37 protein-coding genes and 2 pseudogenes are annotated in these 51929 nt (G+C 45.4%); 21 read left to right on the forward strand and 18 right to left on the reverse strand.

Features of this window, described 5'->3' with window-relative positions:
• Positions 1 to 84: 84 nt before the first annotated feature.
• The 4 genes from lhgO to AB4329_RS12305 form a co-directional block, all read right to left on the reverse strand.
• Positions 85 to 1299: an L-2-hydroxyglutarate oxidase gene (lhgO, locus tag AB4329_RS12290; RefSeq protein WP_108099906.1), complete on the reverse strand. Its 1215-nt coding sequence runs from the start codon at positions 1297 to 1299 to the stop codon at positions 85 to 87.
• Between the two features lie 26 nt (positions 1300 to 1325).
• A complete protein-coding gene (locus AB4329_RS12295) occupies positions 1326 to 3503 on the reverse strand; it encodes a TRAP transporter permease (RefSeq protein WP_372138436.1) in 2178 nt (725 codons plus the stop codon).
• A gap of 184 nt (positions 3504 to 3687) precedes the next feature.
• Positions 3688 to 4701, reverse strand: coding sequence for a TAXI family TRAP transporter solute-binding subunit (locus AB4329_RS12300; RefSeq protein ID WP_372138438.1), 1014 nt, complete (start codon positions 4699 to 4701; stop codon positions 3688 to 3690).
• A 321-nt stretch (positions 4702 to 5022) separates the two neighbouring features.
• Positions 5023 to 6363, reverse strand: a complete 1341-nt coding sequence (locus AB4329_RS12305; protein ID WP_102321268.1) for a sigma-54 dependent transcriptional regulator — start codon at positions 6361 to 6363, stop codon at positions 5023 to 5025.
• 229 nt (positions 6364 to 6592) lie between these two features.
• Between AB4329_RS12305 and AB4329_RS12310 the strand changes: the two genes are divergently transcribed.
• A complete protein-coding gene (locus AB4329_RS12310) occupies positions 6593 to 8656 on the forward strand; it encodes an ATP-binding protein (RefSeq protein ID WP_136975820.1) in 2064 nt (687 codons plus the stop codon).
• A 119-nt stretch (positions 8657 to 8775) separates the two neighbouring features.
• Here AB4329_RS12310 and AB4329_RS12315 read toward each other — a convergent pair whose 3' ends face one another.
• From AB4329_RS12315 to AB4329_RS12340, 6 genes are all read right to left on the reverse strand, one after another.
• The gene (locus AB4329_RS12315) at positions 8776 to 11226 is read right to left on the reverse strand and encodes a family 20 glycosylhydrolase (protein WP_372138439.1); all 2451 of its coding nucleotides are present in this window, start codon (positions 11224 to 11226) and stop codon (positions 8776 to 8778) included.
• 141 nt (positions 11227 to 11367) lie between these two features.
• On the reverse strand, positions 11368 to 11997 hold the full coding sequence (locus AB4329_RS12320) for a bifunctional 4-hydroxy-2-oxoglutarate aldolase/2-dehydro-3-deoxy-phosphogluconate aldolase (RefSeq protein ID WP_372138441.1): 630 nt from the start codon (positions 11995 to 11997) through the stop codon (positions 11368 to 11370).
• A 14-nt stretch (positions 11998 to 12011) separates the two neighbouring features.
• Entirely contained in the window at positions 12012 to 12959 is a 948-nt protein-coding gene (locus tag AB4329_RS12325; RefSeq protein ID WP_372138443.1) for a sugar kinase, read from the reverse strand.
• 92 nt (positions 12960 to 13051) lie between these two features.
• On the reverse strand, positions 13052 to 14566 hold the full coding sequence (locus AB4329_RS12330; RefSeq protein ID WP_048660497.1) for a sodium:solute symporter family protein: 1515 nt from the start codon (positions 14564 to 14566) through the stop codon (positions 13052 to 13054).
• 206 nt (positions 14567 to 14772) lie between these two features.
• A complete protein-coding gene (locus AB4329_RS12335) occupies positions 14773 to 15165 on the reverse strand; it encodes a RidA family protein (RefSeq protein ID WP_017065166.1) in 393 nt (130 codons plus the stop codon).
• Between the two features lie 103 nt (positions 15166 to 15268).
• Positions 15269 to 16702 carry an amidohydrolase family protein gene (locus AB4329_RS12340; protein ID WP_102398392.1) on the reverse strand — a complete coding sequence of 478 codons (1434 nt, stop codon included), beginning with the start codon at positions 16700 to 16702 and terminating at the stop codon, positions 15269 to 15271.
• 176 nt (positions 16703 to 16878) lie between these two features.
• Between AB4329_RS12340 and AB4329_RS12345 the strand changes: the two genes are divergently transcribed.
• Complete coding sequence (locus AB4329_RS12345; RefSeq protein WP_372138445.1) at positions 16879 to 18153, forward strand: amino acid deaminase; 1275 nt, start codon at positions 16879 to 16881, stop codon at positions 18151 to 18153.
• Positions 18154 to 18326: 173 nt separating this feature from the next.
• Complete coding sequence (locus tag AB4329_RS12350) at positions 18327 to 19190, forward strand: MurR/RpiR family transcriptional regulator (protein ID WP_017065163.1); 864 nt, start codon at positions 18327 to 18329, stop codon at positions 19188 to 19190.
• Here AB4329_RS12350 and AB4329_RS12355 read toward each other — a convergent pair.
• Positions 19187 to 19700, reverse strand: a pseudogene (locus AB4329_RS12355) (hydrolase). The gene AB4329_RS12350 and the pseudogene AB4329_RS12355 sit on opposite strands and share 4 nt — an antisense overlap.
• A gap of 216 nt (positions 19701 to 19916) precedes the next feature.
• Here AB4329_RS12355 and AB4329_RS12360 point away from each other — a divergent pair.
• The 7 genes from AB4329_RS12360 to AB4329_RS12390 all read left to right on the forward strand — a co-directional run bounded on the left by AB4329_RS12360 (position 19917) and on the right by AB4329_RS12390 (position 27012).
• Positions 19917 to 20486 (forward strand): porin family protein, encoded by a 570-nt coding sequence (locus tag AB4329_RS12360; RefSeq protein ID WP_372122800.1) that lies wholly within the window; start codon positions 19917 to 19919, stop codon positions 20484 to 20486.
• A 233-nt stretch (positions 20487 to 20719) separates the two neighbouring features.
• Positions 20720 to 22342: a phosphoethanolamine transferase gene (locus AB4329_RS12365; RefSeq protein ID WP_372138447.1), complete on the forward strand. Its 1623-nt coding sequence runs from the start codon at positions 20720 to 20722 to the stop codon at positions 22340 to 22342.
• Positions 22343 to 22669: 327 nt separating this feature from the next.
• Positions 22670 to 23605, forward strand: coding sequence for a CorA family divalent cation transporter (locus tag AB4329_RS12370; RefSeq protein ID WP_017062015.1), 936 nt, complete (start codon positions 22670 to 22672; stop codon positions 23603 to 23605).
• A complete protein-coding gene (locus tag AB4329_RS12375) occupies positions 23605 to 24180 on the forward strand; it encodes a mechanosensitive ion channel family protein (RefSeq protein WP_372138449.1) in 576 nt (191 codons plus the stop codon). The genes AB4329_RS12370 and AB4329_RS12375 overlap by 1 nt, the downstream gene beginning before the upstream one ends.
• Positions 24181 to 24448: 268 nt before the next feature.
• Positions 24449 to 25276, forward strand: a complete 828-nt coding sequence (locus tag AB4329_RS12380; RefSeq protein ID WP_065584472.1) for a GNAT family N-acetyltransferase — start codon at positions 24449 to 24451, stop codon at positions 25274 to 25276.
• A gap of 152 nt (positions 25277 to 25428) precedes the next feature.
• Positions 25429 to 26268: an AraC family transcriptional regulator gene (locus AB4329_RS12385; RefSeq protein WP_017062012.1), complete on the forward strand. Its 840-nt coding sequence runs from the start codon at positions 25429 to 25431 to the stop codon at positions 26266 to 26268.
• 111 nt (positions 26269 to 26379) lie between these two features.
• Positions 26380 to 27012, forward strand: coding sequence for a triacylglycerol lipase (locus tag AB4329_RS12390; protein WP_137001602.1), 633 nt, complete (start codon positions 26380 to 26382; stop codon positions 27010 to 27012).
• A gap of 133 nt (positions 27013 to 27145) precedes the next feature.
• Here the strand turns inward: AB4329_RS12390 and AB4329_RS12395 are convergent, their stop codons facing one another.
• Positions 27146 to 28120, reverse strand: a complete 975-nt coding sequence (locus AB4329_RS12395) for an arginine deiminase-related protein (protein ID WP_017061193.1) — start codon at positions 28118 to 28120, stop codon at positions 27146 to 27148.
• 586 nt (positions 28121 to 28706) lie between these two features.
• Between AB4329_RS12395 and AB4329_RS12400 the strand changes: the two genes are divergently transcribed.
• Together AB4329_RS12400 and AB4329_RS12405 are read left to right on the forward strand one after the other, a co-directional pair.
• A complete protein-coding gene (locus AB4329_RS12400; RefSeq protein ID WP_372138451.1) occupies positions 28707 to 30557 on the forward strand; it encodes an ABC transporter ATP-binding protein in 1851 nt (616 codons plus the stop codon).
• Positions 30558 to 30843: 286 nt separating this feature from the next.
• Entirely contained in the window at positions 30844 to 31548 is a 705-nt protein-coding gene (locus AB4329_RS12405) for a hypothetical protein (RefSeq protein ID WP_017065155.1), read from the forward strand.
• Between the two features lie 108 nt (positions 31549 to 31656).
• Here AB4329_RS12405 and AB4329_RS12410 read toward each other — a convergent pair whose 3' ends face one another.
• The gene (locus AB4329_RS12410) at positions 31657 to 32145 is read right to left on the reverse strand and encodes an Lrp/AsnC family transcriptional regulator (RefSeq protein WP_004732526.1); all 489 of its coding nucleotides are present in this window, start codon (positions 32143 to 32145) and stop codon (positions 31657 to 31659) included.
• Between the two features lie 278 nt (positions 32146 to 32423).
• On the opposite strand from AB4329_RS12410, the gene AB4329_RS12415 reads away from it, so the two are divergent.
• Positions 32424 to 32594 carry a hypothetical protein gene (locus AB4329_RS12415; RefSeq protein WP_017061196.1) on the forward strand — a complete coding sequence of 57 codons (171 nt, stop codon included), beginning with the start codon at positions 32424 to 32426 and terminating at the stop codon, positions 32592 to 32594.
• Positions 32595 to 33256: 662 nt separating this feature from the next.
• On the opposite strand, the gene putP is transcribed toward AB4329_RS12415, so the two are convergent.
• The 4 genes from putP to AB4329_RS12435 form a co-directional block, all read right to left on the reverse strand.
• The gene (putP, locus tag AB4329_RS12420; RefSeq protein WP_170930181.1) at positions 33257 to 34783 is read right to left on the reverse strand and encodes a sodium/proline symporter PutP; all 1527 of its coding nucleotides are present in this window, start codon (positions 34781 to 34783) and stop codon (positions 33257 to 33259) included.
• Between the two features lie 149 nt (positions 34784 to 34932).
• Complete coding sequence (locus AB4329_RS12425) at positions 34933 to 35637, reverse strand: 1-pyrroline-5-carboxylate dehydrogenase (RefSeq protein ID WP_123305772.1); 705 nt, start codon at positions 35635 to 35637, stop codon at positions 34933 to 34935.
• An 11-nt stretch (positions 35638 to 35648) separates the two neighbouring features.
• Entirely contained in the window at positions 35649 to 38786 is a 3138-nt protein-coding gene (gene putA / locus AB4329_RS12430; protein WP_372138453.1) for a bifunctional proline dehydrogenase/L-glutamate gamma-semialdehyde dehydrogenase PutA, read from the reverse strand.
• A gap of 181 nt (positions 38787 to 38967) precedes the next feature.
• Positions 38968 to 39792 (reverse strand): AraC family transcriptional regulator, encoded by an 825-nt coding sequence (locus AB4329_RS12435; protein ID WP_017061200.1) that lies wholly within the window; start codon positions 39790 to 39792, stop codon positions 38968 to 38970.
• A 252-nt stretch (positions 39793 to 40044) separates the two neighbouring features.
• Between AB4329_RS12435 and AB4329_RS12440 the strand changes: the two are divergent.
• Together AB4329_RS12440 and AB4329_RS12445 are read left to right on the forward strand one after the other, a co-directional pair.
• Positions 40045 to 40221, forward strand: a pseudogene (locus tag AB4329_RS12440) (SUMF1/EgtB/PvdO family nonheme iron enzyme); the annotation flags it as partial.
• Positions 40222 to 40585: 364 nt separating this feature from the next.
• Positions 40586 to 41368 carry a PAS domain-containing protein gene (locus AB4329_RS12445; RefSeq protein ID WP_372138455.1) on the forward strand — a complete coding sequence of 261 codons (783 nt, stop codon included), beginning with the start codon at positions 40586 to 40588 and terminating at the stop codon, positions 41366 to 41368.
• Between the two features lie 102 nt (positions 41369 to 41470).
• Here the strand turns inward: AB4329_RS12445 and pdxH are convergent, their stop codons facing one another.
• Positions 41471 to 42106: a pyridoxamine 5'-phosphate oxidase gene (gene pdxH, locus AB4329_RS12450; protein ID WP_017061203.1), complete on the reverse strand. Its 636-nt coding sequence runs from the start codon at positions 42104 to 42106 to the stop codon at positions 41471 to 41473.
• A gap of 167 nt (positions 42107 to 42273) precedes the next feature.
• Here pdxH and AB4329_RS12455 point away from each other — a divergent pair, with 167 nt between their 5' ends.
• The 6 genes from AB4329_RS12455 to AB4329_RS12480 all read left to right on the forward strand — a co-directional run bounded on the left by AB4329_RS12455 (position 42274) and on the right by AB4329_RS12480 (position 51848).
• The gene (locus AB4329_RS12455; protein ID WP_372138456.1) at positions 42274 to 44196 is read left to right on the forward strand and encodes an ATP-binding protein; all 1923 of its coding nucleotides are present in this window, start codon (positions 42274 to 42276) and stop codon (positions 44194 to 44196) included.
• An 84-nt stretch (positions 44197 to 44280) separates the two neighbouring features.
• The gene (locus AB4329_RS12460; RefSeq protein ID WP_017066341.1) at positions 44281 to 45567 is read left to right on the forward strand and encodes a sigma-54 dependent transcriptional regulator; all 1287 of its coding nucleotides are present in this window, start codon (positions 44281 to 44283) and stop codon (positions 45565 to 45567) included.
• A gap of 112 nt (positions 45568 to 45679) precedes the next feature.
• The gene (locus AB4329_RS12465) at positions 45680 to 47071 is read left to right on the forward strand and encodes an HlyD family type I secretion periplasmic adaptor subunit (RefSeq protein ID WP_048660519.1); all 1392 of its coding nucleotides are present in this window, start codon (positions 45680 to 45682) and stop codon (positions 47069 to 47071) included.
• Between the two features lie 59 nt (positions 47072 to 47130).
• Positions 47131 to 47799, forward strand: coding sequence for a transglutaminase-like cysteine peptidase (locus AB4329_RS12470; RefSeq protein ID WP_019823329.1), 669 nt, complete (start codon positions 47131 to 47133; stop codon positions 47797 to 47799).
• A gap of 5 nt (positions 47800 to 47804) precedes the next feature.
• Complete coding sequence (locus AB4329_RS12475; RefSeq protein WP_372138457.1) at positions 47805 to 49715, forward strand: LapD/MoxY N-terminal periplasmic domain-containing protein; 1911 nt, start codon at positions 47805 to 47807, stop codon at positions 49713 to 49715.
• 18 nt (positions 49716 to 49733) lie between these two features.
• Positions 49734 to 51848, forward strand: coding sequence for a type I secretion system permease/ATPase (locus AB4329_RS12480; protein ID WP_017061209.1), 2115 nt, complete (start codon positions 49734 to 49736; stop codon positions 51846 to 51848).
• Positions 51849 to 51929 lie beyond the last annotated feature (81 nt).

Below are 51929 nucleotides of genomic sequence, written 5' to 3' on the forward strand. Positions count from 1 at the left end.
CGCGATGAACCTTTTTATTGTCTACGTTCTTCACTTGCTATGAAAGCCCTGTTCGAACAAACAAGCCATTAGTTCAATTAACAGTTAAGACGTTTTTTTCATCACCTTGCCACAAATATACTCACCAATCGGCATTGCCGAAGTCGCTGCCGGCGATGGCGCGTTACATACATGCAAGCTTCTTGGGCTTTCGGCAAACAGAAAATCATGAACTAAGGTGCCATCCTTGAGGACCGCTTGGGCACGAATGCCTGCTGGGTAAGGTTTGAAATCTGACACCGTAATACTCGGGCAATATTTATTCACTAGCTTTAGATAACCCGGTTTCCACCACGAGTTCTTAAGCTCGACCAAACCGGTTTTTAGATTATTCGCAGTCACTTTCCAAAAGCCCGCAAAACTCAGCATCTGCCAAGTGTCTTTGAAACTAAAGTTAAGCTTGCCATAACCTTCTCGCTTCCAGCCTTGAACTGCATTTGGCCCTACTGTTACGGAGCCATCAATCATGCGTGTTAAATGCACGCCCAAGAAAGGCAGTTCTGGGTCAGGGATCGGATAGATAAGGTGATTCACCACTTGGTTGTGTTTCGCGTCCAACTGATAATATTCACCGCGATAAGGGACGATTTGGAAGTCGGTTTCAATGCCAAGCATGCTGGTCATTCTGTCGGCCATCAAACCAGAGCAAGTGATCAAGAATCGGCTGTTCAGTTGTAGAGTCTGACCATCGACTTTGCACGTTAACTGCACCTCATCTTCTTGCTCGTCCGCCATAATCACTTCAGTACCAAGACTGAGCTTGCCACCCGCTTCAACAAACTCTTGAGCCATCACTTCGGTGACTTTTTTGTAATCGACTATGCTAGTGGTTTTGACATAAATCGCGCCCAAACCGGTGATATTAGGCTCTGCTAGTTTCAGCTGCGCTTGATCTAAGAGGTCGACATCAATGTCGTTATCATGACAACGTTGATAGAGCGCGTTCATGCGCTCCACTTCCTGCTCATTGGTCGCGACCAACAGCTTGCCACAGTTTTCGACAGGGATATCGTGTTGGCTGCAAAAGGCGATGGTGCGCTCTACGCCACGCTTACAAAAATCCGCCTTTAAACTGCCCGGAGCGTAGTAAACACCCGCGTGAATCACACCACTGTTATGGCCAGTTTGGTGCTGCGCGAAGCCACGCTCCTTTTCGACTAAAAGGATACTTTTATCAGGGTGAGCTTGCTGTAATTGCCATGCCGTCGACACGCCAACAATGCCACCACCAACGATAATATAGTCGTATGTTGAGTTCATAATATTCCTACATTCAATCCTTTTAATTATAGGGAAGACGCGACAGTGTTAGACCCAGTTTGAGGTAACTTTTGTTCCTCACTTTCTGATTCTTTTTTAACTTGATTTGCATCGTATTTACGACCGCTGTAGATGAAGATGCCAACAAAAATGGCGACACATACCAAGCGAATCACGACTGAAACATCAGGCCATACTAAAGCTGCACCTATTACTACCAACACTACTCGAGTAATGACATTAATTTCGCTCTCTAGATAGCCTTCAATCGCCGCGATAAATGCGTAAGTGCCAATAATAGCAAAACCACCGGTGACCAATACCGAGGTAATATCCCAACTCACCAAGTTAGTGTAGGCAATCAACAACGGCACTAGGTATAAACCTTTAGCTATCTTCCAAGCCATTAAACCGGTTCTCATTGGTGGTGTTTTAGCGATAGTCGCTGCGGCAAACGCAGTTAAACAAACAGGCGGTGTTACGTTACTGTCTTGCGACAACCAAAAAATAATTAAGTGAGCCGAAAGCAGTGCAAGACTGATCGCTTCTAACCCCAAGCTTTGCTCAAGCAGAGTTTCCACAAAATCAGCAGGGACTAACGCAATCATCTCTTTGGCTGTTTCGAGTGTCATCGGTGCATTCAACAAATCAAGCTTATCTGGTGCAGCCAACATGAAGATGGCTTTAGCTTGCTCAGGAAGCTGACCTGACACCAACAAGTCGAGCAGCTGACTTTCAGCAATCAATTTATACAAGGCAGGAGCTGACAGAGTGCCCAACACAATATAAGCCGCCGTTACCGGTAAACCCATACCGAGAATCAAAGACGCCAACGCGATCAACGCGATCATCACTAGCAACTCGCCATTCGCCCAGCTGTTGATCATTAAAGAGAAGGTGTTACCAATTCCCGTGGTACTGATGACATTGACGACTAACCCAATGCCCACCAACAACACCGCCGTGGTCGCCATGTTTTTAGCGCCTTGAGAAAGCGCTTCGATGATCGCCTTTGGACCCATTTTGTGATTTTTAGAGAACCATGAAGCCACCACGACAGACAGAATCGAGATGCCCGCAGCGTAAGTCGGCGTAAAGCCCTTCACCAACAGAGTCACTAACACCGCTAATGGGATCAGGTTGTGCCAACCCGACAGCAATACTTTCAATAGAGGCTCACAGCCAGAAGTCACCTTTTGCACACCACTGCGTTTTGCTTCGATGCGCACGAAGAATGCCACAGACAAAAAGTAGATAAGCGCAGGAACGAAGGAAACCGCAATAATATCGACATAAGGAATTTGCGTGTAAGAGGCCATGATGAACGCGCCCGCACCCATCACAGGTGGCATCAGCTGCCCGCCCGTCGATGCAGCCGCTTCAACACCTGCCGCGAAGCGCGAAGGGAAACCTGCCTTTTGCATCAAGGGAATACTGATCACGCCCGTCGATACTGTGTTTGCTACGCTCGACCCGGAGACTGAGCCCATCAAGCCAGAGCCAATAACGGCAATGAAACCAGGGCCACCAATCACTTTGCCCGCCGCGGCACGGGATACATCAATAATGTAGTCGCCGACACCAGATCGAACTAAAAATGCGCCAAATAAGATGAACATGAACACGAAGGTCCAACTGATTCTTGAGATCGAACCAAACATCCCTTCTGATGAATAAAAGCTTCGATAAAGCAATGTTTCAAGGCTCAGGCCTGGAAAGTGAAAGATACCGCTGGTCCATTGTCCCCAAAGCACTACATAGCTTAAACACACTAAGATAAGCACTGGAATGAACCAGCCCATAGTGCGTCTAATCAGCTCGATGACGATGGCAATCGCCAAGATAGAGAAAAACCAATCACTGGCGATAAATTTTACGCCTCGGTCATAAAGGGCGTCTTCTGCGAAGGGGATATAGATAAGACAAGCCAGAGCCGCCAAGGCAATTCCGATGTCGACAGCCAGCGCTATCTTGCTATTTTTCAGCGAGATATGAGCGGGATACCAGAGTGCACAAATGATCGCAAAGCCAGCGAAGTGGGTCGCCGAGATCCAAAGTTCAGGCAAGGTAGATAAGGTGTTAAACCAAATGTGTAACAACGAGAGGAGCACTCCCATTGTCGTTATTGCTTTGCCCACCCACGGAAAATCCGTTCGGGTCGGCAGTTCAAATTTTTTCAGTTCCTGCTGCAGCGAATCGCTCATAGAAAACTCCTGCTCTCCGCAGCAAACACGAAGAGAAAATCCATAAAGTGAGGAGGTGCACGAACACATTCTTGAGCGAACGTGCACCAAGCAATTAAGTCACGAAGGGGTTAGTTGATGACAAACAGCTAGTTCGCGACAAATCATTAGCTCACGAACCAATAGTTACCTGACAAAAGATAAGCTAGTTAACGATCAACTCAGAAGGGATCTCGATGCCCATCTCTCGATAATAACGTGCAGCGCCTGGGTGAAGAGGAACAGGCAGACCTGCGATCCCTTTCTCAAGTGCCATTGCTTTGGTTGCTTTATGGATACCTTGTAGGAAAGGTAGGTTTTCATAGATAGCTTTGGTCAGTTGATACACATCGTCTTCAGAAATGTCTTCGCGAACTGCTAGGAAGTTAGGTTGGGCAATCGTAGTAATTGGTTTGTCGACACCTGGATAAGTGTTTGCTGGGATCTCGTACTTGGTCCAGATATTGTAATCGCCATTCGCTTGTTTGATCTGCGCATCGGTAAACGACAGGATTTGAATATCTTCACCCAAGGCAGCAAAGGCTTGCGTCACCGCACCAACAGGAACACCAGCAGGCGTGTTCATACCATCAATTGTGCCATTTTGTAATGCGCTCGCACTGCCACCATAACCCATAAAGGCGAGTTTAAATTGTTCTGGGTCCACGGATAAGCCTTGCATGATTTGACGACCTGAGTTTTCAGTCCCAGAGTTCTTCTTACCGATAGAGAATTTCTTACCGTTTAGGTTCTCTAGATCGCTTACCGTACCTGTTTTTGCTAGATCTGAACGCACAATAAAGTGTTCTACGTTTTGCCATAACATGGAAACTGAACGCAGTTGAGTTTGTCTGCCAGATTTCTCATATGGCCCTAAACCCTGCCAAGCCCAAGCACCATACAAACCTTGTAGAATAGCGAACTGAGCTTCGTTCTCGTTCAACAACTTTACGTTCTCACCCGAGCCCGCAGAGCTGATAGCCGCTAAAGAAAAGTGCTGCTTAGGCGCAAGCTTAACTTTACTCAATGTCGCTAAGGCCACACCTACCGGATAGTAAGTACCACCCGTTGAGGCCGTCGCTAAAATATAGCTGCGATCTTCTTCAGCTGACGCATGACTGATAAGGCCAAGAGAAGCCATTGCTATCGCTAAAGTTTTAACTAGCTTGTTGTATTTCATTGTTACTCTCCATGTAGGGTTATTCACGTTATATTTTTGTTAACAATAATCACTAGATAGCAAGCACAATGCCAGTTTTTAACTATTTGTTTTAATTTACTTTTATTTTAAAACCTATTCAAAATAAGCCGTTTTTTGCTTATTCCCCTGTTATTAAGTAAGCCATTTTTGGCTTATCGGCTACCGGAATTAACACCTGTAGATCGGGAAGCAAGTCACACCATGTTGCAGTTGTGTGATCAATGTATGTAAATTGATAAATATGCAATGAGCCATTTATTGCTCATTAAAAATCAACAAGCACTGCGATGAAGCCGCTCTCTAAGGGTCAACATAGTCACTTCGATTTAACCCATAACGCACCATCTTTTGGTTCAATGTTCGACGAGGTAAATCCAAATCTTGCATCACGTCATTGATACGCCCTTTATAACGAACTAAGGCATCATGAATCACTTTCCTTTCAAAGCTCTGTACTTGAACCGCCAAAGGGATGCCCGCCGTTGTGGACTCTGTGACAGAATTGGGACGACACGCCAAAATATCCCCAACGGTCAAGCTTTCATCCAATGCAAAACGAATCGCAACATTACGCAGTTCACGCACATTGCCCGGCCACGCATACGAGAGCAGTGCATAGCGATCAGCCTCACTGGCTATACGTGTTTCGGAATTGGCTTCTTGGGTGAAGTGTTCAAACAAAAGTAAGGCATCTTCTTCACGCTCACTGAGTGGAGGCAAATGCAGCTGGGCAACATTCAAACGATAGAATAGATCTTGGCGAAAGTCGGGGTGATTCAGTAGATCGCTTTTCGAGGCAGAGACCACTCGTAGATCAACATGTTGTTGCTGATTCCCCCCCACGCGTTCGACGACATTATCTTGCAAGGTGCGCAGCACTTTTACCTGCATCGACAGCGGCATACTCTCTATTTCATCAAGGAACACTGTGCCTTTGTCGGCAAATTCCAGCTTACCAATGCGTCGTTTGGCCGCACCAGTAAACGCTCCGGCTTCGTGTCCAAACAGCTCGCTTTCAAAGAGATTTTCTGGGATTGCGCCACAGTTGAGCGGAACAAACGGATGGGTTTTACGTTGGCTGAATTCATGTAAGCAAGAGGCGACCAGCTCTTTACCACAACCCGTTTCACCATAGATGATCACGTTGGTGTCTATGGAAGCGACTTTCTGGATTTGCTCGCGCAGTTCACACATCACTTTACTGCGACCGATCAGCACCTGTTCAATGCCCTTAAGGTTATCCAGATAGTTCTGACGACTGTTTCTGTCTTGGCCACTTTGATGTTTATCTACCGCTTCCGATACCGTTTGAGACAGACGCTCTGGGTCGAATGGCTTCTCAATGAAGTCATAGGCACCTTGCTGTAAGGCTTTCACCGCCATATCGACATCACCATGCCCAGTAATCAAAATAACAGGCACATCTGGCACAAGACCTTTGAAACGCCCTAGCAGATCAACACCATCAATATCAGGTAAACGAACATCGGTGATAATGGTTTGAAAATCACCCTGCTCTACGGCGTTTAACGCATCTTGTCCTACTTCAAATGCGGTGACATCGAAGCCCGCCAGCTGCAACCATTGGCTGGTTGCTTGACGCACAATCGCGTCATCTTCAATTAAAGCAATACGCTGCATAGTTTGGTTCCGTCGCTTACATCTGGATAATGTCGCCCACGGTATGTAAAAAAGGCGCAGACGAAAAGGAGCTAGCTCCCACTTTGAATAACACTCCTTTAACAGTTTAATAATGTTTGTTAGCTTCGATTTGTCTCACTCTCCATTCGCTTAAAAAGCAAACATAAAACCTTGTCAAACCACTAGCTCAAAGAGGCAAGCCACTAATTTTAAAGGGATTTGATCAGAAATGATGAATAACAATCGATATTGGTTATTCCTGTGTACCTGTTTATTGATTGGTTTGGTGCAGGTCACCACCAAGAATGGCATCAGCCAGTGGAAGCTTGAACAAGCCCAACGCTATGCCGAACAGCGCTTCCTTGGCTACATTGCCGAAGCAAGGCGAACCCTTAAGCGTTTCTATTATCTGCCCTACCTAGTAACCAATGATGAAACCAGTGTGCGCTTCATTGATGGTGAAGCCCGCCTAGAAAAACGCATTAAGAAGCAGCTGATTCAATTGGATAAAGCCGCCAACACCAAGGGCTGGTATCTGCTTTCTGGCGAAGGGGACTTGTTGGTATCGAGTGTTGAAAGAAGCAAACTGAGCAATAAGAACGCCAGTACAATTGTTTCGAAGATCCACCAACAAGGTGGTGCGATTTCAGTGGTGACAAAAAACAAAGGCGTGACACCCGATTACTTCATAGCGGCACCCGTATATCGAGCCTCTGATGTGGTTGGCATTGTCGCGGTGCAAATCGATTTGTCATTGTTAACCGATCAATGGTTTGCCGATGGTGAGGCGATACTGTTTCAGAACCCTCGCGATCAGTTCTTTCTCTCCAGTGACAACAGGTTGAGTGCCGATTGGTTCAATGACACCTTCAATTCTCAGCCCACAGCGACAAAACGTGAGCTGTATGACCAAACCCATATTCGCGTGTGGCGATTGCAAGATAAAGATTACCTAATTCAGTCCATCAAGTTAGACGATCTGAATTGGCGTTTAACCTACCTAACGCCATTAACCAGCCTCAACCAGACCACGAACTGGATCAGCTGGAGTGTGGCGGTTGGCTGTCTTTTCATTCTGTTACTGTTGGTTATTCTTTACCAAAGACGCCAGAAAAAGCTCAGCAATCTGAGAATCCAAAAGCTTATCGAAGAGTCTGAGAAACGACTGTCTGGGATGATCAATAAAACCCATGTTGGGTTAATACTGATCGATAAACACGGACGCATTCACGATATCAACCTGATGGCGAAGAACTACTTTTCACTATCTGATTCAATGATCAATAACATCAAGGCGTGGCAGTTATTTGAGGCAGGTAACCCGAATTCAACCACCTTGCAACTGCTCAAAAACTTAGAGCAGCATCAAGAGCTGGCCGAGATAACTAGCGTCGAAACCATGGCAAGACGCAGCGATGGCAGCTACTTCCCTGTTTTATTCTCTATTAGCGCCTTTCCTTGGCATGCGACGACTTACTACCTGTGTACCGTAATCGATATCAGCAAACGTAAGAAAGCCGAAATTGCGGTGCAAAACGCCAATAAAACACTACAACTGCGGGTCGAAGAGCGAACTCAAGATCTAAAAGATGCGCAGCAAGAACTTGTCGAATCTAGCAAACTGGCTGCACTAGGGCGGATGTCGAGTGCGATTACTCATGAACTCAATCAGCCGCTTACTGGCCTAAAAACCCTACTTTCGAGTAACCAGTTGCTGATGGAAAGAGGCGAGACTAAGATGCTGAAAGCGAACATGGATCTGGTGATGAGCCTAATCGACCGAATGGCTAACATGACTAGCCAGCTGAAGTCATTCGCCTTTCAAAGGCTTGAGAAACCTTATCCTGTTTCCCTAACAGACGCACTGCAAGAAACCCTGCGTATTCATCAAACCGAGCTAGACAGCGTCGATATTCGTGTGCGTATCGCTTCCAATATTTCGATGGTAATGGGAGAAGAAGCACGACTTCGCCAAGTGCTTGGTAACCTGCTTAGAAACGCCATCGATGCTACTCAGAATCAAACACCCGCGACCATTGTTATCAGTGCACATACCGATCAACAACGTGTGATCATCAAGGTGCAAGACAATGGCTGCGGTGTATCAGAAGACCAACTCGAAACCATTTTCGAACCGTTTCATACCAACAAAAAAATGGGCGAAGGTTTGGGGCTGGGGTTAGCTATTACAGCCAACAATGTACGGGATATGCAAGGCACCTTGATAGCAAAGAACAACCCAGACCAAGGCATGACATTCACATTAACGCTGAAGAATATAGATAGTGAGTAGTTACTAACAAAAAGCATTAAATCGCACCACATAAAGAAGACAGAACTAAAAAACCGCCCACAGAGGGCGGTTTTGATTCACTTATTAGCGTATGACTTATCAGTTAATCAGTTCGCGACTTACTCAGCTAGCTGCTTTAACAGTAACTCAGTCGGGCGAACAATCGCGATGATTGATTCATCATAGATTTTCGCCGAATCAGACAGTATCGCTTGGTAGGCATTCACGTCTGCTTCTCTTACTTTCTCGCCTGCTTGTGCTTTAGCAATCAAGGTTAACGCCAAGTCTGCCACTTCAACGGTTTTCTCTGCAACCACCACAGTCTCTACCGAAGATACGTTACCAGCGAAGACAGTTTCCGCCGCTAGTGCAGCTGATTTTGCTTGCTGATAATGCTCTGCAAGTTGCTCTAGCGCCTGCTGATTGCCTGTCGCCACTTCATTGACCAAGTCTTGCATCTCATACACCGCGTAGCTTTCTACTGGCAAAGCATCCACGAAGCGATTTAGGCGCTCGTATTGGCTGTACAAGGTGCCCTTAGGTTCAGTGGAGTTCCACTTTTCCCAGTTGCGAGCATAGTATTGAGCCGGCTCGGTGTATTTCGCTAGCACGCGCAGGTCGTGAATATCTTGGCCTTTGGCAATGCGCTTCAACAACATATCAGCATCTGCGTGATGACGTAGCCCTACCGATACTTCCGACCATGTATCCATTGCTTTCATGCGCTTATACATACTGCGTTCGTCTGTCAGTTCTGCATCCGACCAGAAACGTTCTGCAATTGCATAACTGCGAGGCCATAGGTAGTTTTCGACCGTGAGGCTGTCTTTGTTTTCTAGCCACATGGTGATCTCGCCGCCTAAAATCAGCTCTTTTTCTTTGTCGGTTAGCTCCGCGGGGTAGCCTCCGTTTGGCTCAGGGATCACGCTGCCTTCTACATCGCTGCTCGCAATCACTTCGCCTGTGGTTGGCCAGCGCACGTTACCAATTAACTGATAGCTGCCTTCCGCAAACCCATTTGGATTCAAGTTCAGGTTGAATTCGGTATACGACATGAAGTTATCGAAGTGGCCGACAAAGGTTTTACCCGGCACATAATCAAGGATGTAGATCTCTTCACGAGACTTACCGTTGTAATCACTGAACGCGCGGAAAGTACCGTCTTGCGCTTCAATGATAGTCAGTGTTCCCTTACGTGGGCTGCCTTTAGAGCGAGGCTTTTGCCATTGGTAAGTCACAAACTTCTCACCACTGTGCAGCTTATCGTCAACCGTGATGCCACTTGGCATTGGATCATTGCGATAGTGGTAACTGGTTGGCTGAGGTTGGTCTAGGTAGTAACCCGTAGACAGAATACCTGGGTAGCCCTCTTTCGCCGCACGACCGATACTGTCGTGTCCTTGCCAGCTTTGAATCACGATAGAAGTTGGCAGATCTTTATGCCAAATCTCATCCCAACCCGTCATCTTCTTGCCACGCTCTTCCAGCATCTTTTCAACTTTTACGTTGAGGTAAGACTGTAAGCCGCGCTCACCATCGATATTATTCTCTTCAATGAACTGTTGGTGCTTTTCGCTGTTTTTCCATTGCGCATAGTTCGGCTCATCGCCACCAATGTGGAAGTACTCATCAGGGAACAGCTCGGTCACTTCATCAAACACATCACCTAGCATCTCATAGACTTCAGGGTTCAGTGGATCCATCAGTGGTTCAAACACGCCCCAGCCACGCTCTTGATCATAGCTTTGACCTTCCGCGCCAGACATCAGGCGCGGGTAAGCATGAGCAACCGCAGAAGAATGACCCGGAAGAGAGACCTCAGGAATCACACGAATACCAAGATTACGCGCGTATTCAACTAGGTAGCGAACTTGGTCTTTGGTGTAGTAATCACCATCAGTGGTTTCTGACCATAGACGCGGCCAAGATTCCGTTTGAATGCGGATACCTTGATCGTCCCAGAAGTGCCAATGGAACACGTTCATTTTCGCAGAAGCCATCGCATCTAGCTGACGAATCAACACATCAAATTCAATGAAGTGACGCGAGGTATCGTAAGAGACTCCACGCCAACGAAAGCGGGGCTCATCAACAATGGTTACGGCAGGAATATGGTAGCCAGTTGCTGTGGTTTCAACGAGCTGTAAAAGGGTTTCGATGCCGTGAATAGCGCCATATGGGCTTGGTGCGCTCAGCGTGATTTGCTCACCCTGAGTCGTAATTTTGTAAGACTCTACAGAGTCGATGTTCTGTACTTCAGACTTTGGCGCCGCGTCGATATCAATGATCAGGTTCGCTTCGTCTGCGCTATCAACCTGCCAGTTTAGAATCGGCACGCCAGTTTGGCGCTCTAGGCGATCGATAAAGCGTTTCGCGGTGTATTCAACGCGATCAGAGTTAAAGCCTTTGATGTAAACCTTGAAGTTACCGTCGACCTTAACTTGCCCAGCTTGCAGCTCGACTGTTTGTGGATACGGCATTAAATTTAGATCGGTATTCGGAGCCATTGCTAACGCCATTGGGGACACTACTGAACTTGAAATCAATAGAGACAATATAGTTTTTTTCATTATTAGTTTTCCTATATAACGGACGTTCTGTTTTGTTTATCGGAGGCGATTCACAAAACAGAACCTTCAGCCACTACTGTTGTTTATCGTGAGCTCAAAGCCTATCGTCTGTGAAAAACGAATGAGCTCACAAACTTATGATTAGCTAACCAACTCAACCGCTTCACGAACCAACACCGCGATCTCATCCCACTGTTCGTTCTTGATCATCTTTGGAGAAACCATCCACGTGCCACCGCAACATACGACGCGATCAACGGCTAAGTAATCATTCACGTTGTGTTTGCCGATACCGCCCGTTGGCATTAGTGACACATCAACGTAAGGCGCTAGCAAAGATTTCACCATGTTGATGCCGCCAGACGCTTCTGCTGGGAAAAACTTCAAGAAGTTAAGACCAAGCTCTAGCGCTTGCTCTACTTGGCTTGGGTTGTTTACGCCAGGAACGATTGGCATACCGATATCTTGGCAGCGTTTTACGGTGTTTGGATTCAGGCCCGGTGCTACGATGAATTCGCTGCCCGCCTCTTTCGCAAGGTCGATCTGCGCTGGCGTTAATACTGTACCAGCACCGATACACATCTCTGGGTAGGCATCATGCATCGCACGAATCGAATCCGCTGCCGCTTCGGTACGGAACGTCACTTCTGCTACTGGCAGGCCGTTTTCTACCAACACTTTTGCTAGTGGAATCGCATGTTCCACCTTGTTGATTTGGATAACAGGGATAACTTTGAACTGCTTAAGTGTGTTGATCATTTCTTGAGACATAATAGTTCCGCTTTTTATTTTTTAATCAGTTGGCTCATAGCGCTCATAGGGATTATTGCGCCAGAGTATTGAATAACGATGGAAGCCAGTTGGTGGCCAAATTCGGCTGCGTCGGTGGCGCTCTCGCCAGTAAGACGCGCAGCTAAATAACCCGCAGCGAATGAATCGCCCGCAGCGCAGGTGTCGACCACGTTAGAAACACGAGTCGCGGATACATAACTCTCAACAACATCGCCTTGTTCAACTTGAACAATCTTGCATGGCTCACAGCCACGTTTGATGACGATCTCTTGGCAGCCTAAGCGAAGGCAGCGTTGTTGAACGCTCTCGCCATTGCCCCAAACCAGCAGGTCGTCGTCTTCGGTAATCAGTGCAATGTCGACCAATGGTAGTAACTTGGCGTACCAATGCTGAGCTTGTTCAGTCGTCCAAAGTTGCGGGCGATAGTTGTTATCAAAAATCAGCTTGCCGCCTTGATTTGAGAACACGCTAATAGCTTTGAATAAGCGCTCACGATAGGCGTCATCTAAAATCGCGATACTGATACCGCTGATGTAAACCGCATCGACTTGTTTCTCGGTCAGGGCGATTTCAAGCTTATTCAGATCACTAGCTTGAAAGTAAGATTTGACTGCCGCGTCGTTGCGCCAGTAATGAAAGTGTCGCTCGCCTGTCTCGTCGGTTTCAACCATGTAGAGTCCAGGAAGCTTGTTCGCAATGCGTTCGACGAAATTGGTTTGAATGCCTTCTAGCTGCCAGCTATCAATCATATTTTGAGACAGCTCATCACTGCCAAGCCCTGTCGCATAGTGCACAGAGAGGTTTTGATGTTGAGTTAAGCGAGAAAGGTAAAGTGCGGTATTGAGCGTGTCACCGCCAAATTTTTTGGTTAATGGAGAGCCGCTGATTTCGACCATACATTCGCCGAAGAAAGCAATATTGAACAGAGAAGATGCCGACATAGCCGCTCCTAAAAATAGAGATAATTGACTTTAGAAAAGGCCCTACCGTTAAGCAGGGCCTGAATTAAGCAAACCAGTTGTGGAGACTAGGTTTAGCTTGTTTGATTTGCAGGACGTTGAGGTGCCGCTTCTTCTTCAAGTACGCCAGTCTCAGACATTTCCATCTCCATCAGAGCACGCTCGTCATCAAGAATCGCTTTTGCCATTTCAGGTGTTACTTGGTTAGCCGGAGTCACTAGGCTCACAACCACACCTGCCGTTAGAGCAAACAGACATGATGGGATAACTGGGTTGCCCCAGAAGGCTGTGTAGTCAGCGTTTAACATTACTACGAATGAAGCTACAGAAGCACCCGCTAGTGTTGCAAGCGCACCTTGCCAGTTGTAGCGTTTCCAGAATTTACCCAACATACCGCACACAAACATGCCCGACATAACCGTTGAAATCATCTTAGTGATGTAGCCAATGATGTCGTTTGACGTCAGTGCGAACAGTAGTGCGAAGCCAATCACCACAACCAAAGCTAGACGAGAGTAGTTCAACATTGATTCTTTGTTTGGTACGCGGCCTGTGAACATCACGTACACGTCACGCAGTAGGATAGATACACCGGCAATCGCATCTGAGCTTGCACTCGACATGGTTGCAGATAGACCTGCGATAAGAACAATCATGCCTACGCCAACTGGAAGAACCGTTGCAGCTACGTATGGGAACGAGTAGTTCGGGTTATCCAATGATGGGTCGATTGCGTGCGCAGCCATACCAATGATTGCTGGAATAATAGAGAAGAAAAGGTACAACACACCAGAAGCGACAAATGAGCGACGGATAGTTGAAACATCTTTACCAGAGTAGATACGCTGACGGAATGAAGGTGTTGCAAGTACGCCCACACCGATAACCACAGCCAGAGAAACAGCAGGCAGAATGCCCAGTTTATCGATTGCTAAAAAGCTTGTAGCAGCAGGGTCCATCGCAGCGTAAAGGTTATCCATGCCACCAATGTGATCAACAGACATTACCGCCATTAGGATGAAGCCAGCAAAAAGGATGATTGCTTGAATCGTATCGGTCCATACAACTGCTGTGTAACCACCGATAACAACGTAGATAGTGAAAGCTGCAGCAATAATAATTTTCGCAAGGTTAAGGTCGATGTCTGCAATCCACGCTAGGTACATGCCGCCACCTAGAATGTGCGCACCTAACCAACCGATTGACGCGATAAAGATAAGTAGGCCAACCACGTTTTTTACGATTCGGTTAGCGCCAACGTAATAAGCCAGCTCTTCACTCATGGTCATGAAGTTCAGTTTACGAACCGGAGCAAACCAAAGTGCAAGCAATAGGATGCCCACAGCACCGCCAATTCCGTACAGAGCACCTGCCCAGCCATTTGCGTAGCCGAAGCCAACCGCGCCCATACTTGAACCCGTACCGACCATCGTCGCGACTGTTGTACCAAGTACTAAAAATAGTGGCAGGCCACGGCCGCCTAATAAGAAATCTTCGCCAGATTTTTGATTACGCGAGACAAACCAGCCTAACCAAATTAAAAAACATACGTACACGCCGAAGCCTGTAAGAAAAAGAGTGCTGTTCATTTGACACCTCTCAGTGAAATATTAAGCTCATTCCTGAACTTTTATTTATGATTCATTCATTTTATATTTCATATAATTACTTTATTCATTTTGTATATTTTAATTAAAGTAATTTTTATAAATGTAGGGTGAGAGTATTAAGGAATAATAACAGGGATGACTACGCCCTAATACTCTCTAAGTAGGTTATTGTGATTAGGTTATAACTAAACGCGATCAGCGCGGTAGCAAGTCACATCTACTTCAACTTTCACGTCTACAACTAGGTCGCAAACCATGCAGATACGTGCCGGTGGATTAGCACCAAAGAACTCTTTGAATACCTTATTAAAAGATTGGAAGTAACGAGAATCTGTCAGTACAACCTTTACGTGCATTACGTCTTCTAGGCCGTAGCCCGCTTCAGTCATGATATCGACACAGTTTTGGATCGCTAGGCGAGACTGGTCAACAATGCCACCCTCTACCACTTCACCATCTGTCATCGGTGTCTGGCCAGAAACGTATAGGAAACCACCCGCTTCAGTTGCGCGTGCAAATGGTAAATGTTGTCCGCCTGTACCTGTACCGCCTTCAACACCGTAACGTTTAATAGTCATTTTTTAACTCCACTTCTTTATAGATAATATTGGTTCTGTTCCAATATATTTAAATTAATTCGTCGTTTTCTTATTACTGTATATCTAATAAAATAATTAAATTCTAATTACGGTAAATAAAAACGCCTGAACGATTATTTTTCACTTTTCCTTTTTGGTAAGTTAACTCACCATTTACAAATACACTTTCGATTCCCTCAGCAACTGACATAGGATTTTCAAATGTTGCTGTGTCTTTAATATTCTTTGGGTCAAATAAAACTAAATCGGCAAATGCGTCTTGGCGAATCTCACCTCTTCCCGCGAGGTTATAGCGCTTCGCAGACATTCCGGTCATTTTGTGAATCGCTTCTGGTAGCGCAAACAGTTTTTCATCTCGGCAGTAATGACCTAAGACTTTCGGGAAGGTGCCCCACAATCTTGGATGTGGATGCGGGTCATTGGGTAAACCATCAGAACCAACCATGGTCAGCTTGTATTTCAATACGCGCTTTACGTCGTTCTCATCCATGCAGTGGTAAACCGCACCGGCTGGTTGAAGCGCTTTTGCTGCGTCCATCAGTGGTAGGTTCATCTCATCAGCAATCTGCTTAAGCGTTTTGCCTGCATGTTCTGGCTTTGCTTTAGACCAAGTAATGAAGATATCGAAATCGTCCGTCACCTGTTTCAAATCTAATGTCGAAGAGCTCGCTGAGTATGGGTAGCAGTCGCAAGACACATCTTGGTGCTCAGAAACCTTGTCCATCAAATCAAGTACTTCAACGGTTCTGCCCCAGTTACCTGCACCTGCACATTTAAGGTGAGAGATAACAACCGGTACTTTCGCGTATTGCCCAGTCTCAAACGCTTCTTCCATCGCGCTTAAGATCTCTTCAAATTCGGTACGCATATGCGTGGTATAGATGCCGCCATGGCTAGAAAGCACTTTCGCTAACTGCATCACTTCGTTGGCATTAGCTTGTTTCGCGCTGGCGTAAGCCAAACCTGAACTCAAACCCAGTGCACCCTGTTCCATCGCTAAATCAAGGTTGGTTTGCATTACCGCGATTTCTTCTTCGCTTGCGGTGCGTTGTAGGTCGTCCATCACTTGGTTACGCAGTGTGGTGTGGCCAACTAACGCTGCTACGTTCACCGCTGGTTGCGCTTGCTCTACGGCTTGTGCATACGCGGCAAAGGTTGGGTATTTGAAATCAGCCTGCGCGCCTAATAGGTTCATTGGGTCTGGTGGATCGCCCGCCAAAACCGTTGGCGATGCGCTGATGCCACAGTTGCCAACAATTACGGTTGTCACGCCTTGGCTGATCTTTGGTAGGCAGTCTGGGTAACGAATTACATTGGTATCGTCGTGTGTGTGTACATCGATGAATCCAGGAGCCAATGCTAAGCCTGCTCCCTCAACCAACTGGCTACAATCTTCATGATCGACTTTGCCAATTTCGGCGATTTTTCCATCTCGGATTGCTACATCGGCACAAAACGATTGTTCGCCGGTGCCATCAAACACCTCTACATTTTTAATTATCGTATCGAACAACATTTCTCACTCTCTCAATCCACTGTGTTGATGGAGCTATATTAGAAATCCAGCCGATTATTTTCAGTGACAAAACACACATAATATTTTAATTTGTGTGATAGTTTCTATCACAAAACACATTACAGATATATTTAAACATTAAATAACAACCACTTAAATCATGTTAGGAATCAGCAATGAAACATAACCCTGCACAAAAAGATGTTATAAAGTATCAAAAAGATAGTTTCATCTTGACTGAAAAAGGCCAAAAAGGGAGAGCAGTATCACAATCTGAGAACGGTGTTTATCGACTGGTTGATGAAGACATTTCGCTTCCGGTAGCAATTATCAAACAATCAGCGTTGACCAATAACCTGAATTGGATGCAATCATTCGCCGAGCATCATCAGGTTAAATTGTCGCCACATGGCAAAACATCGATGACGCCTGATTTCTTCCGTCAACAGCTAGAAAATGGCGCTTGGGGAATTACCGTTGCGACACCTGCACAAGCAGAAATTGCAGCAATGGCAGGCGCAAAAAGAATCATCATGGCTAACCAATTGGTAGGTAAAACCAACATGGCGATCATCGAACAGCTTATTAGTGAGTTCGACGTTGATTTCTATTGCTGTGTGGATTCATCGGTAAACGTGCAGCAACTCAACCAATACTTCGCCAACAAAAAGCAGACGCTAAAAGCTCTAATCGAGTTTGGTGTTCCGGGTGGCCGTTGTGGTTGTCGTTCACCTCAAGAAGTTTTAGAACTGGCTCAAACCATTCAAGATACGCCTGCACTTTCGCTAGCGGGTATTGAGGTGTATGAGGGCGTGATTCATGGCGACAATGCCGAGCAAGACATTCGTACCTTCTTAAACCAAGCGCTGACCTCGGTCGAAAGCCTCGCATCAGACGGTTTAATTACCGGTCAACCTATCATCACTGGTGCAGGTTCGGCTTGGTATGACGTGGTTGCAGAATGTTTAGCGAACCTAACCGATTACTTGGCGATCATCCGCCCGGGCTGTTACGCGATTCACGACACAGGTATCTACCTAGACGCTCAAAGCAAGGTGTTGCAGCGTGCCCAAGTAAACCAAGGTTACGCGTGCGAATTGGGTGGAGATCTGGAATCGGCACTTGAGGTATGGGCGTATGTAATCTCTCGCCCAGAACCGACCAAACTAGTTGTTGGGCTAGGCAAGCGTGATGTGGCCTTTGATGCGGGGTTACCTATTGCCGAACGCGGCTATCGCAATGGCGAAGCTATCTCTGTGAAAGGGCTGACTGCGACCGCCGTGATGGATCAGCATACCTTTGTTGAAACGGACGGCTCTTCTGAAATTGAAGTGGGCGACATGATTGCATTCTCAACCTCACACCCGTGTTTAACCTTCGATAAGTGGCGCTACATTGCCATCAGCGATGACGACCATCAGGTAACAAACTGGGTGGAAACCTGCTTCTAGTTCGATTTTTCAATAAGCTAGAATCAGCGAAGCAATAAGATATACTAACGGGGCTAAGGCTTAGTTTTTAATGGATTAGTGCTCATAAAAAGCTAAAGAGCTTGCTTCTTACGAGCTAGGTTCTTAATAACTAGGTGATAACGATTAGCCCCATCAACAAAGGATCAGGATTCTTGAGTTTAGAAGTAGATATCATTTCACAGATAACGGAGCGTTTTCCCGCTCTTCGTGATGCAGAGAAAAAAGTCGCTAAGCTGATCATGGACGACATTGATTTTGCTGCCAATGCCAGCATCACAGAGCTTGCTGAAAGCGCTCAAGTCAGTGAAGCCACCATTACACGTTTTGCTAAGGCTATCGGCTGCAGCAACGTACGTGATATGAAGATCAAGCTTGCTCAAACACTGACAGTTGGCCAGCGTTTTATTCTCGAACCGGTTGACCAAACGGGTTATCAAGGTATCTACGAATCGATCAAGCAGAGCCTAGACATCAACCGCACCTTGTTCAAAGAGCAAGACGTTGAAACCGCAGTCAGCTGGCTGCATAACGCCAGACAAATCATTGCTATTGGCATGGGTGGTGGCTCGACCATCGCTTCTCAAGAACTGCAACACCGACTGTTTCGTTTGGGCTATCCCGTGGTGTCGTACAACGATGGCTTAATGTCACGTATGGTTGCCGCGACAGCAGACGCCAATGATGTGATGGTGATGATCTCCGCGACCGGTTTCACGCCTGTGATCACCGAAACTGCAGAGCTGGCGAAACAGTACGGGCTTAAGATCATAGCGATTACCCCAAAAGATACACCACTGGCAAAGATTGCCGATATCTTGTTACCCATCAAGCATATGGAAACTGACTTCATCTACAAACCGTCGGCTTCTCGCTACGCCATGTTGGCGTTAGTGGATGTGCTTTCTATGGGAATCGCGGTCAATCATAAGAATCGCTCGCGCGACAAGCTGCGTCGCTTGAAGGTTGCGTTAGATTCCTACCGAGGTGGGGGCGACAGACAGCCTCTCGGTGATTAACGAATCAAGGATAGAATGAGCTTAAATTCTGGTGCGCGGCAATCTTTCACTAGCTCGTATAAGCTCATTTCTAATCCCGTAATTTGGACACCAGCGTCCTGTAATCGGCTGATAGCCAACTTCTTATTCAATGCTGTCCGTGAACCAATACAGTCGCCAACTACCTGAACCCTGTACCCAAGCTCCAACAAACCCAATGCGGTTTGATAAACACAAATATGAGCCTCAATCCCACACCAACCAAGTCTCTACATCCTTGGTTTGAACCGCCTCAACAAACTTGGGCTCATCACACGCGTTAAACGTGAATTTAGGTATTGGTTTAGCATCACTCAAAAGGTCATTGAGTTCATCAACCGTCGCACCTAGCTTCTCTGGATTCTGCTCCAAACGAATAATTGGCAGACCCAAAACCTGTGCGCCCTTAATCAACTTTCCACAGTTAGAAATAAGTGTCTCACTCTCATCAACAAGGCGTGCAAGCTTACCTTGCACGTCCACAACCACCAAACATGTATTTTATTTCATTAGCATGTGTATTCCTTGTTTTTGGCAGCCTAACTCACTAAGCAACCGGATGAGCATTTTATCTACTATGTAACGATTTAGCTTACAAAGCCATACAGTAATACGTATAAGACTACGGAATAATGCTCACCAACGGTCGAAAGGTCGCAAAACAAAAATAATTGATACTGGCATGACATTTAAGAGTGAGTAACAAAAATGAACAAGATAACAAAATCAGCATTAGCACTGGGTTTAATCAGCGCAGTTTCTCTTCCAGCTTTAGCTGCAGGTACTGACGGCGGTGCGTACATCGGTGGCGGCCTTGGTGTGTACCAAGATTCTGATACAGACGGTCAAGGCAACCTAGACTCAGACGGCATGGGTTACAACCTATATGGTGGCTACCAGTTCAACCGTATCGTTGGTGTTGAACTTGGCTACAACGATTACGCAGACTACAAAAAAGGTGCTGCAAAACTGTCGCCAACTTCTATTTCGTTATCAGCAAACCTAGGTTATACGTTCGACAACACGATTCGTCCATTCGTGCTTGCAGGTTTAAGCTCTGTTGACCTAAACGCAAATAACGCAGCTCTATATGATGACGATAGCGGTACCGGTTTCCACTTTGGTGTTGGTGTTGAATACACGCCAATCGAACATCTAACACTACGCCTAATCTCACAAGCAGACGCAGTGAGTGTTGAGAACGACTACGGCTTTAAGAAAGAAGACAAAACACTTGCCTTCAACAGCATTAGCTTCGGTGGTTCTTACAACTTCTAATGTGATTGAACCACATAGAATAAGCTGAACATACTAATTCACTTTGCTGTTCCACCTTGTCATGAAGGTCACTCAGTAAAGTGAATTTTTTGTTTCTACACGCACTATCGCGTCATTTCACTTTAGCCGGTTTATCGCTCACCATTACTTACTGAGCTTTATGCGTTGATATTAGAGCTTTCTTGGTAGCGAGACTAAAATAAAGGGATAAGAGACGCAGGAAAACAAGACCTATGAATCTACCAAGCTTTAACATGTCGATAAACAAGCTGCCTTTTGTGTTGGCCGTGTATTACCTGCTTGTCATTAACTTGCCTATCTCACGCGAACTGTTCAATATTCTTAGTGCCTCACAAGCCGAAAGCATTGGGTTTATCATCTCGATCCCATTTTTCTTTCTCGCCGCATTCAACTTTATCTTTCAAGTATTCAACTGGCCGATATTCGCCAAAGCTTTTTTTATCTTGTTACTACTTACTTCCTCTTTAGTCAGCTACAGCATGTTCAACTACGGCATTTTTGTAGACTATGGAATGATAGAAAACGTCTTCGAAACCAACAGCGGAGAGGCTGCTAGCTACCTAAGCAGCTATTCTATTTTATGGTTTGTTCTGATGGGAGGAGTCCCGTCACTGCTGCTTTTATTTACGGATCTTGAAAAAGAATCTTGGAAAGATTTTGCTATTTGGAAGGCGATTGGATTGCTCTCTTCGTTGATCGTCATTGCCATCATTGCCGGGTTGTTTTACAAAGATTACGCATCGATTGGTCGTAATAACTCTCATCTTAAAAAGATGATCATTCCGACCGAATACGTCGCTTCAACCGCAAAATACATCAACAATACTTACATCAAAGAACCGATTCCTTACCAAGAAATCGGCTTAGATGCGCAGCTAAAACCAGAAGCTAAACAAGCTGAAAAACCAACCTTATTGGTGTTTGTTCTTGGTGAAACGGCACGTGTATATAACTACCAATATTATGGCTATGAGAAAGAAACCAATGCTCATACCAAACCCTATAACCCGATCTTTTTCTCTGATGTTCAGTCATGCGGAACAGCCACTGCGGTTTCTGTGCCGTGTATGTTTTCTAACATGAATCGCAGCAACTACGATCGTGATAAAGCCTACAACCAAGATAACGTAGTCGACATTATGAACCGCGCGGGCATTCACTCTATCTGGCGAGAGCACGATGGTGGAGACAAGGCGGTCGCACATCGAATCAAAGAGATGACTCTCGTCGCCAAAGACAGCGACCCGCTGTGTAATAACGATGTGTGTTATGACACAGCCATGCTAGAGAACTTCGAACAAGATACTCAAGATCTTAAACAAGATAGCATCATTTTCTATCATATCTCCGGATCTCACGGCCCAACTTACTTTGAGCGATACCCAGAAGATCATAAGAAGTTTGTGCCAGACTGCCCACGTTCTGATATCGAAAACTGCACCAAAGAGCAAGTGGTCAACACCTACGACAACACCATCTTGTACACAGATTTCTTTCTATCACAGGCTATTCAGAAACTAGAGAAACTCACCGATAAGTACAATGTCGCGCTGATGTACATTTCCGATCACGGAGAATCATTGGGAGAAAATGGCATCTACTTACACGGCATGCCTTATTCATTGGCACCGAAAGAGCAAACCCATGTGCCTATGATCCTATGGATGTCTGATGGTTTCGCCGAGCAGAAAGGGATAAACCAGACCTGCTTAAGAAAGGCAGGCAAAGAACAGAGCTTCTCCCAAGATAACCTGTTCGATTCTTTACTCGGCCTAATGGATGTACAAACCAAAGAATACCGAGAAAACCAAGACATTTTTGCTGCGTGTCGGTAGTGTTTTTGCTTATGTAAACCATCGGAAAACTCGAGTTGCCTGAACAAGCTCTCCTCAACTTCCCCTAAAAAGAAAAGACCTCGGTCTTTTCTTTTTTTTCGTCGCTAACATGGAGCCAGAGTGCTAATTTATAACGACGAAACAATGAGCTACATTTAATAGAGACAATAATGGAAGAGTCCGTCGTACTCCAAAGACCAACATGTCTTATTAGACTTCATCTCACTCACATCGCTCATTGAACTTACCACGATTAAGCTCAGTTCAATACCGCGCCTGAATGGCGCATAATATCAATGTTTACGTCATATCATTAAGGACAAATGAATGGACGCTTTCATAATTTCAAGCTGGCAATTTTCTGAGGGGGTGGCACATGAACACACCACCAGCCCAGCCTCATTCGAGCAATCAACTTGGTATCACTGCCAAAGAGATGCTGACGGTTTGAGAGAATGGCTCCACAGTAATACGGTTCCAAATGCCATCATCGATTCATTACTCACCGATGACACCCGCCCTCGGTTCGAACAATTTGGCCACGACTGTTTTTTGATGATTCTGCGAGGCATTAATCTAAACGAAGGTGCTAACCCTGACGACATGCTTAGCCTACGCATCTTATGGTACAAAGGCACTTTAATATCGACACGTAAAGTTCCTTCAAAAGCGGTCAGTAATCTGATATCTGATCTCAAACAAAACCAAGGCCCTACATCATTACCTGATGTGTTGTTGGGCATGATCCGTGGAATCAACCACAGTATTTCAACCTTCCTAGCACCCGTCGAACTATTAATTGACGAGTTAGAATCTACATCCAATATCGACATAAGATCCATTAACGCTCTACATTCAAGGCTACTCAGACTAAGGCGTTATTTGAAGCCACAGAAATACGTTTTTGAAGATTTAATGAGTGACCTACCTGCGCCATTGAGTAAGCACAACAGTCATATAAAGAACAGCCTTGATACCATCCTGAGAATTAACGAGTCTGTTGAGTTTTACATCGAACAAATTAATGTATTTTTAGCGAGCCTAAGTCAGCAACAAGCTGAAAAAATGAATAGAAATACGTACCTATTTTCTATCATTGCAGGTATTTTCCTCCCTGCTGGGTTTTTCACCGGTTTACTGGGTGTCAATATCGCTGGGATACCCGGAACAGATAACCCGATAGCATTTCCACTATTTTGCGTTGGGCTGCTCGTGGTCATAGCGGCAGAGGTCGTTATTTTGAAAAAATTGAGGTTTATTTAATGGTTGAGTTTTTGCAATCCAATATGTGGCTTAGACAAGTAGTTTTAGGTTTACTTCTTATCACTGTGTATTGGGTGATCAAACGCTTGGGTAAGAACTGGATAGAAACATTAGCGGAAAATAAGCGTGTCGAATTGAAGCGAAAGCAGTTCGTGATTAAGTGTTTCAATATTGTTCTGTTTCTACTCTTCATCGCTGTGTTTACGATTGTTCTTAACTTGGGTTTTGGTGATATTTCTCTGTTCTTGTCTTCGATATTTGCGGTGCTGGGTGTCGCTTTATTCGCGCAATGGTCGATTCTAAGTAACCTCACAGCCAGCGTACTAATATTTTTCGTCTTCCCTTATCGCATTGGCGACAGAGTAAGAGTCGCGGAGAAAGACGAAGACATCAGCGGTGTGATCATCGATATCACCATGTTCCATGTTATTCTTCGACACAGTTCGGGCAACATTATCACCTACCCTAATAACCTGATCCTACAAAAAGGCGTGATAAAGGTATTAGTTGATCCTGAGTTAAAGAGTGAAACTGTCGATACAAAACTCGTCAAAGCTGAAGACTCAGATAAGTAATGCGCCCTCTGTTGAACTTCCACATCAATAAGTTCAACAGAGGGTAAGATATCTTGCCCTCTTTCAATTAACATAAGCTCTCCTGTTAATACTTACACGCCTTTCAAAACTGACGTTTTTATTCAATATCAATCTAGAGTACTCACCTACAATTGCTGCTATTGAAACGTGGCTTGGCTAATCAATTTATCTCATCGTCCGTTGACGCACCTGAGAACAAGATGACAACCACGCACTCTACCGAATCGAAACAACAGGAATTAACGCGATGTTAGACATCAAAAAAATCTCAGTACTTAGCGACTTAAGCGAACTTAAAACGGCTTACTTTGCTGAATCTACAGCTCCACTCGATGGCATGTGGCATTTTGGCTTTGTACCTATGTCTGACCATTACGGCTTTTACGAAGATGACAAACTTGTGGGGTATTGCGTATTGAACGGAGAAGGTTACTTACTTCAATTCTACCTAGCACCAACAGCCAACACCAATATAGAAGACTTGTTTACCTTAATCGTAGAAAACAACAGCTCTGTGATTGGTGAAGTGAAAGGCGCATTCGTAAGCACGGCAGAACCACAATACTTGTCACTATGCATGGATAACACCCATTCATTTAAGGTGAACTCCTTGATGTATTGCCAAGACCAAGAAGCTAACTCTAGTCGTAATTCAGGTCGTATTGAAGACATCGAGATGACTCTCGCGACGCAAGAACAACTCGATCAATTAGTCGAATTTGCTTCATCAACGATTGGTGCGCCAAAAGAGTGGTTAACCGGCTACTACGGCAATTTGATTGCCCGCCAAGAGTTATGGGGCTACTGGGAAAATGGCAGCGTTCTCGCAGCCGGTGAGTGCCGTAAGTTCGATGAGCATCAAACACAGTTTGCCGACCTGGGTATGATTGTCGCTCAACAAGAGCGCGGAAAAGGGTTAGCAACGCGTGTTCTTAACTTTCTAAAGCAGCACGCTAACCAGCAAGATTTGGAAGTTATCTGTTCAACAGAAAATAGCAATATTGGCGCGCAAAAAGCTATCACACGCGCTGGGTTGTCATCAAAGCATCGCATCTTACAGTTTGATTTTCGCTAGTTGAAAACTCAGCTTTACCTCGCACTGAGCATGCGCACTCAGTGTGAAGTGAAGCTAAGATGCCAAGCGCAAGCAATTAGTATGGATAAAACTGTCACAGACAACGATATCCACATATAGTGGTAAAGTACTCATCAGAAATAGAAGTTCGAATGATCAATTGGTTACAGTCGCCAAAATCCCCTGAAATCGCTCAGTTCATTGATTGCTACTGGCTTATCGAGAAAACGCCCGATGCCCAAACTCATCAGTTTCCGATACTCAACCCTGACCCTTCAGCGCATTTAATCCTGTCCCCCTGCGATCAGCCGTATCACTACACAATAGAGCAGCAAGTCGAGCAAGGGGTTGGCAGCCACCTGTTGCTGCCCCATCACAAAGCCATTGAACTTGATCACTCGAAGCCGTTTATTCACTTGGGCATCAAGTTCCACGTTGGTGCTTTGTATTCGTTAGTCACCCCTGATTGCCCGCACCCAAGCCTAGATCGCGTCAATACCATCGACCTTGCAGATTTACTAAACAACTCTGATGTCGATACGATGTCACTGATTAAGCTTGCTCAAACCGACTTTGAAGCTTGTTGCCAGAAGCTGGATGATTTACTACTTCCATGGTTATCGACCGGTAAAACAGATAGACACAGTGAAATCACTCACAAAGTGTTGGGTGTACTTGATTCGACGCCGATTGCAGAGCTTAGCGACAAGCTGTTTTGCTCGCAAAGAACATTAGAGAGAAGCTTCAACAAGGTAACAGGGCTGACATTAAAACAGTGCCAATCGATGAACAAACTCGAAGCTATGTTGGAATACTTGTATAAGAGAAATTTGGATGACATCGACTGGATGGACGTCGCCTTTCAATTTGGGTTTAGTGACCAACCGCACCTAATTCGTTACCTCAAGAAAACCATTGGCCTAACACCCAATACTTATGCCAAACAAGGGGGATTAACTATAGACGTTTATGGCGGGGTCAGGTCAGAATAACGAACTGCCACTACGACACTCTCTGTCTATTGTGTCCCATTCACAGCAAGTTTTGTTGAGTTTAGAATTGCGACTCCATATACTGAAAACACCATCAGTCGGAGGGCAATAATGAATAATAAAAACAAACATATAGTTTTAATTCATGGCCTATATATGCCTGCGTTGATCATGCTATATCTGGATAGAAACTTCAAAAAACGCGGCTTTACAACGCACAAATTTGCCTACAACTCGCTGCGTTTCCCTTCTGCAGCCAAACGCCTCAATCGCTTCGTAAATGCTCGCTTTAATGAGTACGATGAGGTCTATTTCTTTGGTCACTCACTCGGTGGCTTGCTGATTCGCCACTACTTTAAGTTCTACCAACCCGACTTTGCAGACACCTGCATTATTACCGCAGGTACGCCGCACAATGGGGCAACCATAGCCAAAACGCTTTCGAATCATGGTCTTGGATTTATATTTGGTTCGAGCAAAATGATCTTAAGTGATGGCTTGGGTGACTACGATATTGATGTGCCGATTGGCGTGATTACAGGTACCTACGACGCCGGAGTCGGACGTATTGTTCTGGGAAGAAACCCGGGCGATGGCACAGTCACACTCGAAGACGCCAACCTGAGAGGAGCAACGGATACTTACGCCCTCAAACTCAACCACACGGCGCTCGTCTACTCCAAAGAAGTCGTAACACTGTCGGCTCAGTTCATCGAACACAGAGCTTTTAAGGACGCTTCATAGCCTATTTCCATTAGCTTTTGCGCGTTGACTCCTGTATCGAGCTCTGTTCTCTTATATGTGAAAGACAAAAACAAAAATACCACTCTGCGATAAGAGTGGTATTCAAAGATTCATTACTGAAAGTGAGTGCTTGTTACAGACGATTTACTCGCGTTGGTAAAAACACCTCACCCAACATGCATCGCACCGAACCACCGCCAATGTCTTCAATCGTTTTCACGTTAAATGGCAGCAGTTTTCCATGCGTCGAAAGCTGAGCTAACTGGGCTGGAGAAAACGCATCGTAAGCCGATTGAGACATCGCGATTACCTTATCGCCATTCACGGTTTCCAATTGCAGAATGTTGCCGCAGAATCGGTTCATCTGATCGATCGAGATCGAGATAACTTGCTTGTCTTTTGCAAGAGATTTCACCACAAAGCGGCGTTCAAACTCAGGAATCACTTCATCACAGATCACGCAGAAGTTATCACCAATCGCCATCATCACATTGGTGTGATAAATCGGCTGACCAGACGGTAATGCCGTTTGGAACGAAACCACGCGAGAATAACCAATACGCTTCGCATAATCTTCTAATACTTCACGGTCGCAACGCTGAGAAAGCGCCGCATAAATCGTCTTATTGATGTGATCGATAACCATCACACCGGTGCTCTCTAGATAAGAACCTTGCGCGATGTAAGACTCTAGAGACTCGCTATGGTTAACAATGCGACCCGACGCTTCTAACGCTTCAATAAGAGCATTTGGCTTAACTTCATTCTGACGGTTTTCACAGGCCATAGGGAAAGTGAATAAACTTCCATCACTACAAGTACTGAACCAGTTGTTTGGGAACACTGCGTCAGGGGTTTCGACACCCAATTCTGGGTAATCAAACTCTACAACTTGCACACCTTCTTTACGCAACGAAGCGACCATAGCTTTAAATTCGGCCATCGTTTCTACTTTCACCTCAGCTTCGGTCAGATTAACTCTGTGCTGAAATTCGTTATCACGTGCTGTTTCTTCGTTAAATTTAAACTCTTTTGGTGGCACCATAACAACGCAATTGGCGTTTTGAACATTAGTGATATGAAGTGATTTTTTGTGTAGGTTTAACATTTCAACCGTCCCTATCTTTTATTTACTTCAGAATTGTAAACAACTTGTTACGACAAGATTCACTGAAAAGAATATTGATTTGAATATTTATCCCAAACAATTACTGCAGATCTTAGATTAATCGGTAATTTTTACTGCAAGATAACAGCACATCAGAAAGAACCAACTGTATGCATATTCGTTAAGTCACTTTATGGATAAATATTCTGATTCCATTTTCTCGCCCATCACGAGTTTTGATTACAATTCAATCCATTTAACGTTAGGATTATCACCGTTGCATAACAATCAATTACGTTTGAAATAAGCTTAACTTTTCCTGTCTAATTCAATCTAAAATAAGCGTCATGAAAGACACTCTTTGGACCTTTCCTGTATCGCTTAGACAAAGTTTTAGTGTTTTAAAGCCAAGTGCCTAAATAGGCGCTAGAACAAAATCCATCGAATGACTTAATACTGATAAGAACCCATGGGCGCTTATATAATTTCAAACTAAGACAGTTAAATTTCGAATCAAGACCATAAAAACAAAGCTGCACCAACGATGCAGTCGCTTATAGATGCACTAGTTTATAAAGGGAAATCTATGTACAAGAAATTTGAAGGCTTTACTGAAGCCTTTCCAAAGGGAGAGCCGATACAACCTCCTACTGGCATACTGGCATTCTGCCGCCATTACACTCGAGGTTTCGAAAAACCATTGATTTTGCTCGGGTTGATGAGCATGACCATCGCGATCATCGAAGTCGCGCTGTTCGGTTACATGGGGCAATTGGTCGACTGGCTATCAACAAGCAACCCAGACACTTTCTTAGCAGACAACGAATCGACATTGATGGGGCTCGGTATTCTGCTGTTGGTTGTGATGCCAATCTTGATCAGTGTTTACTCGCTATTGCTTCACCAAACTTTGCTGGGCAACTACCCAATGTCGATTCGTTGGTTAGCACACCGCTACCTTTTGAAGCAAAGCCTGTCCTTCTATCAAGATGACTTCGCCGGACGTGTCGCGACCAAAGTGATGCAAACCTCGCTTGCAGTGCGCGAAACTGTGACCAAGATGGTCGATGTGTTTGTCTACGTGACGGTTTACTTCACGGCGATGCTGTTCATGCTTGCTGAATCAGATTGGCGCTTGATGGCTCCGATGCTGATTTGGCTATTCGTTTACATCGGTATTCAACTGCACTTCGTGCCAAAGCTAAAAGACGTGTCTTCAGAGCAAGCGGATGCGCGATCGTTAATGACAGGTCGTATTGTCGATAGTTACACCAACATCGCGACGGTGAAATTGTTCTCACACAGTAAAAGAGAAACCGAATACGCCGAAGAAGGCATGGAAGGCTTCCTAGATACTGTGCACCGCCAAATGCGCTTGGTAACCGGCTTCAACATCTGCGTGGAATTCGCTAACTATCTATTGGTGTTCAGCATTGCGGGTATCTCTATCTACCTATGGCTAGATAGCGCAATCACCGTGGGTGCAATCGCGATTGCGGTCAGCTTGGCTCTGCGTATTAACGGCATATCGAAATGGATCATGTGGGAAATTGGTGGTCTGTTTGAGAACCTTGGTACCGTGATTGACGGCATTAAAACTCTGTCTAAGCCTATTGCTATTGAAGACAAGAAAGACGCGAAGCCTCTGGAGGTTCCACAAGGCGGTATCAACTTCGACAATGTAAGCTTTAACTACGGTGAGAATAAGGGGGTGATCAACAACCTAAACCTCAACATCAAACCGGGTGAAAAAGTGGGCTTGGTTGGCCGTTCAGGTGCAGGTAAATCGACCCTAGTTAACTTACTTTTGCGTTTCCACGATGTAGAAAGTGGCCGCATCCTGATTGATGACCAAGAGATCTCGAGCGTTACTCAAGATTCTCTGCGTAGCAACATTGGTATGGTGACCCAAGATACTTCACTGCTGCACCGTTCGATCAAAGACAACATTCTTTACGGTCGACCAGAGGCATCAGACGAAGAGGTATACGCGGCGACTAAACAGGCACACGCGCATGAGTTTATCGAAACGCTAACCGACCCGTTTGGCAACGTTGGTTACGATGCTCAAGTGGGTGAACGTGGCGTTAAGCTTTCTGGTGGTCAGCGTCAACGTGTCGCTATCTCACGTGTTCTTTTGAAAAATGCACCACTATTGGTTCTCGATGAAGCAACTTCTGCACTCGATTCTGAGGTAGAGGCAGCGATTCAAGAGAGCTTGATTGAGCTAATGGAAGGCAAAACGGTTATTGCGATTGCACACCGCCTGTCGACCATCGCAGCGATGGATCGCCTGATCGTGCTTGATGCCGGCAATATCGTAGAAGAAGGCACGCACCAAGAGCTGATTAACCAGAATGGTATTTATGCGCAGCTATGGAATCACCAAACCGGTGGCTTCATTGCCGATGACCTTGAGCAAGCTACAAACGCTTAATTTTTGTGCTATTTTAAAAGTGCGATGTGATTCACAGCAATTTGTTTATTAGCGGTAAATTACACATGGCAGAATGTTATGTCGTAATTATATAATGACATTAACACCAAAGACGCCTCGCTTGCGCGTTCTGGAATAAGGCTAGACTTCGGGGGGAGGCTAGCCTTTTTTATGCCTGCTATTTGGCGCTCTTTGCTACCTGTCCAATAAACTTCATCGATCCTTTTGTTTTTTTCTTGGCGTTTTTTTCTTAAAATGCGCGCAATATTCTTTCTAGAGATCAACCATGAACAAAAGTGTCTTAACTAACGTTATCGCGTTAGCGCTGCTTGCTGGCGGCTATGCGACAGCAAACCAATACTTGCTTTATGCAGGCCTATTCGCCTTTTCTGGTGCCATCACCAACTGGCTTGCGATTCACATGTTGTTCGAGAAAGTACCCGGCCTATACGGTTCTGGAGTGATTCCAGCGCGCTTTGAAGAGTTCAAGGCAGCCATCAAGCAACTGATGATGGAGCAATTCTTTACAGAAAGTAACATCGACCGCTTCCTAAGCAGCGAGATGACAGGAAAGTCGCTCAATCTAGAGCCTGTGATTCAGAAGATCGACTTTAACCCTGCATTCGACTCACTGGTGCATGTTATCGAGAACTCTCAGTTTGGCGGTATGTTGGCAATGTTTGGTGGCACAGAAGCACTAGAGCCAATGAAAGCGCCGTTTGTTGAGAAGATGCAAGAATCTGTGATTGAAATCAGCAAGAGTGATTCTGTAAAAAATGCCATCAAAGACGAGCTAGAATCGCCTGCGATGATGGATGAAATCAAAGAAAACATTGAGGCGATCATCGATCAGCGCTTGAATGAACTAACACCTAAGCTGGTTAAAGAGATGGTTCAGACCATGATCAAGAAACACCTTGGTTGGTTGGTCGTTTGGGGCGGTGTATTCGGTGGTGTGATTGGCTTAATCTCTGCGGCCATTACGCTTTAAGGCGAACAAGTTTATCGGGTTGCTCTTTATCTGACGCTCAACAAAAAATGGAAGCTTATTGCTTCCATTTTTTATATCTAAATCACGTTGGTAAGCGAAATTAGGCCACTATTTTAGAGTTGCCAACAACTCAGGGTTCACGCCGAAGCCCTTTTTATGCTCTTCAATCACCACTTCACTACGTGTCTGAATCACACCAGGCAAGGTGCCCAACTTCGTTGCCATAAACGCTTGGTACGCCTTCATGTCTTTCACTCGAACCTTGATCATGGTGTCAAAGTCACCCGACAGTGAGTAGCACTCTTCCACCTCAGGCATCATTTCCACGGCTTGGGCAAATTTGTCGAAGATCGAAAAGCTAGTCTGATCGAGACGGATATGGATAAAGACTTGAACATCGAGTCCCAGCTTTTCTGAACAAAGCTCAGCATGATAGCCCGTGATGTAGCCCTCTTTCTCCAATCGCTTGAGTCTATCAGAGCAAGGTGACGTCGTAAGGTTGACCTGTTTTGCCAGTTCAACAACAGGTAAACGCCCTTTCATATGCAGAATTCTTAGTATCTCTTTATCGATACGATCGAGCTGATGCTGAGACATAACATTCCTTAAACATTCTAAATTCCGCTCAGTATATTCCATACCAAGTGCAATCGAAGAAAACCTCGCTCACACATTTAAAAACTAAATGCACGGATGATATTCACGCCAGATATAAACACATACAAATAGATAAGAAACCTTATAAATCAAACTCTGGTTATTAACAAATTATTATAGAAATGACCCGATTAACAAATAAGTTGAGCCGGAAACGAAAGAAAGGATATAGGCCAAAGTGAATAATAGAATTATCAAAGAGAAAGGATGACTCTATTATGAAAACGCAAGAACTCGCATATAAACCTTACGGTATTGGTTCATGGACACACGTAACGGTATCAAAAGATGTTGCTCAGGCACTAGCAAATGAATACTCAAACTATGGTTGGGATGTGAAGATTGATGGCGACGCCATTGTTGCCGAGCTAGCACTCAAAGCCGCATAGAAACGCAAAAACCTCCTAAAACGGAGGTTTTTTGATCTAAGTTAGTGAGCGCTTACTGTAAGTTAAGCTAAACCAATTTGGGGTACAGTACTTCCTGTTTCGCAACGACAATTGCACGTGCGGCAGAAGTGCTGAGTTTCCATATCGTAGTACAGGTTTCCACTAAATAGTTTTGACGTCCATTGCATCATACGGCCAGAAGCTGTCTCGGGCTCTGATTCACAACGTTTCATTATAGACTTATGTAGTGTTGTTTTTTTACATCCTTTGCAATAGAGATCAGGCATACCTTTGTCCTATAGGTCTTTAGTGGTTACTGACAATTGACACATCATGTCCAATTCGGTTCCACAATTCACCGAGCTAATGACAAAAGTGAGCGCCAAGTTCAAAAAATAGCCATTTTTCTGTTTTATTTTTTGACATCACACGCCATTGAGTAAGTTGATCTTTCCCTTCTCACGCAAGATCCTACCGCTTCGATTTACATTGTAAACCCCCATTTCAATATCAGAAAACCTCGAATAAACTTAATTTGAAATAAGACAAAGGTCGTACTCACATAAAAAAATAGAGCCACCGAAGTGACTCTATTGCTTTTATTTTTCAATTTCTTTTTAGCTAACGTTCTTTGCTAATTCACATCTGTTTTACAATGTAAATTAGTCTAGCTCAACGAGGTTCTTCTCGAACTCAGCGTGTTGCTTCTTAACTTCGTCTTCAGGCTCGCCCGTAATTAGACTCACGATAACGATAGAAAGAGTCGATAGGATGATTCCCGGTACGATTTCGTACACATCGAACCAACCGCCCGTGAACTGTTTCCAAAGTACGATAGTCACACCACCAACCACGATACCCGCGAGAGCGCCGTTACGGTTCATACGAGACCAGTACAGGCTCAATACAATAGCTGGGCCGAATGCAGCACCAAAACCAGCCCATGCGTAAGACACAAGGCCAAGTACTGAACTGTCTGGCGTCATCGCTAGTACAAGTGCAATCAGAGAGATTAGGATAACCGCGAAACGGCCTACACGAACAATCTCTTCAGACGTCGCGTCTTTCTTCAGAACTTGCTTATACAGATCTTCTGCCATTGCAGATGAAGAAACAAGAAGTTGTGAATCCGCAGTACTCATGATTGCCGCTAGGATTGCAGCAAGTAAGATACCTGCGATTACTGGGTGGAACATCGCGTTCACAAGAAGCATGAAGATCTTCTCGCCATCGTCTAGCTTAGGTGCGCCCGAGTTCGTCACGTAGATTAGACCAACAAGACCAACCAGCATTGCACCAATCATAGACAGTGCAGTCCATACCACCGCGATACGACGCGCGGTTGTTAGGTCTTTGTTGCTACGCGTTGCTTTGAAACGAGCCAAGATGTGTGGCTGACCGAAGTAACCTAGACCCCATGCCGCTAGCGAGATGATCGCGATAGCAGAAAGTGGTTCACCTTTCGCATCATTCCATAGCGTTAGAAGCTCTGGGTTAATGTTGTGTAGGTCAGTAGACAGTTGGCCAAGGCCACCGTTCATTGCTGCGATTGGTACAATCAATAGCGCAGCAGACATCAGTAGACCTTGAACCAAGTCAGTCCAAGATACCGCAAGGAAACCACCAAACAGGGTGTACGAAACCACACATACTGTGCCGATAATTACCGCTGTTGTGTAATCTAGGCCAAATACCGTTTCAAACAATTTACCACCCGCTACCAAGCCTGAACTTGTGTAGAAAAGGAAGAATAAAAGGATAAAGAAAGCAGAAATTGTTTGGATCAGCTTAGAGTTATCATTGAAGCGACGAGATAGGAACTCAGGCAACGTCAGTGATTCAGTTGTAATACTGTAAGTACGCAGACGCTTAGCACTGATTAACCAGTTAGCCCAAGTACCCACAAGTAGACCACCAGCAAGCCAGAATGCTTCAAAGCCAGCAGCGTAAGCGTAACCTGGTAGGCCAAGTAGCAACCAACCACTCATGTCTGATGCACCAGCAGAAAGTGCAGCAGGCCATGGACCTAACGAACGACCACCTAGGAAGTAGTCAGTTGAGTTAGATGTACGTTTGTAAGCAATAACACCGATTGCCAGCATCATAATTAGATACGCAATGAACGTCGTCGTTATTGCAAAACTGTTTTCTATCATTTGATAGTCCTCATTTTGTAGAAAGCCTTCCATGCCTAATTCAATGCAAAGCACTCACCGTAAAGGCAAGCAAATGCATTGAGTTAGGTATTCAGGCTCCAAAGCACTATGAGTTAAATCCAAAGATGGAGAAAACCAAAATGGAAAAAAACAAAAGTGTTTAGAGCCAGTATTACTGAAGGTTAGTGAGCTTCGCTTCCAAGTTCGAGCAAGGTCGCGTTACCGCCCACGGCTGTTATATTTATAGTTCGCGTACGCTCGGTAATGAAGCGCAGCGATAGGTGTGGATCATTAGCAACATTCATTGCCGTTAGATCCGTTTCAGCTACTAAACCGACGATTGCACCGTCACGCTTAGCAAGTTGTAAATTGATAGCTTGAGCCGTTTGTGAATTACCCACGTAACCTGCACTTCGTACATCGCAAGACAGCAGCTGTTGAGCAGCGTCGTACGAGGCAACCTGTACCAAGTTAGTTGGTAGATTCGCTTGTTTCGCGGCGTCAGCAATTAAGGTATTGAACTGCACGTCATCACTGCACAGTTGCACGCTGTTACCCGCTAATAGTGCTGCGGTAATCATCGCGGTTGCTGTTTGCAGTGCTGGCACTTTCTCTTCGCAATCATCAACAATCACCAAAGCCACGCCACGACCTGCAGCATACAGCTCATTGGTTTCGCCCGTAGGCCCCGCCATGAGGTGATGCTCAGAAAGCAGTGCAGACGCTTGCTCTAGATGATAAGTCGCCACAGCTGCCAAAGGCGCAGATTGGCTTTCGATCTCTGATTTGAATGAAAGTACCTGAGCACTCTTATGATCAAAATCGGTAAGATTCCATTGTTCCCACGCTAACAAAGCATCAGAAAAACCTGTCACTTGATGAACCATGATACTGCTCCTTATGCCTTGTCTTGTGATTGAGAAAACTGAACATCAGTAAAGCGATATAGGTAGTGAGGACCACCCGCTTTAGGGCCTGTACCCGACAAGCCTTGACCACCAAATGGTTGAACACCAACAACAGCGCCCACTTGGTCACGGTTGATGTAACAGTTACCCACACGAACGTGTTTTTCGATCCAACGGTAAGTTGTCTCGTTACGGCTGTGGATACCCATAGTTAAGCCAAAGCCCGTTTGGTTAATTTGGTCTACCACTTGCGCTAACTCACTCGCCTTGAAGCGAACGATGTGCAGCACAGGACCAAACTGCTCTTCTTTCAAGCAACTGATGTCATCGATTTCAAAAGCACTTGGTGGAACAAAGTCACCATGTTCACAATCCGTACCTAAAGAAAGTTGAGCCACCTTCTTCTGGGTATTGGTCATGTTTTCTAAGTGCGCCATTAGCTTCTGTTTTGCGTTTTGGTCGATAACAGGGCCAACATCGGTTTTATGAAGGTGTGGAATACCAACACTCAACTCGTCCATTGCACCGTGAATCAATCCAACCACGCGGTCTGCAATGTCTTCTTGGATGTAAAGCACACGCAGTGCAGAACAACGTTGACCTGCTGAAGCGAATGCAGAACGAATAACATCACGAACTACCTGTTCAGGCAGTGCGGTACTGTCGACGATCATCGCATTCTGACCACCGGTTTCCGCGATAAACGGAACAGGCTTAGCGTTACGACTTGCCAATGACACGTTAATGCGTTGTGCAGTTGGGGTTGACCCCGTGAAGGCAACGCCTGCAATCGCATCGTGGCTAGTTAGCGCACTGCCGATCTCTGCACCACGACCAGGTAGAAGTTGAATCGTGCCAGCAGGGAAGCCCGCTTCATTCATCAGTTCAACCGCGCGAGCCGCAATCAAGCTTGTTTGCTCTGCAGGTTTCGCCACAACCGTGTTACCCGCCACTAGTGCAGCTGTAATTTGGCCAAGGAAGATCGCCAATGGGAAGTTCCAAGGGCTGATACAAACGAATACACCACGACCTTGTCGCGAAGCGATTCGAGTTAGACCATCAAAGCCTTTTAGCTCAAAACCTTGTAGGTTGTTCGCTTGTTTTGCGTAGTAACGACAGAAGTCGACCGCTTCACGCACTTCATCAATGCTGTCGTGAATTGTCTTACCTGCTTCTTGATGACAAATTGCCACCAGCTCAGCCAGGTTGTCTTCCATCAGGTCAGCCAACTTATCAAGCGCTGCCGCTTTGGTTTCAACTGAAGTTGCGTTCCAATCAGCAAATGCTGCATCAGCGCCAGTGATCGCTGCGGAAACATGATCAAGGTTAGCGAAAGCCACCTGACCCACATTAATTCGACGATCATAAGGTGCAGTCACTTGCTCAACGTTCTGATCAGCCTTGATCATGCTTTCGGCAAGAGATTCGCCGTTGATCACAGGTCCAGCAGTCCATTGATTGTTCAAAAAGCCTTTTACTTGCTCTTCAAACTGATGCGCTTCGCTCTCGATATCAATGTTCACACCGTATGAGTTCTTACGCTCAGGGAATACCGCTGGCGGCAGAGGAATCTTAGTGTTGTTCAACGTATCGAATGCCAAAAGCATGTCGACTGGATGCTGTGTTAGCTCTGCTACAGGGCAACGAGCATCAACCAAACGGTGTACAAACGAGCTGTTTGCACCATTCTCTAACAGACGACGTACTAGGTATGGCAGTAGATCTTTATGGCTACCAACTGGCGCGTAAATACGTACCGACTGTTGGTAAGCTTCCATTGCATGGTTGTAAAGTGAATCACCCATGCCGTGTAAGCGTTGGAATTCAAAGTCTTTATGGTCTGTCATCACTGCAATAGCGGAAACCGTATGAGCATTGTGGCTAGCAAACTGCGGGAAGATATTGCCACGAACACTTGGGCTCAATAGATAACGCGCACACGCTAGGTAGGCTACATCAGTCGCTTCTTTGCGAGTGTAAACAGGGTAGTTATCGAAACCAGCTTGTTGTGACCATTTGATCTCACTATCCCAGTAAGCACCTTTAACTAGGCGAAGTGGGATTAAGTCACCCTGCTCTTTTGCTAGGCGGTTTAGCCAAACTAGAACCGGTAACGCACGCTTTGAATACGCTTGAATAACCAGACCAAACTTGCCCCAGCCTTTCACTAGCTCGCTGCGATACAGTTTTTCGAATAACTTAAGCGAAAGCTCTAGGCGATCCGCTTCTTCTGCATCAATCGTGATCGCAACATCAAGCTCAATCGCACGGCGCAGTAACTGCTCTAGCGTGTCGCATAGCTCAGTCAGTACGCGGTCTTCATTCGCCACTTCATAACGTGGGTGAAGCGCAGAAAGCTTGATAGAAACAGACGGTGCTGGGCTAGATTTTGAAGAGACGTATGTGTCTCGACCTACGGCTTCAATCGCCATTAGGTAATCTTTGAAGTATTTGTTTGCGTCAGCAGTGGTCAGTGCCGCTTCACCTAGCATGTCGTATGAGTAGGTAAAACCTTTGTCACGCATAGACTTACCGTTCTTCTGCGCTTCAGCAATGCTGCGACCAAGAACGAATTGGTGACCCATCACCTTCATCGCTTGGTGCATCGCTTTACGAATCACCGGCTCAGAAAGCTTGTTCACTAAACGGTTAACCGCTTGACCTGCACTCTGCTCTTTAGATGAAAGTCCAACCACCTTGCCTGTTAGCATTAGGCCCCAAGTTGATGCGTTAACAAAAACCGAGTCAGAATTCTTCAGGTGAGATTTCCAATCCGCAACGCTAAGTTTGTCGCGAATCAACGCATCAGCGGTTGCCGAATCAGGAATACGCATCAAGGCTTCCGCCAGACACATTAGCAAGATGCCCTCTTGAGTATCTAAGCTGTATTCAAGCAACAAGGCATCGATCATCTGAATAGATGTTTTATCCGCACGGATAGACTCAATCAACGACGTCGTTTTGTCTGTAATTTGCTGCTTTTCAGACTCAGAAGGGGTAGCTAGCGGCAGAAGTTGCTCTAGCCATTGGGTTTCATCCACCATATATAATGGTGAGATAAGCGTCCAAAGATCAGCAAGCGACTGCTCATTGAATTCTGGCTTTAACACATCAGTAGCTGTAAACATGCGTTTTCCTTAATCTCACACCCGAAAAGAGTTCGGGATCTCTACAATGGCTGCAGTGTATTTAGAGTATATAAGGATTACTTGTCAAAAACTCCGAGTTTTTTGCTAAAAACTCGCTTTATTAACAAAACAAACACAAGGTCACATATGAAACTTTAAAATAATATGCCGTTTTGTTTCACTATTTAACAGAAATTTTCTTTTTGTATTGGGATGGTGACATGCCTTGAAGGCGTGAAAAGGTGTGAGTAAAGGAAGATTGACCGGAGAAACCAGCCAGTTCAGCGACCTGACCAAGGCTAAGGTTACCCTGTTCAATTAAACGGCGAGAACGATCGATACGCTTACCAAGAACATACTGGTGAGGGGTAATGCCCATTTGCTCTTTGAACAGCATATGGAACTGGCTTTCGCCCAAGAACACGCTGCCCGCAAGCTGAGCGACAGAGATCTTATTCGCGAGGTGTTGCTCGATGTAGCGATCCAGTGCTTCAAGATCAAAACGCGAGTCTTTAATTGAGGTTTCAAATGCCGATATGTGCCTTTGCATCAGAGCGATCACCGTGTCATTGCAGGCACGGCTTAACAATAGATCATCCGGGCTCGCCTGCATTTCTTGCACCAACATATGGATAAGCTTTTGAATTTGCGCGTCTAATTGGAAGTAGACGTTCGATGATTCTAACTGGTTAATCTTCTCTAACATTAGAGGGTCATCATCGGTTGGCACAGGCATATTGAGCACTAGGATATCCGACTGACCAACCACCCCACCGAAAGCATGATCAGAGCTCGCTGTTACCACACAACCTTGACCCGGCCCGATAAGATTACCTTTACCGCAAACTTCAAATTCCGCCTGACCATTTAAACCAATCACGACTTGCGAATAGTGGTGATCGTGACAATCCATATGCGAAGGCAAAGTAATGATCTCCGCAGGGCGAGGGCCAGTAAGGCCTAGCGGGGACAAGTCTAGGTTTGGAAAGGGTAAAGGTTTTGGCATGACAGCAAAGTACTCAGATCGACATAGTGAGAATAATACTCTGAAATCTGCACAAGATGAATTTGTAAATGATCATGAGAGTCATTTCCTCACCATAAACAGAAGATCATTACCGCGATCATCTTGATCATGCCTCCGGAAAGATGATCAAGAGCGTACAAACTACGGGCATTGTAAAACCAATCGTTCCGGCGAATTTAGGGGCTTCACAAGCAATCACACGAACACGAACACGAACACGAAAAACATTTTACAGGCTTCTACGACATGGTGGGTAATGTATGGGAATGGACAACCGTTCAGAAAGGCCTAGCGAAAGGTGGCGCGTGGAGCTTCTCTCCTGAAGAAGCAAAAGTGTTTAACGAACTGTACGTACCGCCTTCAACGGCAGCGAACTATCTAGGATTCCGAGTAGTACGAGAGCTGTAGGCTCCCAGTCATAGGCTCAGAACCCCAAATATTTACTCTAGGTTCTCAATTATCACATTGAGCAACATTTATAGGGGAATTCCCCCCTTATGCATAAGCACTCCTAGGAGTAGATTCGTCGATAGAGTAGTAAGTCACTCTGGGTATCAAATTGATGCCTCAGTTTAATTTACCTGACCCTCGTAAATTAGACTGAAAATCTTCTACATGTCGACAAGGCATATCTTGTCTTTAGCCAGCCCCTCTTCAGGCTGGCTTTTTTTTGCCTGATTATCACCCTTTATGCCCATCGATTCTCCGTGATTGACACAGTTAATCAACAGTCCGTTTAACTGTCAGTCACCCCTTATTTTTCGTACTCTAATTGCCATTGCAGCGCTATAAGAAACTGATATCATTGCCATACCTCAGCTTACGAGATAAAACCTTGCCAGATCCACTCAACTCCATACATCGTTCTTTATTCGAACAACTTCCAGGCTGCTGGGGCTGCAAAGATACTGACTCGGTCTTCGTGTATGCCAACCTTGCTTACAACCAATTGATTGGCTTAAAACCCAATGAGACTTGTACTGGCTTGACCGACTTCGACATGCCCAGTCAAACCACTGAGTGCGCACAAGATTTCAGGGCTCAAGACAAACATGTAATGGATACACGCAGTACCCTTAAGATTCTCGATATTCACCCCTATCCAGACGGACGCTGGCACGCCCATATCTTTACTAAAACACCATGGCTTGATGACGACGACAACGTCCAAGGCACCATCTTCTATGGCCAAGAGCTTACCGATACCGCGATCTTAGAGGTCGGTCATTGGGTTTGTCAGGCCACAGGAACAAAAAGCGATCAGGCATCGCTTGCGGGGTCAGAGCCGCGCGTGTCTAAGCTGCAAAAGCGGCTGACTTCGAGAGAATCAGAGGTGCTGTTCTTACTGCTTTTCGGCAAGAAACCACAGTACATCGCGTCGACGTTAAACATTTCAATCAAAACGGTCGAAGGTCATGTCGCTAGATTGAAACAGAAGTTTGATGCACGCAGTAAAAGCCAATTGATTGAGTATGCGTTGGATTCAGGATTGGGCTCAGTGATCCCAGAAACTCTGCTCAAAAAACAGATCTCTGTTGTTCTTCACAGTGACTGATTGACTGTTCAGCTGAAAATGCAGACAAAAAAATGCCGTTGATTTGATCAGTCTAATCAACGGCATTTTTGGATCTGTTAAGCAGCTAAGCGATCAAGCAGCCTAAGGCGCTAGGCGATCAATATCCCAACTGTTGTCTTGACGTGAGAACAAGAAACGGTCGTGCAAGCGGTGTTCACCACCCTGCCAGAACTCAATACTATCCACACGAACTCGGAAGCCACCCCAGAAAGAAGGCACAGGAATCTCGCCTTTGGCAAACTTCTGTTTAAGCTCTAGATACTTACCTTCTAAAATTCCACGCGCTGAGATGCGGCTACTCTGCTTACTTGCAATCGCGGCCAATTGGCTCTCTTTTGGACGTGACGAGAAGTACTTCATATTTTCCATAGCCGTCAGCTTTTCAGCCGTGCCCGTAATATGAACTTGTCGCTCAAGTGGATGCCAAGGAAAGTGCAAACTGATTTTGCTGTTGTGCTCAAGCTGGTGCGCTTTACGGCTACCTAGGTTGGTGTAAAAAACGAAACCGTCTTTATCCACATTCTTCAGCAGAACAATGCGTTGGAATGGCTGACCATTTTCATCAACCGTAGCAACTGTCATGGCAGTAGGGTCCGTCAACTTCGCTTCAATGGCTTGCTCTAGCCATAAATTGAATTGCTCAATCGGGTCTGCGGCCAAGTCTTTACGTCTCAATCCACCCTTAGCGTATTCGCGACGAATATCTGTCAGTTCCATTTGCTTGCTCCTTTAAATTTTTTTGTGATTTTGCGCCGTAATCCTTTGAAACACAAGTCTAAGCCATGGTTTTGTCTCACAGAAGGTGCTCTGTGTTAACAAGATCTCGGTACTCTCTCCATCATATTGATAATCTTTATACAAACCGATGACAAGCTGAGATCCGAGTGACCAAAATACTGCCTAACCTAATGACACCCTTTGTTTTATTCTCATTGTTATTGGGAGCTGCAGGGCTGACCGCAACCCACTTTATGGCAGTGCAATTCCAAGAAAAAATCGTCACTCAGCAACTCGATGAAGCAGCAAGTAAAGCCAATCTACAAATCGACTCTGAATTGGATAAATTCAAACAGATCCCGGATTTGCTCAGCCATGACCCGCGCTTGCTCTCTTATTTTGACTCATCACCACAAGCAGACAAGATTTCCGCTGCGCAGCTCAATCAATTGCTATTTGAATGGTCGAATCAAAGCCAAGCCGACACCATCTATATTCACGATCCGAACGGTACTGTGGTCGCTTCCAGTAATTACCAAAAGCCTCGCACTTTTGTGGGTGAGAACTTCTCGTTTCGTCCCTACTTTGCTTCTGCCATTCAAGGTAACAACACACAATATGTCGCGCTAGGCGCTCGTTCGAACGTACGCGGTTATTTTCTGTCTTCACCTCTGTATATCGACAAGGAAATTGTTGGCGTTATCACCGTAAAAGTGAGCTTAGAAAATCTCGAAAACATCCTAACCAGCGACGATTTTGAGATCGTAGTACTCGACTCGAACCAAGTGGTCTTTCTATCAAGCCAAGCTCCATGGCTTTACCATTCATTGTTGCCATTAACGCAGCAACAACAAACGGATATCGCACTTCAACGCCAATACGGTCAAAGCGAAATTTCGATTATCGAAGCCTTTCGTTCTTCAAGATCTCAGTCAGAAGCTAGCAACGCCAATCAATCTAGCAACCTTCAATCCAATGAAATCCGAAAAGAGCTCACCGCCAACCAGTTATTCAAGCTTGGTGCTTTTAATCTTTACCCCGCTACCATCAGCAACAACCAGTACCAAGTCGTCGCCCTAAAAGAGACCAGAGCTGAACTTATTAAAATCTTTCAGATCGATGTCATCTTCGTAGTGATTTACAGCTTGGTGATGCTCATCGCTTGGTCGTGGCGCCAGACTTATCTCGCGAAAGTGGCGTTGACCCGACTCAACCAAAACCTAGAACAAACCGTAGATAAACGTACCCACTACTTGAAGCAATCCAATCAACAGCTGCAACAAACCCTTTTTCAATACCAAGAGTCGCAATCCAAGTTGAAACAGACAGAACAAGAGCTGACACAAACCGCGAAATTAGCGGTACTCGGTGAGCTGTCAGCCAGCATTAACCACGAAATCAACCAACCGCTTGCAGCACTGCGAACCTACAGTGAAAACAGCTTAAAGCTACTGGAAATGGAACGAACCGATTTAGTGAAAAGCAATCTTGAGAAAATGATTGGCCTCAACAACACCATTACCGACATCATCGCGCGACTCAAAGTCTTTACTCGCAAGGTCACCAAACAAGAACATCATGTGGCGAACCTGCATCAAGCGGTCAATAACGCCACTAGCATTCTCAGTGCGCTGATGATCAAGCAAGGCATTACGCTAAGGCTAAGCACGGTGCCAGATGACATCAATATTGCGATTCATCCAACCGAACTCGAACAAGTACTAGTGAACCTGATTCACAACGCGATTCAAGCGCTGCAACAACAAGTTCTTGAACAGAAAATCTTGCAGGAGCAACAAAACCTGGAAAGCGTTGACCAACAGGCTAGCCCACAGATAGGCATCGAATGGCAACTTCATCACAACTCTTGTCAGCTGATCATTTGGGATAACGGAATTGGCATGCCAGATGACAAACTAGAACAGCTGTTCGACCCGTTTTTCACCACCAAACCGGAAGGTTTAGGGCTAGGGCTTTCAATATCGAAACGGATTATTGAAGCGTATCACGGCACGATCAGCGCGAACCGGTTAGAGCCTTCAGGCATGGTATTCTCGCTAAACATCCCGTTATATAACGATAAGCGCTAACACGCCGTTGTTATTGTTAACGGAAAACGAATTTCACATTACTGCTAATCTCACCTACAGCTAAGGAATCGGCTTTTGCACTCTATGCCTAAACTCTATTTTGTCGACGATGAACCCGCCATTCGAGACTCGGTAGAACAAGCCATGCTCATTGAAGGTATCGATATCGTCGGCTTTCCCAATGCTATTGAGGCATTAAAGAAAATAGATACCACGCAAGCCGGAATTGTCATCACCGATATTCACATGCCGGTAATGGATGGCATTCAATTAACGCAAAAGTTGCTGAGCCAAAATCCTCATTTTCAGGTCATCGTACTTACCGGACATGGTGACGTGCAAACCGCGGTATCAGCGATGAAAGCCGGTGCTTACGATTTTCTGGAAAAGCCATTTGTGGTCGATGCCCTACTCACTGCCGTTAAAAAAGCCGCAGATAAGCTCGCACTGGTTGAAGAGAACAACCTATTGCGTAAAGAGTTGGCAATGCAAAATCAGGTTGGCCCGAAACTGATTGGTCAATCACCATCAATGCAGGCATTACGCCGAGAATTGATCACCCTAGATACCAAAACTAACCCACTTCTATTATTTGTTGGTGATTTAGGGACGGGGAAAAGGGTCACAGCACAATACACCCATGATTTACACAGTCATCAAACCGCGGAGCTTTGCCCTGTCGCTGCGTTTAATTTGCCACGCAGTGACGAAGCGACATTCCATCAGTTTATTTTGCAACTGTTCTTGAAGCATCAAGGTGGAACACTCTATATCCATGAGACAGAAGCACTAACTCAGGATCAATGGCTGTGGTTAGCGAACCTAAAACCCACTCTACTTCGTGAAAACTCATGCAAGACCAATGCAACTTGTATCATTATCGCAACTACAGTAGTTCCTACTACAATTACAGGTGAACTGCGCCGATTTAATTTACTACCCTTGGCGCAAAGAACGGAAGATATTGGCTCTTTGTTCAAACACTTTGCTCGTGGTGCAGCCAGTCGCTATCAACTGCCGCCACCCGTCATTACAGAAAAAGAGATTCAGCGACTCATTGCAACGCATTGGACGGAGAACATTCGTCAGCTTCGCCAACATGCTGAACTCAGAGTGCTGACTCAAATTAAGCAGCCGTCGCTCGACAGCGATACTGATGAGCAAAATGAACTCGATATGAGCATTGAAGAGCAACAACAGTCGTTGAACCAACGCACCGATAGCTTTGAACAAATTATCTTGATTGAGGCGCTACATCGCCATCAAGGTCGTTTAAAAGAGGTACAACAAGAGCTGCAGGTGTCGCGAAAAACACTGTATGACAAACTAAGAAAGCACCAACTCGATAAAACAGATTTCAAGAACCGATAAGTCTTAAAAAATATATAAATTCAAAGATTTAAATGAGCAAAATCTTAACATTTATCAAAAGTAAGAATACACTCAATAGGCTTGCACTTTTATTTAGCGAACAAGGACTGTTATGAGTCAGAAAAATTTCAGCAAATTGAACGAGACCGAGCTTGAGTATGTCGATGATAAAACAGCGGCACTACTCCTCAATACGCCCACCAGTGCGCGAATTATGTTGTGGGTGATCGTTCTGTTTTTTATTGCTGCTATTGGGTGGTCTGCATGGGCAGAGATCGACAAAGTTACCGTTGGCCAAGGCAAAGTGATCCCCTCCTCTCAGATCCAAGTGGTACAAAACCTTGAAGGTGGCTTAGTTAAAGAGATCTTAGTTAAAGAAGGTCAACGTGTTCAGAAAGGTCAGCAGCTACTGTTGATCGATGACACTCGATTCCGTTCGGACTTCCGCGAACGTGAACAACAAGTGGCGAACTTAACCGCCAACGTGTTGATGCTATCCGCTTCATTAACCAGTGTCGTCATTAACGAAGAGTTCTCTGTTGAAGAGTGGAAAAAAAGCGTGTTGCTTGATTACGGTAAACTCGCCTTTCCACCAAAATTCTACGAGCTTCAGCCTAAACTGGTTAATCGCCAAAAAGCCGAATATCGTCAAGATCTGAATAACCTAAAAAACCAACTTTCTGTTTTTGATCAACAAGTTGAACAGAAACAGCAAGACCTAGTTGAGATTAAGGCGCGGGTTCGCAACCTAAAACAGAGTTACCAGTTTGCTCGCCAAGAACTGGATATCACCAAACCCCTCGCCGATGAAGGTGTGGTACCACGAATTGAATTACTTAAACTGCAAAGACAAGTGAACGACACTCGCCGAGAAATGACCTCAAGCGAGCTAAAAATCCCTCTGCTACGCTCAGCAATCAAAGAATCCATGCTCAGCCGTATTGACGCCGCACTGAACTTCCGCTCCGAACAACAAGAAAAACTCAATCAAGCCCAAGACAAGCTCTCTGCAATGACCGAATCTGCCGTTGGCCTAGAAGACAGAGTAAACCGTACCGTGGTGGTTTCTCCTGTAACAGGCACCGTTAAAACATTGGGTATTAATACTGTCGGCGGGGTTATCCAACCGGGTATGGACATCGTTGAGATTGTACCAACAGAAGACTCTCTATTGGTTGAAGCGAAAATCGCCCCGCAAGATATCGCGTTCCTACGCCCAGAATTGACTGCCATCGTTAAATTCAGTGCTTATGACTTCACTAAGTACGGTGGTCTAGAAGGCGTGTTAGAGCACATCAGTGCCGATACCACTCAAGATGAAGAAGGCAATAGCTTCTATATCGTGCGCGTGCGCACCGAAAAACACAATTTTGGACAGAACGAAGAGTTGCCAATCATTCCAGGTATGACCGCCTCTGTCGATATCATCACGGGTAAAAGAACCGTGCTTGAGTACATGTTGAAGCCACTATTAAGCGCTCAAAACAATGCACTAAAAGAGTAATGACGTTTGATGTTTGATAACGCCTTTCAATACACAGCAAATAGACAAGAGCAGAGGCTATGAAGTCTCGGATTTCGCTATTGCTGCTGGTCCTCACCTCTTTCACCTCTGTGGCGCTCAACAAGAGCGACCAACGGTGGATAGATGCAGTGACCAAAACCTACGGCGATAGAGCCGGAAAGCGAGTGGCAACATGGCGCTCAAATATGACGTCATACGACGGATTAAGTGAAAAAGAGAAGCTCAGGTCGGTGAACCAGTTCTTCAACCAGATGTACTTTGTCGATGACAACATACTGTGGGGAAAGAATGATTACTGGGCAACACCACTGGAATTTTTAGGCAGCAACGCCGGTGATTGTGAAGACTTCACAATCGCAAAATACTTCTCTTTGCTTGAACTGGGCGTCCCAGATAAGAAATTACGATTAGTGTACGTAAAAGCACTGGAACTAAACCAGTTCCACATGGTGTTAGCTTACTACTCAACACCGAGTGCAGAGCCATTAATTTTGGACAACTTAAACCCTGAAATTAAACGCGGTTCCAAACGCCCAGATCTACGACCAATTTACAGTTTCAACGGTAAAAACCTTTGGTTGATCAAGTCGGCAGCAGGCAGCGGCAAGTTAGCAGGGAAATCTTCAAGATTGAGCTTATGGAACGACTTACGTTCACGTGAGCGCTCTCTAAAATTAAACAAACCCATTATCAATTACGATGAGTAGGTACAATGACTTTATATAAACAGCTTGTGGTCGGGATGGTTGCAGTGTTCATACTGCTGATGACGTCAGTTTTTATGATCGAATTCAATACCACCCGTGGATACTTAGAGGAGCAGCAACGCTCTGAGGTAAGTAATACCATTAATACTGTTGGACTGGCTCTCGCCCCTTACCTAGAAGAAAAGGACAAGGTGGCAGTAGAGTCTGTTATCAACGCCCTGTTTGATGGCAGTTCTTACTCAGTCGTTCGATTGATATTTCTCGACAGCGGTGAAGACATTCTCCGCTCATACCCTGTAAAGCCAACCGGCGTTCCAGAGTGGTTTACCAACCTAAACCTGTTCGAGCCAGTTCATGACCGTCGCGTAATTACCAGTGGCTGGATGCAATTGGCAGAAGTCGAGATCGTAAGTCATCCAGGTCCTGCCTACGATCAACTTTGGCAAGCATTCATCCGCTTACTGAGCATCTTTGGCACGATCTTCTTGCTCGGTTTGGTGTCTATATCTTGGATCCTTAAGCGTGCTTTACGCCCGCTCTCGTTGATCATTACAAAGATGGATCAGATCGCTAAGAATCAGTTTGGCGAACCTCTGGCTCGTCCGAAGACAAAAGATCTAACCTTGGTTGTCGATGGTATCAACCACATGTCGACTCAAGTTGAACTGGCATTTAAAAACCAAGCGAAAGAAGCTCAGAAGTTACGTGAAAGAGCGTATATCGACCCTGTATCTCAGCTAGGTAACCGTGCTTACTACATGTCTCAGTTAACTCAATGGTTAGAAGAGTCGAGCTTAGGTGGTTTAGCGGTACTTAAAGCGGAATTTATTAGTGAAGAGTACGACGAAAAGGGCTATCAAGAAGGTGATGCCTTGGTTCATCAACTGGCTGAACAGCTACAAGCTTCAATCTCATCACCAGATATCACCATCGCCCGTATTTCTAGTGACGAGTTCGGTTTCATCATGCCAAACATTGATGAGAGCGAACTGAAACTTGTCGCGAGCAGCATCGTAAACTGTATTCAGAGCCTAGGTTCAGACCCAACAGGCACTGCGAACCCACACATTGCTCTTGGTGTGACATACAGCAACACGCGTAAAACCAGTACTGAAATCATGTCGCTGGTGGATAACGCACTTTCAAGTGCCAAGGCGAACCGAGAGCTGTCTTACGGCTACGTAACCGCAGACGATCACGGTGCTGTCATGGGCAAACAACAATGGCGCATGTTGGTTGAAGAAGCGATCATCAACGACCTCATTACCTTCCGTCTGCAGGCTGCAAACAATGCCTTTGGTAAAACGTATCACCAAGAGGTGTTCTCTGCGATTGAAAAAGATGGCGTGCGTTACGGTGCCAACCAGTACTTATACGCGCTAGAACAGCTTGAAATGAGCCACATTCTCGACCAATACGTTATCGAGAAGATGATTGAAAAACTCAATGCAAATGAAGTAACCAGCCCTGTCGCTATTAATATTTCACCAAGCAGTATTTCTCAACCAAGCTTCATCCGTTGGATCGGTAAGACGCTTGAACAGAATGCTTCAATCGCGCACCTGTTGCACTTTGAGATTCCAGAAAACTGCTTCATCAACGTTCCGCACTACACGGCACTATTATGTAACACCATTCGCAACGCTGAAGCAGTGTTTGGTGTCGATAACTACGGACGTAACTTCCAATCACTGGATTACATCAACGAATACCGTCCAAGCTATGTGAAGCTAGATTACCTGTTCACACATAACCTTGATGACGAAAAACAGAAGTTCACCTTAACGTCGATCTCTAGAACCGCTCACAACCTAGGCGTCACCACCATTGCGTCTCGAATAGAAACTCAGACTCAGCTAGATATCCTGTCTGATAACTACGTAGAAGTGTTCCAAGGCTTCATTGTTGATAAATAGTTGTAAGGGTTATATCACATGCAAGATCCACTATTGAACTCACTGATCTACGTTAGCCGGTATTACGGGTTAGCTAACTCGCCCGAAGCGTTGATCAATGGGCTACCACTATCCGATGGAAAGCTAACCCCTTTCCTATTCCCACGCTCTGCTGAACGAGCAGGATTAGTGGCAAAAGAAAACCGTTCCGACTTAGAAAAGATTCCTCACCTGATACTGCCTGCGGTCTTACTACTTAAACAAGGTGAGGCGTGCGTTCTCAACAGTATCGATTTAGAGAAGCAAGAAGCGGAAATCATTACTGCGGAAAGCGGAATGGTGCCAATCATCATTCCTGTCGAAGAGCTGAAAGAACAATTCATCGGCCGCTACTTCTTGGTAAAGAAACAGTTCCGTTATGATGAACGTTCACCAGAAGTTCTAAAAACACGTAAAGGGCATTGGTTTTGGAGCACGATTTGGGAATCTAAAAACATCTACCGAGATGTGTTGATTGCCTCCATTCTTATCAACATCTTCGCGATTGCCGCGCCGATGTTTACACGCTTGGTGTACGACAAGGTAGTTCCCAACCTCGCCTTTGAAACTTTGTGGGTGCTGGCAAGTGGTATCTTTGTCGTGTTCCTATTCGATTTGCTGCTCAAATTGATGCGCAGCTACTTCATTGACGTTGCCGGTAAGAAATCCGATATTCTCATTTCCTCCAAACTGTTCAGTAAAGTACTGGGGATTCGTATGGAAGCGAAGCCTGCTTCTGTCGGTGCTTTCGCTAAAAACTTGCAAGAGTTCGAATCCATTCGTGAATTCTTTACCTCTGCAACCATTGGCTCGTTAATCGACCTCCCCTTCGCACTGATGTTCTTAGCGCTAATTTGGTTAATGGCTGGAAACCTTGTGTTTGTTCCCGTTGCTGGCGTGGTCATTTTGATCGTCTATGCATTGCTAATCCAAGGTCCACTGCGCCGTACCATTGAGGAAGGCTCTCGTCTTGCTTCGCAGAAGTACGCGAACTTAATCGAGAGTTTGGCAGGGTTAGAGACTGTTAAGCTGTTCAGTGCGCAAAGCCAATTCCAATTCCGTTGGGAAGAAGCCGTTGCTCACATGGCGAATTGGAATATCAAAAGTCGACGCATCACTGACAGCATCCAAAACACCGCCGGCTTTGTTCAGCAAAGTACTAACGTTGGTATGATCATCTTTGGCGTGTATCTAATTGCAGAAGGTGAACTTACGATGGGTGGCTTGATCGCTGCAACCATGTTGAGCGGCCGAGCGATTGGCCCGCTTGTTCAGCTGTCTTTGCTTTCGACTCGTTACAACCAAGCAAAGTCATCAATGACTCTGATTGAGCAAGTGATGTCGATGCCTGATGAACAAGAAGAAGGTAAACGCTACATTCACCGTCCGATTATTCAGGGCCATATCGCGCTAGATAAAGTGACGTTCCACTACCCAGATTCACCAGTGGCTTCAATTAGAGACTTAACCCTCAATATTAGTCCTGGTGAGAAAGTAGCAATCATTGGTCGTATTGGTTCAGGTAAAACCACACTAGAACGTCTGATTATGGGCCTGTACAAGCCCACAGAAGGCCATGTACGTATTGATGACACGGATATGGAGCAACTGCATCATGTCGACGTACGACGCAATATAGGTTGTGTTCCGCAAGACAGTAACCTGTTCTACGGTTCAGTAAGAGACAACATTACTTTAGGTCGTCCTTTGGTGGATGACCGTGACGTGATGGATGCAGCAAACCGTGCAGGGGTAACCGCGTTTACTCAACAAGATCCTGCAGGTTTGGAACGCCAAGTGGGTGAAGGTGGTGCCTTGCTGTCTGGTGGACAACGTCAGTCAATTGCCATTGCTAGAGCCTTCCTTGGCCGTCCGCCAGTGTTGTTGATGGATGAGCCGACCAGTGCTATGGATAACCGTTCAGAGATGCACATCAAACACCAACTTAACCAATTGCTACCAAGCGAGACATTAATTCTGATTACACACAAAACGTCGATGTTGGACATTGTCGATCGAGTGATCGTAATGGAGAAAGGCTGCATCATTGCAGATGGTCCTAAAGCACAGGTTCTTTCAGACCTTAAACAAGGCCGAGTGAGAGCCGTTAGTTAGAGCGCTCAAGCCACCTAAATAAATAATTATCAGTAGAAACCCAAAGGGGGAGCATCAGCTCCCCTTTTTTATGGTTCATCG

Source organism: Vibrio sp. 10N.261.54.A5 (genome assembly GCF_041471145.1).
Lineage (GTDB): Bacteria > Pseudomonadota > Gammaproteobacteria > Enterobacterales > Vibrionaceae > Vibrio > Vibrio crassostreae_C.

Bases quoted from the DNA above. Each gene is read 5' to 3' on its own strand.
- AB4329_RS12320 (WP_372138441.1), bottom strand. From the start codon at position 11,997: ATGTCTCAAGAAATGATCAACACACTTAAGCAGTTCAAAGTTATCCCT.
- AB4329_RS12405 (WP_017065155.1), top strand. From the start codon at position 30,844: ATGAACAAAAGTGTCTTAACTAACGTTATCGCGTTAGCGCTGCTTGCT.
- AB4329_RS12330 (WP_048660497.1), bottom strand. From the start codon at position 14,566: ATGAACAGCACTCTTTTTCTTACAGGCTTCGGCGTGTACGTATGTTTT.
- AB4329_RS12305 (WP_102321268.1), bottom strand. From the start codon at position 6,363: ATGCAGCGTATTGCTTTAATTGAAGATGACGCGATTGTGCGTCAAGCA.
- AB4329_RS12365 (WP_372138447.1), top strand. From the start codon at position 20,720: ATGAATCTACCAAGCTTTAACATGTCGATAAACAAGCTGCCTTTTGTG.
- AB4329_RS12380 (WP_065584472.1), top strand. From the start codon at position 24,449: ATGTTAGACATCAAAAAAATCTCAGTACTTAGCGACTTAAGCGAACTT.
- AB4329_RS12360 (WP_372122800.1), top strand. From the start codon at position 19,917: ATGAACAAGATAACAAAATCAGCATTAGCACTGGGTTTAATCAGCGCA.
- AB4329_RS12435 (WP_017061200.1), bottom strand. From the start codon at position 39,792: ATGCCAAAACCTTTACCCTTTCCAAACCTAGACTTGTCCCCGCTAGGC.
- AB4329_RS12480 (WP_017061209.1), top strand. From the start codon at position 49,734: ATGCAAGATCCACTATTGAACTCACTGATCTACGTTAGCCGGTATTAC.
- AB4329_RS12475 (WP_372138457.1), top strand. From the start codon at position 47,805: ATGACTTTATATAAACAGCTTGTGGTCGGGATGGTTGCAGTGTTCATA.
- putP (WP_170930181.1), bottom strand. From the start codon at position 34,783: ATGGAAGGCTTTCTACAAAATGAGGACTATCAAATGATAGAAAACAGT.
- AB4329_RS12315 (WP_372138439.1), bottom strand. From the start codon at position 11,226: ATGAAAAAAACTATATTGTCTCTATTGATTTCAAGTTCAGTAGTGTCC.
- pdxH (WP_017061203.1), bottom strand. From the start codon at position 42,106: ATGGAACTGACAGATATTCGTCGCGAATACGCTAAGGGTGGATTGAGA.
- AB4329_RS12325 (WP_372138443.1), bottom strand. From the start codon at position 12,959: ATGTCGGCATCTTCTCTGTTCAATATTGCTTTCTTCGGCGAATGTATG.
- lhgO (WP_108099906.1), bottom strand. From the start codon at position 1,299: ATGAACTCAACATACGACTATATTATCGTTGGTGGTGGCATTGTTGGC.
- AB4329_RS12425 (WP_123305772.1), bottom strand. From the start codon at position 35,637: ATGGTTCATCAAGTGACAGGTTTTTCTGATGCTTTGTTAGCGTGGGAA.
- AB4329_RS12465 (WP_048660519.1), top strand. From the start codon at position 45,680: ATGAGTCAGAAAAATTTCAGCAAATTGAACGAGACCGAGCTTGAGTAT.
- AB4329_RS12395 (WP_017061193.1), bottom strand. From the start codon at position 28,120: ATGTTAAACCTACACAAAAAATCACTTCATATCACTAATGTTCAAAAC.
- AB4329_RS12375 (WP_372138449.1), top strand. From the start codon at position 23,605: ATGGTTGAGTTTTTGCAATCCAATATGTGGCTTAGACAAGTAGTTTTA.
- AB4329_RS12385 (WP_017062012.1), top strand. From the start codon at position 25,429: ATGATCAATTGGTTACAGTCGCCAAAATCCCCTGAAATCGCTCAGTTC.
- AB4329_RS12470 (WP_019823329.1), top strand. From the start codon at position 47,131: ATGAAGTCTCGGATTTCGCTATTGCTGCTGGTCCTCACCTCTTTCACC.
- AB4329_RS12340 (WP_102398392.1), bottom strand. From the start codon at position 16,702: ATGTTGTTCGATACGATAATTAAAAATGTAGAGGTGTTTGATGGCACC.
- AB4329_RS12400 (WP_372138451.1), top strand. From the start codon at position 28,707: ATGTACAAGAAATTTGAAGGCTTTACTGAAGCCTTTCCAAAGGGAGAG.
- AB4329_RS12370 (WP_017062015.1), top strand. From the start codon at position 22,670: ATGGACGCTTTCATAATTTCAAGCTGGCAATTTTCTGAGGGGGTGGCA.
- AB4329_RS12410 (WP_004732526.1), bottom strand. From the start codon at position 32,145: ATGTCTCAGCATCAGCTCGATCGTATCGATAAAGAGATACTAAGAATT.
- AB4329_RS12335 (WP_017065166.1), bottom strand. From the start codon at position 15,165: ATGACTATTAAACGTTACGGTGTTGAAGGCGGTACAGGTACAGGCGGA.
- AB4329_RS12390 (WP_137001602.1), top strand. From the start codon at position 26,380: ATGAATAATAAAAACAAACATATAGTTTTAATTCATGGCCTATATATG.
- AB4329_RS12295 (WP_372138436.1), bottom strand. From the start codon at position 3,503: ATGAGCGATTCGCTGCAGCAGGAACTGAAAAAATTTGAACTGCCGACC.
- AB4329_RS12460 (WP_017066341.1), top strand. From the start codon at position 44,281: ATGCCTAAACTCTATTTTGTCGACGATGAACCCGCCATTCGAGACTCG.
- AB4329_RS12310 (WP_136975820.1), top strand. From the start codon at position 6,593: ATGATGAATAACAATCGATATTGGTTATTCCTGTGTACCTGTTTATTG.
- AB4329_RS12345 (WP_372138445.1), top strand. From the start codon at position 16,879: ATGAAACATAACCCTGCACAAAAAGATGTTATAAAGTATCAAAAAGAT.
- putA (WP_372138453.1), bottom strand. From the start codon at position 38,786: ATGTTTACAGCTACTGATGTGTTAAAGCCAGAATTCAATGAGCAGTCG.
- AB4329_RS12300 (WP_372138438.1), bottom strand. From the start codon at position 4,701: ATGAAATACAACAAGCTAGTTAAAACTTTAGCGATAGCAATGGCTTCT.
- AB4329_RS12415 (WP_017061196.1), top strand. From the start codon at position 32,424: ATGAAAACGCAAGAACTCGCATATAAACCTTACGGTATTGGTTCATGG.